The organism is Aquirhabdus sp. (assembly GCF_046462495.1).
Taxonomy (GTDB): domain Bacteria; phylum Pseudomonadota; class Gammaproteobacteria; order Pseudomonadales; family Moraxellaceae; genus Aquirhabdus.
Map to the genome: position 1 here is coordinate 1 of NZ_JBKGVE010000009.1, position 57,671 is coordinate 57,671.

The window sequence follows — 57,671 nt, forward strand, 5'->3', positions numbered from 1 at the left end:
TTCGTGTTTTCTTTGCTGTATTCAACACCGGACAAGCTTTTCTAGTTGTCTCGATAGAGGATTGCAAACATGACGACACGTGAACAAGGCGTAGTAAAGTGGTTTAACGATACCAAAGGTTTTGGTTTCATTCAACGCAATGGCGGCGACGATGTATTCGTACATTTCCGCGCTATTCAAGGCGACGGCCACCGCACTCTGCGTGACGGCCAACGTGTTGAGTTCACAGTTGTGAAAGGCCAAAAGGGCTTTCAAGCTGAAGAAGTTCGCGCAGTTGACTAATTGATGATTGGTAGTTGAGTCCTATAAGGTTTTACTACCAACATTAACTATCGCTTCTAAATCGGCATTGCCCTAGGGCAGTGTCGATTTGGGCGTTTCAATGAACCGAAGTTTGGCTTGCCATGCTTCGGTTTTTTGTTTTGTGGCATTTGAAATTGATGTAAATTTGATTTTAGCGATATTATTTTTAAATCTATAAAGTGATATGAGCGTAAAATTGTGCGCAACAATAACTTAAATTTATTGCGTATTTAACGTGGTGTATTGGAGTATCAAATATAATGAGTTCGAGTTTCGACTCAGTCGCGTTACACCCTGAATTACAGCAGGGAATTGCTGATCTTGGTTTTACCCAGATGACACCGATACAGCAACAAGTTTTACACTTTACTCTGGCGGGACATGATGCCATTGGTCGAGCACAGACCGGTACAGGTAAAACTGCTGCATTTTTAATTAGTATTATTAATGATTTATTAGAAAACCCTGTAGCTGATGAGCGCTTTCGCGGTGAACCGCGCGCACTAATTTTAGCGCCAACACGGGAACTTGCATTACAAATCGAAAGTGATGCAATTGCACTGCTCAAACATACTAAACTCAGTGTCGTTACCCTTCTTGGCGGGGTTGATTATGACAAGCAACGTAAAGCGCTTGATAAGCGATTCGTCGATATCATCGTGGCCACACCGGGCCGTTTGATTGACTTTTTAGAACAAAAAGAAATATGGCTTGATCGCCTTGAGTTTTTGGTGATTGATGAAGCGGATCGTTTATTGGATATGGGATTCATTCCCTCAGTAAAACGGATTGTTCGTTTGGCTCCCCCTAAAGCAGATCGTCAAACGCTGATGTTTTCTGCGACTTTTAGTTATGACGTTTTGAACTTGGCTCAGCAGTGGCTATTTGAGCCTGTCACAGTAGAAATTGAACCTGAACAGAAAACAAGTGATCGCGTTAAACAGCGTGTATTTATTGTCGGTCGTCGTGATAAAGAGCGATTGCTTAAAGAACTACTTGAGTCTGAAACGATTGATAAAGTGATGGTTTTTGCAAATCGTCGCGATCAGGTGCGTAAGCTCTTTGATCGATTAAAGGCGCAAGGTTATAAAGTCGGTATGCTGTCTGGTGAAATTCCACAAGATAAACGTATCAAAATGCTGGATCAATTTAAGTCTGGTAAAACACAGATTATGATTGCTACGGATGTCGCAGGACGGGGTATTCATGTCGATGGTGTCAGCCATGTGATTAACTATACCTTGCCAGAGCAGGCTGATGATTACGTGCATCGTATTGGTCGTACTGGGCGTGCTGGTGCTTTAGGGGTCAGTATAAGTTTTGCTTGCGAAGATGATTCTTTTTTACTGGCTGATCTTGAGAAAGCCATTGGGCAAAAGCTTCCATTAGAGCGCCCCGAAGGTTACTAATACTCTCCTAGGACTAAATAAAAAAGGCTGATTAATTAATCAGCCTTTTTTATTGCGGTCACATTATGCAGACTTAATGGGATCTCCATCTGCATAACCCGGGAATCCAGGCCCAATCATGGGCGTCACATTTTTTGCGTGAACGGGTTCACCGCATTCTGAACATACCATCGTTGGGGTAAATTTATAGCCACATTGCTGATGAAAATATTCTATAGGAGCACCTTTACCCTGATCCATCCATTTATCACCCCAAGTTGTTAGGGCGAGTATGATGGGATAAAGATCCATTCCTTTCTTGGTTAAACGATATTCGTAGCGTGGAGGCTTTTCTAGATAAGGGACTTTTTTCAGGATATCGGATTCTACAAGTCTATTCAGGCGGTCCGCTAAAACATGACGTGTCATCCCCAATATTGATTGGAAGTCGTCAAAGCGACGTATACCGATGAATGCATTACGAACGATCATCATCGTCCACCGATCACCGATCACCGACAAGGCGCGAGCAACCGAGCATGGCATTTCGCCAACATCTTGCCATTTCATAAACGCACTCCTGTCTGATTTGTCATATTTTAGTCGAATAATCCCATTCTGACCAGTTCTCATATTCGCGAATAATAAGAGTCATATTTTTCTGATTGCTCAGATAAGTTTTTTTGCAATAATCGTAGACTGATTAAGGTTTGCACGAATTTTATTCACTATGATGTATAGTATAGCTGGTCTTTATTACATTAGTTCTTTTTTGGAACTTAAAGTTTGATAATTTATTAAAGATATTTGTAGGAGATAACGATGATGAGACTTTGTCCCATCATTGTTAAAATTTACTCATGCTATCTATAGATTATAAAACAAAAAAACCATCCGTCCCGTCACGTTTTAATTGTTCGACCAGACCATATTCCCACTCTAGATAGCCTTGCATAGCTTCAATTGGATTGTCAGTGCCTTCGTAAGGACGGCGATAACGATCGATTCGTGGAGAGGCGAGAAGTGTTTCGCCGGATTCTAGCGGTAAGCCTGCAGCAGCCCATGCTTGAGTTCCACCTGTAAGTAGATAGACAGGTTTATCGGTTAACGCTTGTAGTTCTGATACAGCTAGTCGAGCTAACAATCCACTTCCGCAGGTCAACACATAGCGCTCTGCTGGCGGAAGTATTTTCAAAATTTGGGGCAGATCACCCCTTAGAGTGAACCATGCGCTTGGAATATGTTGTTTCACATAATTAGCACTGGAGGTGAAATCCAGGACGATTGTCGAAAGACTGGTTGTGGTCGTGTCGTGTAACAGCCATTCGTGTAATGTTGCCGGACTGATTTCTTGAGTTGAATTTTGCAATGGGAGAGGTGCTTTCCATGGACCAGATTCAGTGAAATGATCTACTGTAATATTCTCAATGATATAGGTATCCCATCCCATTTGCTTTAGCCATGACGCACTCATATTTGCCCGTACACCCTCATCATCAATAAGGACTATTCTAGCTCCTCGTACGGAAGCATAGTGATCTGTCTCTTGCACAAGTTGCCCTCCCGCAACATGGCGAGCGTTGGGTAAGTGGGCATGTTCATATTCTTCGGTTGTGCGGACATCGAATACATAGGTTGTTCGTGTAGTATCGTCTTGCCATTGATCCAATGTCTGTAATGAGATTTTGCCAACACCAGCTTGACTTGCAATGTGATTGGCTTGTTGGCTTGCTTCATGTTTCGTCGTGTCTTTGACCTGACTAAAGGTGCGATTCTGTTGGTGTTGTAATGATAAGCCTGCCAAGGTCCAGCCAATCGTACCATTCTGAAGTGCTGCTACCGGATTTGGAATCCCAGCATTGACCAAGGATTGGGTGCCAATAATACTCCGAGTGCGCCCAGCGCAATTCACGATAATCTGGGTATGAGGATTCGGTGCTAATTCACGTGCACGCAAGACGAGTTCGGCACCAGGAACACTGATGCTACCTGGAATATTCATGGTCTGGTATTCATCGAAACGTCTAGCATCTAGGACCACAATATCGGCTTGTTGATCGATCAGCGTTTTGACTTGGTGCGCGGTCAGGAAGGGTGTATGGCGGACACTTTCAACGAGTTCCCCGAATGATTTACTCGGGACATTGACGTCTTCAAATAACTCACCGCCAGCTCTATGCCAGCCTGCTAGACCACCGTCTAATAATGCAACATCTCTATAACCCAGCCGAATCAGACGCTCAACTGCAATCTCTGCTCTTCCTTCGCCATCATCATAAACAGTAATGGGCGTGCTGAGCCGTGGAACACGTGCATAAATCTCTAATTCTAAGCGTGATAAGGAGATATTCACTGCGAATAGCGGGTGATTTTTGGCAAAGGGAGCCTCTTCACGCACATCTACTAAAGCGAGTTCTTCTTTATTGAGCAGAGCGTGGCGTATATCATTGAATTGACGTGTTTTAATTTGGCTCATGATGTGGCAGGCTCCTTGGACAAATCCCAAATATTGGGTAATACGGTGTTTGAATATCCTGATATAAATGCTTTTTCTGTTCCATCCGACAGATAAGTCGCACGTTTGACGGCTCCGATATTGGCACCATACACATGAATGCTGATCGAGGTTTGATCACTATAGGCATTGCTGACTTGGTGAATATCTTGCGTGTTCGGCGAAACCGTCTCGACTTGTCCAACCTGCAAGCGATGTAAGGGTCCTTTAGGAATTAACGATTGATCCTGTGATCTTTGATAATGTTGAGAGAGCTCAGAGCCGCGGAGCATGCCAATGAGCCCCCATGTTCGATGATCGTGAATTGGAGTTTTCTGTCCTGCGCCCCAGACAAAACTAACGATTGAAAAACGTTGCGCTGAATCAATATGTAATAAATATTGTTGATAGCGTTCAGGATGCGGCTGAGCAAATGCAGCGGGAAGCCAATCGTCATGTTCTACAAGCTGCCTGAGAAGCTGACTACCTTGTTCTAGTACAATAGATTCTGCAGACTCTTTAGTTAAAAGTTCAGCAAAGTCAGTGATAAACTGGCGTAACCGGTAATTGAGAGCAGGGTTAGACATTGAAATTTGCTCCTATAGTTCGATGAAAAAGTTGGTTGACTGTCGTAGTGCGCTAACGATAATATTTGTTATATGCATTTTTCAACCAACCTATTATGATTATTTCTCATGAAGATAGATGATATTGAGGCATTCGTTGCCGTGATCCGCTGCCAATCCATCAGTCTTGCTGCTGAATCCTTGCAATTGACCCAACCTGCAATTACACGGCGTGTACAGAATTTTGAAGAGGGATTGGGTGTTGAGTTGCTGGATCGAAATACCAAACCGCTGAAACCGACATCCATGGGCTTACGTGTTTATGAGAAGTGTCGAGCCGTATTACGTGAGATTGATACTTTGCGTGATTTAGTGACTCAACATGCTTTGCCCAGTGGAGCACTACGACTTGGTGTACCGCAAACGATCGGTGATGCTGTACTGTTGGATGCTTTGAGTGAGCTTCGTCAGCGTTATCCTGATCTGCAAGCTAAAGTCGCGACAGGCTGGGGGAGTAACCTACTCTCAAAAGTCGAACATGGTGAGCTAGACGCCGCCGCAGTATTATTTCCTGCAGGTAAGGTCTTTCCCGACGGTGTGGTTGGAGAGTCCTTGGGTCGAATGAATTTGGTTGTCGTTGCAGCAAAGGGCGAATGGCCAAAGCGTTCTTATCGTTTGACAGATTGTTATGAGCGTGGCTGGGTACTTAATCCAGATGGATGCGGTTTTAGAGCGGGTCTACAGCGTGCTCTGATTGCAGAAGGACTCAGTCTACAAATTAATATGGAAACTTTTGGCACTGAATTACAGTTAGGTTTGGTGGCCAATGGTCAAGGGCTAGGTCTAGTCCCTCAGCCGCTGCTTGAGGGCAGTCGCTATCGCAATCAACTTGAAATTGTGCCTATGTCTGATTTTAAGCCGATCATTGATTTATGGTTAATTCATCCCCGATTTACAGGAAATTTATACGCACCAATCAGCACCTTTGGCCAATTAGTCGTTGACCGTTTAGGGGAGCGATTGATTCGGACCACTGCAGCTGTAGCCGTTTAACGCTTTTTGATTTCCATAGCCTCCTTTTGGGAGGTTTTTTTATGACTGAGATAATTGCATTTGTCTGAACAAAAAAAAATCATTTGTTTTGTAAGAATATTTAAGGAAAAAGCCTAGTTTCAATCTTCATCCATTGTCTTCATAGTTTTTGTTTTAATATAAATAAAATTAATAGTAAAAATATTTAAATGAATCATTAATGTTAATTTTGCATATTAACATAGCATAAATACGAATTTAGTTTGAGCCAAATCAGCCGTTACTATGCATATAGTCCAATAAGGTGAGCTATTTTCTATGTCTGCCCATTGGTCTTTAATTGTTTTGATTTGGAGCAACGTACGGCATGAGTCAGCCTAAGACCACAGATATACATTATCCCTCAGCTATACAGTCCTTGCCATTAAACAAGCCACTGAAAAAACAGCGCCCATTTAAATTAAGTGTGTGGCTTGCCAAGCAGTCATGGGTAGATGGTTTGCTACGCTTGATTAGTCCGCTTGTTTTGCTGGTGCTGTGGGAAGGTGCTTCACGGATTGGTTGGCTCCCCACACAGATCATTGCCGCACCAAGCTCTATTGGCGAGACACTTTGGAAAATGATTACGGATGGTTCCCTTGCAGGTCATCTATGGATTTCACTCCAGCGGGCAATGTTGGGATTAAGCATTGGTGTATCGATAGGAACTATCTTGGCACTTGTCGCTGGGTTATCCCGTCGTGGTGAACTTGTCGTTGATTCTCCGATGCAGATGCTCAGAACACTCCCTTTCTTGGCGGTTGTACCTCTTTTTATTTTATGGTTTGGCGTAGGCGAGACACCCAAGATTGCATTGATTGCCCTAGGGACAACTTTTCCCATTTATTTGTCTTTATTCTCAGGGGTTCGCAATTTGGACTATAAATTAATCGAAGCCGCTAAAACGCTGGAGCTCAATCGACGTGAAACAATTTGGCATGTCATTTTGCCTGGAGCCTTGCCGTCTTTTTTTGTTGGGTTGCGTTATTCCTTTGGTATTAGTTGGCTCGGACTTGTTGTGGTAGAGCAGATCAATGCGACCTCGGGAATTGGCTATCTCGTCAATGATGCGCGTGACTTTATGCGTACCGATGTGATCGTGATTTGTTTATTGGTGTACAGCGTTCTGGGTTTGACCATTGATGCGTTGGTCCGCTGGCTTGAGCGACGTGCTTTGGTATGGCGTACCACTTTTGTAGGAAATTAACTCTCGATGACTACTTTACATATTGATCAGAACAAGCCAGTAGCCGTGCAACTGAAAGACGTGAGTCGTTACTTTGGGGCTAATACCGTTATTGATGGATTGAATTTGAACATTGCTGCAGGCGAGTTTGTTGCTTTGCTTGGCCGAAGTGGGTCGGGTAAAACGACATTACTTCGAACACTGGCAGGTTTGGACCAAGTTGATGAGGGCACGTTAAAAATTCCTCAAGCACGTGCGGCAGTCTTTCAGGAACCAAGGCTCATGCCATGGAAGCGAGCATGGCGGAATGTAGCTTTAGGGGTACGTCATCCTGATGCGATAGAGAGAGCCCATGCTGCGCTGGCTGAAGTTGGTTTAACTCATCGAGCCGATGCATGGCCCAGTACATTATCCGGTGGAGAGGCGCAGCGCGTTGCATTAGCCCGAGCCTTGGTTCGTGAGCCTGAGTTATTACTGCTTGATGAACCGTTCGCTGCTTTAGATGCATTAACCCGAATTCGTATGCATCAATTGATCATCCAGTTATGGCAGACCCATGCACCTGCAGTGTTACTTGTAACGCATGACGTGGATGAGGCTATTTTGCTTGCTGATCGAGTCCTCGTCTTGGCTGATGGTCGTATTGCTGAAGAGTTGGTTATCAATTTACCGCGTGCCAGAGATGTAGCCACCCCAGAGTTCCAGCAGCTCCGCCGTAAATTACTATCACGATTGGGTGTAGAACTACCGCCAATCAATACAGAAATACAAGAAAAATTGCCTCTAGGAGCATAATTGGTATGACATATCTGACTGATATTAAAGAAAATAACTCAGAACCACTTATTCCCGAGCCTGTAAGTTATTTAGATTCCAGTGAGTTTGCCGCCTTGCTTGGTCAATTGACGAAAGATTTTGCAGAGACTGCGGCTGAGTTTGATCGAGATAGCGAATTTCCACATGCCAACTTCACACGGCTACATCAGCATGGCCTCCTTGCACTAACTGTACCGACTGAGTTGGGGGGCTATGGTGCGACGCTGTCCCAAACACGGCGGGTGGTCAGTGCTGTTGCCAAAGGTGAACCATCCACCGCTTTGGTTTTGGTCATGCAATATTTACAACATTCTCGCTTACAGCAGAATCAAGCATGGCCCCTATCTTTGCGTGAACAAGTGGCCTTAGATGCGGTGAAAAACGGTGCGTTAACCAATGCACTTCGCGTTGAGCCAGAGCTAGGGACTCCTGCTCGTGGTGGCTTGCCTAAAACCGTCGCAAAACGTCACGCAGATGGCTGGCTAATTAATGGTCATAAGATCTATTCAACGGGGATAGCAGGGCTCACTTGGTTAACCGTTTGGGCTCATTCTGATGAAGCCGAGCCTAAAGTCGGTTCGTGGCTTGTGCGCCGTGATACGCCTGGAATCAAGGTAGTCGAGACTTGGGATCACTTAGGCATGCGCGCAACCAGTAGCCATGATGTAATTTTTGAAGATGTCTTTGTCCCAGAGCAATATGCCGTTGATGTTCGTCCTGTTGGTTATGATCGTACTTCAGAGCTGGATACCAAAGGTGTGCTATGGCTGAGTGTTCTGTTGTCTTCCATTTATGATGCTGTAGCGCAAGCAGCTAGGGATTGGCTTGTCCAGTGGCTGCATGGGCGTGTACCTGCAAATTTAGGCGCTTCTTTGGCAACATTGCCGCGTTTCCAAGAAATTGTTGGTCGTATTGATGCTTTATTATTAAATAATAAGGTGTTGCTTGATTCAGCAGCAGTAGGTCAAGTTCCTCTTGAGTCAGCAGCTCAAATCAAATACATCGTTACAAGTAACGCAATTAAGGCGGTCGAAGAAGCCATCGCCGCGACTGGAAATCCCGGGTTATCACGTCATCATGCGTTAGAGAGACATTATCGAGATGTTCTTTGTAGCCGGATCCATACCCCACAAAATGATGCGATTTTATTGGCTGCTGGACGTGCAGCACTGAGTGGAAAATCCCGCGGTGCAACGGTATGAGTGAGCTAGCTGGAATCAAGATTGCCAGTCAATTAGACATTGAGTTTTCCGAACTCTTGTTGAATACGTTGAGTGCTTCTGAAACTCAAAGTAATGTCTTGATAGAGACTATTGCAAGGGGGTTATATAGCCAAGATATTAATGCAGAAATACTTCTTGCAGCACCTTCTACGTGGGCACTTGAACCGCCGCAAGGTTGGCCATTTGATTTAAAGTGGATTCATTTGATTTCATCAGGAATAGATGCTTATCCCCGTTGGCTATTCGATGGGCCAGTCGTCACCTCTTCGCGCGGCACGACTGCTATCGCACTTGCAGAATTTGCCCTTGCATTGATTTTTGCCGCGGCGAAGAACATTCCGGAGATTTGGATCCATGAGCCAACTCAGTGGCAGCGTCAACCTTTGCAAACTCTCGCGGGTCAAACATTAGGTATTTTTGGCTATGGTGCGATCGGTCAACAGCTTGCAAAAAATGCAGTGGCATTAGGTATGAAAGTTCTTGTTGTGCGAAAGACCAATCAGCCGATTGACATGGCAGATGTACGGGTCGTTCCAGATATCAAGGCACTCTTTGCGGAATCCGATCATGTCGTCTTGGCTGCGCCGGCGACTCCTGATACACAACATATTATCGATCAAGAAGTGCTCGCTGCGGCCAAGCCCAATCTGCATTTAGTAAATATCGCCCGTGGTTCATTAATTGATCAAGACGCGCTGCTGAAATCACTGAATGAGGGAAACATTGCACGAGCGAGTTTAGATGTTGTAACCCCTGAGCCGTTGCCGAAAGGTCATCCGTTATACACTCATCCTCGCGTTTTTTTATCTCCGCACACATCCGCCACGGTGGAGGGTATTTATCAGCGCGTTGCGCAGCAATTTGCTGAGAATTTTCATAAATTTAAATTAGATCAACCATTAGACAATGTCGTTGATATTACACGAGGATATTAATGATGGGTTCAGTTATCTCGACTTTATCAACCAATGCATCATCACCGAGTCGCGTACAGCCGCAGGCTTATGGTTTGGCCCGTGATGGTGATCATGTCATCCGTTGGGAGCATCCACCGCAACAAGCCAGTGTTGAATTAGAGCGATTGTATCGCAAGCAGCGTTTAGCCGCTTCTTTTCGCCTATTTGCACGTTATAGTTTTGATATGGGTGGTGCAGGCCATATCACGGTACGCGATCCTGAACTAAAAGACTACTTTTGGGTAAACCCTGTAGGGGTGCATTTTTCTCAAATCAGGGTCTCCGATCTATTGTTGGTCAACGACCAAGGAAAAATTGTCGAAGGTCAGGGTTTGCTGAATCAAGCAGCCTTTACGATTCACGCCGCGCTTCACGCTGCGCGCCCAGATGTGATTGCGGCAGCACATGCACACTCTCTATATGGCAAAGCATGGTCTAGTCTTGGTCGTTTACTGGATCCACTCACGCAAGATGCCTGTGCCTTTTATGAGAATCATGCATTGTTTAACGACTATACCGGGGTTGTCTTAGATATCAATGAAGGGCAACGCATTGCACAAACATTGGGTTCACACAAGGCATTGATTCTACAAAATCATGGCTTACTCACTGTTGGGCGCACCGTTGAAGCAGCAGTTTGGCGTTTTATCGCCCTCGATAATGCGGCACATACCCAACTGCTTGCAGAAGCAGCAGGCAGGCCGATTCCTATTCCTGCAGAGGTTGCCAAACTGACTGCACGTCAGGTGGGTACAGAATTCGGCGGTTGGTTTAGCTTCCAACCCCTTTGGGATCGTGTAGTGGCTGAAGAACCAGATTTTTTATTGTAATTGAGCATAATTTTATTGATGGATAGATAACGAAATGAATCGACGTGAAGTTTTAGGTGGATTTACAGCTTTGAGTCTATTGGGTTTAGCTGGTTGCTCCAAATCATCAGAGTCCAAGACAAAATCAGATTGGGACAATCTCACTTTAAATGTCGCGACCTATAAAGGCGCTGCGCGTGATTACATGGCAGAGGCGGGCGTAAAACCACCTCCTTATACGGTGAAATATGCAGAACTTGGGGGTGGTAACCTTACCTATGAAGCCATAGCTAGTGGTACAGTCGATGTCGGTCCTATGAGTGAGATTCCACCGATTTTTGGTATTGAACGTCATATGCCTGTGAAAATCATTGGTGTACTACGCGGGGATGTTAATAATCAGGCGATTATTGTGCCTGAGCATTCGACTATTCGCTCCATTGAGGATTTGAAGGGCAAGCGTGTAGGCTATGTACGTTCAACGACTTCGCATTATTTGCTGCTGAAGGTCTTGAAAGAAAAAGGCCTAAGTTTTGATGACATTATCCCTGTGGCATTAACGCCACAAGATGGTTCGGCTGCATTTCAAAGCGGTAAGCTTGATGCTTGGTCAAGCATTGGTTACTACATTCAGCTTGCCCAGCAAAAGTCTAATGCCCGAATTTTGAAAACAGGGCTTGGTTATTTATCCGGTAATTTTGTGATAGCCGCTAACGCCAAGTCGATTGCTGATCCGCGTAAACATGCCGCAATTACCGATTATATTCTGCGCGAGTATCAGGTTTGGAATTGGATTCAAAAGCACCCTGAAGAGTGGGCGACAAAGACTGAGCAGCTTATGGGGGTACCCAAGGCATTATTCCTTGAGCAATTCAAGCATCAAAGTCAGCCACGAGTCCTTGTTCCCGTTGATGATGCAGCCATCCAATCTCAGCAGGAGGTCGCCGATGTCTTCTTTCAGGCAGGCTTATTAAAACAACATGTCGATGTAAGTGGTATCTGGGATCGAAGTTTTAAATGGGGTTAGTTAATTAGCCCCCATTTATTTTCAACCCGCTTTAATCCTAAGTGATCTCGCAGTGTTTTCCCTTCATAAGCCGTTCTTAATAGCCCTCGCCGCTGAAGTTCAGGAACTACCAAATTTACAAAGTCATCTGCCGCGGTGGGTAGATGGGTGAACATAATATTGAAGCCATCCGCACCATAATTTTGAAACCAGTGCTCAAAGTCATCTGCAATATCACTCGCCGTACCAACGAGAGTCCGATGGCCACCAGAAGCAAGTTTACGTAAGAGCTCTCGAACCGTGGGGCGATCACGCTGGATCAAGTCGATCACCAGTTGCTGACGACTCTGATGGCCTTGTGTGAGTGGCGGATTTTTGGGGAGGGGGACCTTGGCATCTAAAGGCAAACTCGTCAAATCTACACCCAAATCCAAGAAATCAATGATGCTGCTAAAGACCATGACGGGATCAAGCAGTGCTTGTAACTCTTCATATTTTTCTTCGGCTTCCGCTCGACTATGCCCAACAACCGTCGCTACACCAGGCAGAATCAAGACATCATCAGCGGAACGTCCCAGTGTTATCGCTTGGTCTTTTAACTTCCGATAAAACGCTTGTGCGGCGGGCAGGGTTTGTTGGGCGGTAAAGATCAATTCTCCTGCACGTGCCGCTAACGCGAGTCCTTCACCTGAGGAGCCAGCCTGAGCAATAACAGGCCAGCCTTGGGGAGGGCGCGGAGTATTCAGTGGCCCACGGACAGAGAAGTGTACGCCTTGATGTTGAGCTAAATGAAGTTTAGCTGGATCAACCCACTGACCAGAAACAGGGTCTCTTAAAAATGCATTGTCATCCCAGCTATCCCAGAGTTTGGTTACCACATCGAAAAACTCTTCCGCACGTGCATAGCGCTCCTGATGGGGCAGATGATCAGTGCGATTAAAGTTTTCACCACCGCCTAAGGACGTAACCAGATTCCATCCTGTACGACCACTGCTGAGTTGATCAAGCGAAGCAAATCGTCTGGCGACATTAAAGGGCTCGTTATAGCTCGTATTTACCGTTGCCACTAATCCAATATGGGTCGTTACCATGGCTAGAGCAGTCAATAGCGTCATGGGATCCCATCGTGATGTATGGGTATTTCTGGAAAATCCCTTCGCGTCCAGATCTCCTAGTTCAAAATTATCATTCAGAAATAACACATCGAAACAGCCGCGTTCTAAGGTTTGTGCATAGTTGACGTAACGCTGGATATTAAAAGCGGCATCACGATCTGCACTGGGATGCCGCCAACCCGCAAAGTGGCTGCCCGCACCGGATAAAAAACCACCTAGTCGGATGTGACTCTGTCGCTGGCTCATGAGATTTCCTTAATCGAGTTTTATGCCCAAAAGTACTCAAGCACACGTGAAACTGTGTTATTAAAAAACCTCCCCATTGAAGATGGGAAGGCTGGTATTTCATAAAGATATTTACTTCGTCGTTGACCCAGCAGACTGAGTCACATGAACAGTTTTTGGTTGCCGTAAAGCAAATGTTACGATCGCAAGAGAGACTAATGTTGTTGCGACCAAGAACAACATCACCGTTTGATAGCCATGTATAAAAGACGTTTCCACCCATTGTTGAAGAGTATCTTGTGCAATGCTCAGATGGCTGGAGAAAAGCTGAACTGCCTGTTCAGGGTTGGAAATAGCATCCTGTAGCCACGGCGTTTGTGCTGATGTGTTACTGAGTCCTGCAAACTCTCCTGCTGCAAAATAGCGATAAATTCCCACACCCACCGCGATTCCAATACCGCCACCGATATTGTGCAAAGTCATGACCGAACCGATAGCCAGTGAACTGGCATCCGCGGGTACTGAACTCATGGCTTGTACAGTAGATGGTCCTAATATGGCCGCCCATGCGATACCCATCAGGACAAATGCAGTCAGAATAATAAAGATGCTGGTGTTGGTGGAGAAGGTCGCCTGAATAGCTGCCGAGATAACAAATAATGATAACCCCGCTTTGAGCAGCGGCGCTGGACCATGGCGATCCACTAATCGACCAACGACTGGAGACAGTAGCGCAACACCGAGCGTGGTGGGGAGTAACAGCCAGCCAATCGCCGCAGCATTCTCATGACGTACGACAGAAAGATAGAGCGGCATGACAAAGAAAGCTACACAGTAAAAGACGGCAAGGCCGGCACTGGCAGTTGCACTGGCCACAAACGCGCGATTTGCAAATAAACGAAGATCCACAATCGGTGAAGAGACACGGAGTTCTACAACGATAAAAGCGAGCAATGTAATAATAGATAGACTTAAGACACCCAGAATTGCAGGGGATGTCCACCCCCAAGTAGACCCTTGCACGATCACCAGAATCAAACTCGGTAAGCCGATGAGGAGTAGTGCACTACCCAGCCAATCTAAGCGGCCTACAGTTTCGGCACGTGACTCGCTTACACTAATGCGCATGAGTCCCAAGCTTAAGAGAACAAAGGGAATATTAACTAAGAATATCCACTGCCAACCAAAAGTATTGGTAATGAGCCCACCCGCAACTGGACCGATGGCAAGCCCGATACCATTCACACCGAACAGAATTCCAAAGGCTCGACCCTGTTCTTCAGGTGCAAAGGTATTCGCAACAATGGCACCTGATGCGGTATAGAGTACAGAGCAGGCGAGTCCCTGAATGATCCGCGCAATGATCAGTTCATTGACTCCTCCAGCAAGACCCGCCCACAGTGATGCTGCACCAAAGCCAATTAAACCTAAATAAAGCACCTTACGCCTGCCAAATAAGTCCGCAAGGCGTCCAAATAAGACCGCTGTACTGGATAGCGCCAGTATAAAGCCATTGATGACCCACTGAAGGTCACGCACAGATACGCCGAAATGCTGCTGTAGGGCAGGAAGGGCTGTATTGACTACCGTAAAGTCCACACACCCTAAAAAACTAGCAATACTGACCGCTGCGAGTGCGAGCCATCGACGGCTAGCGAGAGTTGATGTCGTCATAAGTAGTTCCTAAATGGCAATAGCAAAACGCGGTAAACGCGATACGAAGGTGCGATGAATGAAAGGGATGGGGTTGCCGCGTTTTTTAAATTTGATGGGTAGCCAACGTGCACGATCGGGTAAAAAAGGCTCGACAAAATGCACACGACTTGCAGCCATGGCATCAGTCATTTTTTGTGGGTAGATGATGTAGTCATAGCCTTGCTCGGCCCATAGCGGCATGATGACGGGGATTTCTTCGAAGATGTATTCACGACAGTTGGCTGCGGCGGCTTCAAAGTCTGCATCGGGGTCACGTAGTTTTAAGCGATCAATAAAGACGTTGATGGTGGACTCTACGGCACTGCGAAAGTCTGCGGACTGCTCAAAGGTATGTTCTATTTTTTTGCGCCATTCGCTGTAACTTTCAGAAGAGAGCTCATCCGTCCAACGTTTGATCTCGACATTCATTTTTAATGCAGATAATGCCGGCTGATTACGCTTAATCCATGCTTCGCCAGCTTGAATAGAGCGCGTGAGCGCTTCTGCAGTGTTATTCGCATTGATATTGTGGCGCTGTAAGGTGTCAGCAACTACGACCTTGCAGTGTGAGAATCCTGATTCATTGAGTAAGTGAATAGCCGAATAGAAATGCTGGTCTTCGTGATAATCCTGACCGACACTGATGGCAAGTACACAGCGTTTGCCAGTAAAATCGTGCTCTTCACCGCCTTTGTTAAAGTAAGCTTTTAAATTGATCTCATAAATTGTAGTCATGACTTTTCTCCTTTAGCTCCAATAAGCCAGTGGTTGGTTTTCGCCGAAATATCCGACAAAGGCACTCAATGCAACACGTACACTATCGCTTGAGGGGCGTACTGCATGGATCAGGCGAGGGTTAAGTAGTATTAAATCTCCCGGTTGAGGTTTGATTGAGGTTGCGGGCGGGGGCAGCGTTTCTCGATCAAGGCCGTATTTGCGGTCTCCCTGAAGTTGTAGATATTCTTCTTCAGAGGGCTCGATATCCCACATTTCAAGCTCCCCGCCGTGTTCGGGAATTTCAAGATAAATATTCACAGAAAGCTGCTTAAGTAGCTCGGATTGATCATGTGAAGGCGTATTCCGCTCTAACTTATCGGTATGAGGAATGAGATCCATGCCTGCGCGTTGAAAACGACAAATCCCGACAAAGCATTTTTTGCCATTAACCTGAAGGAGTTTTGCACCTGTAGGCCAAACTTCATCCAGCAATAAACGCAGTTGGTCTATTGGAGAGGCATAAGGCTTAAATGAGTTGCGAATTAAGCGGATATTATCCAGAGCGACTTCGTGATAGTGCGCACGGTCAGTTTCATTCTTGATTTCAATCAGTCCCTTACCAATACGGACATAGGGGGTTGATGCATCAAGCATTGTTTGAGACTGATGCTGATAGAGCACATCCTTGGCATGTTCAACGGTTTCAATTGGACAAAAATTCTTGATATGAATTCCAAAAGATTGCCCATTGACAACATTTAAAATGTGCTCATGGTTGAGCTCCGACAGCGATGACAGCGATTGAAACATGCTGATAACTCCTATTGTGATTGTTCACTTTGTGTATGATTAAAACTGGGATCAAAAATGGTTTTTGAGACAATGCTCTGAGGAAGTAATCCTTCTTTCACATAAAGATTAATGCTGGTCTGCATGTCATCAATCACACCTTGATCGATAGGAATGACATGCGGTTGACCATGGCGGTTAGATAGATAGTGCACTTGAATGGGAAGACCCGTTGCTTTGGCTTGAAGCTTTGCAAATTCTTCCTGATGCTGATTGACCCACTGGTAAGCATGGGTTACGCGTTGAGTAAAATCAGATAATTGCGCACGTTTAGTATCAATGGCTTGCTGATTGGCTGTGAGCATGATGTTGCCAGCAAAGAGTTTTTCCCCACTGGCAATGACTCGAACGTTGCCTTCAAGCTCAGCCATGCTGGTATAGGGATCCCAAGTGGACCATGCATCAGCCCCACCATTGGCCAGTAAAGTCCGCGCTTCGCCGGGTTGCAGGAAAATAAACTCTGCATCATGGCCGCTATGACCCAGTTGATCGAGCACCGCCAGGGCAAGGTAGTGACCGACTGAGCCTTTCGTGGTGGTAATGCGTTTGCCAATGAGGTCTTCAGGATTTTGCAGTGGTGAGTTTTTATTGACCACGATGGCTACTGCAGTTGGTGTGACTCGAGTACGGACGACTGAAATAACCTTCAGTGGTGCATGGCCTGCAAGTGCAAATGCCAATGAGGCATCGCCAAGTACCCCGATATCGACAGCATGGCTGCTTAAGGCCTGTGCTGTTTGTCCCGCAGAGGGGAATGACGCAAATTCAATGGGGTAAGGCAAATTTTTAAGTTCGCCAGATGCTTCTAACAAGATTTTTAGGGAGTTTTTTTGACTGCCGACATGCAGTCCAATTGCTTTTTGTTTGTGATTGATGCTGGTGAATAGGTAGACAATCACCAAGATCAACACGATGACCAACCCAAGAATGAAATATCTTGAGATTTTTGGCTGTTTTGATTGAGGCTTGATGATCGTCATATTGTTTTCGAACCTTTTTTAAAACTTCAGTGACAAACGGCTGTAATAGAATCCACCAGCAAAGCCATAAGGTGAGAACATGCCGTATTGATAAGTGCCAGCCCATGCCTTGATACCGACTTCACTCGGATAGATGTTGAATACGTTGTTGGCACCAATTGCGAAGGTCGCTTTTTCAGAGAGTTTATAGGCGACATCGAGATCCGTAATCCATTTCGGGGCATAGGTACGGTCATCCACTGCGTTCACAGCGCCCTCGGTATATTTGCCATAGCGTGAAAACGCTAAGTTCACCGCCCAATCTCCAATGCTGTAGTTACCCGATACAATAAGTTTGTTTTTTGGTGTTGCTTTGGTCAGATCAAGTTGCTGCTGACGATCAAACAAACTGTACCCACTGCCCAGACTTGCAAGCGCTGCAGGTGTTTTTTTGAGATCAAGGATTTCAGTTGTATTTTGATTAAACGCGAGGCTCCATTTGACCTGACCGTATTCGTCAAGCGGTTGGAGGTATTCCGCAACGACGTCAATGCCTTTGGTTCGAGTGTTGACTGCATTGGTGTAGTACTGTCCAGCCAGATTGGGCTGCAATCCATTAGCTTGTAGAATCTTGGATACGGCCGCGCCTTTTAAGATGCTTGTTTGCACGATGCGATCATCAATATCAATTTGATATAGATCAGCAGTCAGTTTGAGACGCTTAATAGGTTCAGCCGTTAAGCCTAAGCTATAGTTCACTGAGGTTTCAGGTTTAAGCGGTGTTGCGCCGAGAGCTTTTGCTTCCGGTGAGTCAACACGTAAAAGCTTAGTCAAATTACGAACCTGATTACCATTAACCACACTGGTAATCGTACTGGTACTGGAAAATGCAGTTTCGGCGAGTGAGGGGGCATGGAAACCATTGCTAATAGCACCACGAACCGCCCAGCCATCGATAAACTCATATCGCGTACTCAGCTTGCCACTGGTTGTGCTACCCACATCACCATCATAGTGTTCATAACGGCCTGCTACCCCTAGATCCCAGCGTGAGGTTAGCGGTAGGTTTAAATCCAGATAAGTCGCGAGAACATTACGATCTGCTGTACTGGCATCGGCAGGAGTAATACCCGACACAGAAATCAGACCCGGCTGTGGTTGTTGTCCTTTAAATGGGCCCGATGGTACAACCCAAGTGCCCTGGTTATAGGAGAGCGGTTCTCCGGCAGTAATTTCAAATTGTTCCCAGCGGTGTTCAAAACCAAAAGAGGCTTGAATAGGCTTTTGCAAGCCTATGTTGATTGCGCGGGTAAAATCAAGATTGTTGGTCCATTGACTAAAAAACTGTTCACCCAGTGAAAATTGACTCGGACCATTTAGCCCTTGAGATAAATTAGCATTATTGGAGGATTCTAGTTTGTCCTGATCACGACCATAGGTCGTACTGGCATCCCAATTCCACCCCAGAGTTTTCCCTTTGAGCCCGACCGCGCTTTGATAGTCTATTTCGGTTAATAAGCGTCTGGCTTGTGGTCCATCTGGAAACGGGCTCCCAGCGACTCCAGATAGTGCAGTTAAGTCAGTCGGTAAGCGATGCGCTAAATCTTTAAAAGCCTCTCGATAACTTAACGTTGAAAAGGAGTAGAAAGTTTTATCGTCTATGGGCAGCTCAAGGTTATACGCTGTACTAAAAGTACGATCACCCCCTAAGCCATATTCTTTGCCCCAGCCTGAGCGATTGGCTTCACGAGGATCAGGTTGGCCATTAGGGAGTTTGAAATAGAGTTGACCTGTCGCATCTTCCGCTCTAGTCCATGCTTGTTGGGTACGGGCATTTAAAGAAAAGTGTGCAAATCCTCCGTCTGATCCTAATTTAATGCCGCCATCAATTCCTTCAGATGCCGTTGCACCATCGCCTTTATAATATTGCCCAAGGGATGATTCGCTATTAATACCACTATCGTCTTTTTTTAAGATAATGTTAATGACACCCGCAATAGCATCTGAACCATATTGTGCGGCAGCACCATCTCGTAGAACTTCAATGCGAGCAATGGCCGATAGTGGAATTAAATCGAGATCGACAGGGACGGAAGCTGCACCGACACGTGCTAAGTTGTTAAGCAAAGCCGTGTTGTGCCTGCGTTTACCATTGACTAAAACCAATACTTGGTCGCCGCTGAGACCACGCATGCTGGGACCACGTACCAGATACGATGATCCGCCGCCATTAATTGTAGGAACGTTGAATGAAGGCAGAACCGCGCCAAGCGCTTCTTTGAGACTACTCTTACCCGTTTGCAGCAATTGCTTATTGGAGATGACATCAATAGGAACGGTACTTTTAGTGACCGTACGTGGCGTCCCGCCACGAACACCTGTGACCACGACATTGGTAATTGCATCAGAACTATCCGATGGTTCTATCTTGCTTTGTATTGCTGACGACTCGTTTTGTGGAGTTGTAATGCCTTCATCAGCATAGGCTGTCCCCGTCATTAAACAAAGAATACTGACCGCAAGTAGCGTTGGATTTGTTTTAATATTCATTGTTACCCCCTTAAAACTTATAACTTAAGCGGCCGTAGTAAAAGCCACCATTGAAGCCAAATGGCGAATAGAGACCGTACTGCCCAAAGCCTGAAGCTGAGACAAAGCCATTTTTGTCAGGGAAAATATTGAAGATGTTTTTGGCCCCCAGTGCGAGTGTGAGTTTGGGGTTAAAGCGATAGCTACCTTCGAGATCACTGATCCACTTCGCGCCAAAGGTACTGTCTTTCTTCGGATCGGCGGGGTCGTAGACGAAGGTATATTTGTCATAGCGTGTCAAACGCAGCAGAAAAGACCAGTCTTGATAGGCCCAGTCCGCGCTTAAAATGAGTTTGCTGGCTGGAATCGCTGTTGTTAGTAGATTACGGGCCTGACGATCAATCAACTGATAGCCACCCCCTAAATTGGAGAGTATGGCTGGGTTATCTTTGACATTGGTGATCTCGGTTTTGCCGTAGTTATAGGCTGCGGTCCAATTCACACTTCCCCAAGTACCAATATCTTGTTTATAGTCGGTGACGAGATCGATACCGCGGGTTTGCGTATCAACCGCATTGGTAAAATACTGACCTCCATCAGCTGCAAGTACGCCTTGTTTTTCAAGAATCTGACGGACTTCCGCACCGCGCAGTGTGCCGCTCAGCGAAATGCGATCTTTAATATCAATTTGGAATGCATCTAAGCTGATATTGAGTTTTCGAATGGGATTCCATGTCAGACCCAGACTATAGTTGTTGGAATGTTCCGGTTTAAGGGGTGTGGCGCCCAGTGCTTTTGCGGCAGCTGAATTGACTGGAAGTACGCCATAGTTATAAGACTGATAGACGCCGTTGATAAACGTAAATGCAGTAGAGCGTGTGGTGTAGATTTCATTGGCCAGTTGCGGGGCTCTAAAACCATTGCTCAAAGTGCCACGCAGTGCAAAGCTGGGTGTAAATTCATAGCGTGTGCTGAGTTTGCCACTGACGGTTGAACCGACATTGCGCGTGTATTCCTCAGCACGGCCTGCAAGATTAATGCTCCATGCCGACGTGGGTTGCAGGCCAAGTTCAAGATAGCCCGCATAGTTGTTGCGGCTAATTTTGGCAGCATCGGTAGGCGTAATCCCGGCAGTTACTTGCGATCCTGCATCAGGTTTTTGTCCTGCTAGCGGACTTCCTTTTGGGAAGATATATCCGCCATCGGCATAAGAGGCATATTCTCCCGCAACAGTTTCATAGCTGTCATAGCGATGCTCAAGTCCTATGGATAAAGAGGTGGGTTTTGCAAGTCCCCAATCCAATGCACGTGAAAGATCGAAGTTGTTGACCCATTGCCGAGAGACCCAACCACCTGCATCAAACTCATTTTGCGTTGCAGGACCAAATGAGGCGTTTTGATTATCGCGTGTGGATTGATCTGCATGACTTTCGCCCAACGTGCTGCTGAGATCCCAGTTCCAGTTCGCCCATTGACCTTTAAGTCCGATCGCAGTTTGAAAATCACGTTCTTCAATTCGCCACACTGGGGAGTAGCCATCTGGGTAGCCATGAGGACCCTCAGTAATCGTATTACGACCATTGGGGACACGGTAGTTCATGGTCAATTCGCCTTGGCGAAAGCCCAGCGTTGAAAATGAATACAGGTTTAATTGATCATTAATTGGTAAATTAAAGTTATAGGCGAGATTAGTCGACTTGATTTGCGGTAGGCCATAACCTAAATAGGTCACTTGATGCGTTTTGGGTTCGCGGGGATCTGGACTGCCATTAGCTGATGGAAAGTAAAGGTTTTTATAAGTATTAGGGCTGGCTTGGTTAGTGTTGTCTTGATAACGTGTCTCCAAGGCCAGTTGTAAAATACCGCCTTGACCGACTTCAAAGCCGTAGTTAATGGCTTGTTGAACTGTATCGCGCTGACCATCAAAATCTTGCCCGACCGTTGTTGTTGCCGTACCGCCAGTCTTTTGTTTGAGGATGATGTTAATGACGCCTGCAATGGCATCCGAACCATACTGTGCGGCAGCACCATCGCGCAGAATTTCAACCCGCTCAATGAGTGATGTTGGGATAAAGTCGAGATCTGCAGGAGCGGTTCCACTGTTTAAACCTGTGATGCCAAGTACAGCACTGGTGTGGCGGCGTTTACCGTTGACCAATACCAAGATTTGACCTGCGCTGAGACCCCGTAGAGTCGGTGTACGAACAATGGCTTCTTTATCGCCTCCAGAAAGATCGGGTAAGTTGAATGAAGGGACATAGTTGGCTATCGCTTCAAGTAGCCCAACTTTACCAACGGCTTCTAATTGCTTGCCTGTGATGACATCAATGGGAGAAAGGCTTTTAGTGACTGTGCGCTGCGTCGTGCCTCTATTTCCCGTCACAATGACTGCGTCAACGGGGGATGCTGAATCACTGCTATTTTGTGCACTCTCTAGATTTGTTGAATCCGCATAAGCCTGATGACTTAATCCTGCGATCAAGAGGGTGAGTAACGACACACGGAAAGTTGGTTGAGTAGAGAGTGTATTTGATTTTATTGATTGAGAAGTTAATGTCATGATCAGTCGACCTATTTCACTGCTGAAGGCGCGCGTGCAGCGACGGCTTCGATTTCAATCAAGGCGTGTGGCAGTACTAGACTGGCAACACCGACCGTAGTCCGAGTGGGTACGTTCGGTTGATCTTTAGTGGCAAAGAATTGGGTATAGGATTTTTGCAATCCTGCAAAGTCGAGTTTGTTTCCTTTATCGGGATCTGCCACCAAGAAAATGCGTAGCTGAACAACATCACCAAAGCCCAGCCCTTGACGCTTAAGCGCTGCATCTAGTTTTTTTAGGACGGCTTCAGTTTGCGATGCAGTATCTCCACTGGCATGCAGTTCTTCGGCCGGTGCACCAGCATTCGCAGGATCTGGCAATAGCCCACTGAAATAAGTGAGCTCAGTACCAACCCCAAGTGTGACGGATTGCAAAATTGGGAAGCTAGAGTGTGGCAATGGTGTGCGCTGGATCGTGTCCGCATGGGATTGGCTATTAAGGAGTGCCAAACCAAACAGACTACTGCTAAAAATTAGTTTAATGCTCATTGAAAAAATACCCCGTTGGTTAAATCGTGGTTGTGAACCCACAACCGAAAAGAAAACTTAAAAATGTCTAAAATCAGTGACACATTTGATTTCTGAATATGTGGTTAGACATGAATTTATGAAAAGTCGGTGATGTCAAGCTGCAGCTCCTTGAGTCACTGAAGCTGTTTGGTTTACTTGCTGTAAAATCACATGGGCAACTCGACGAGCTGATGCGGCGGCGGATTCTTGCCATATCCCAATGCCGCTATGGGCTAGGCTGTCACTACTTAGATGAACCCGACCTTGCGGTTGATTGAGAAGGTCGTAGGCAGGTTGTTTTACTTCATGAGAGGACCATGGCCCAAGACTGTAGGGAATTCTGCTCCATGAGATGGCGACAGGATTTTTGAGTAATTGACTACGATTGGGGTGTAGTAATTCCACGGCTTGTTTAGATAAAGCAATTTGTTCAAGATGGCTTTTTTCGCCAAAGCGACGCGCAACTTCGCCATTGTTATAGGCACCGATCAGCACGCCTTCAGGCTGCTGGAATCCACCGCTGGGATACCAAAAGCTATAGGCATCGTGATTAAGAAATGACAATCCACCATAAATTTGTAGATCAGTCTCCCAGAAGCGTGGCGATTGCCACGCGACTTTATTGGCAAAGCCAAATTCTGTCGCCGCTATAGCATCTTTGACTGGCTGGCTGAAGTTGGTCTGTAGTCTTGCGAGTAATGGCAATGGTAGCGTGACTACAACGTAATCAGCCGTGAGCGTAGATGTTTGACCTGTTAAACGGTCTTTTACGACCACAGATGCTGATGTTTCTTGACTTTCGATAGCCTGAACTTCGCTATTGAGGCGTACCCGTTGACCTAGTCGTTTATGGAATGCTTTGGGAATTTGATCCATGCCACCGACTGGTTGAAACATGGTCGGTGAGAACTCTGGATATTCGTCAATGACTAAGGCAGTCCATAGCGCCGGATTCAACAATGATTTAAGCGGCAGTGGGGCACGTTTCACAGGGAGCTGATCACCAGCCCCAGGAAGTACTTTATAGCCAGAGCGTGCAGATCCTTCATAGGTTTGCTTGTCTGAAAGATCTCCCCAGATTTTTAAAAAGTCTTGCAGACCTTTACGATCCGCTTTGGACAGTGTTTGAGGAATTGAATCGTTTTTAACAGATTGGGTGAGCAACTCAGCAATATAGCCTCTTGCGTCATTCACTGCTTGACGCAATTGAAATGGAGGTTCAGCGAGATCAGGTCTGACCAAAGCATTGCGGCTCGTGTTAACGACAACTTCAAGTTCTACACCCAGTTCTCGGCAATAACTCAGCATGATTTGATGGTGACTTGGAATACGCGCTGGCCCAGCGTTGAAATAAAAGCCCGAATCAAACTGCACCGTTTGGGTTGTTCCATCCGTGTATTCGACTTTATCACCCCGTCTTAATGTCCAATTACGCCCTCCAACACGATTACGTGCTTCAACCACAGTGACATCGAATCCAGCACGCTGTAACTCGTAGGCTGAGACCAGTCCACCAATCCCTGCGCCGACTACGATGACCTTCTTATCTAAAGCTTGTGTTACTGCTTGGGGAAAGGATGGTGTGGGTGAGTCAGCAATGGTGCCTGCTGATGCGGAAGCAGTGGCACGTGTACTAAGGAATGGGTAGCTTCCTAAAGTAGATAATCCAATCAGGAGTTCACGTCTGTTTAAAGCCATAGCATCACCATCGTTATGATCAAAATTGCAAATTTGTGTACTAAACGAGTCACAAATTGCCTGTTAGATCTGATCATAGGGATACTATTAAAATAATGGAAATACATTTTAATGATAGGTTTATATAAAAAACTTTTATTTTAAATTTGGAGTGTTGTTCTTAGTATTTATTTTAAATATATGATATTTATATTCATTATTATAAGTTGTTAGTAGGGCATTCTTGATAGAACTTCACAGTTTTAAATTGAGAACAGCTATGGTGCGAGCATTTAAGTGCTAACACCAAGCGTGGTGATCCTCTAGAGATTGTTATGTAATCGATTGCTTTGATCGACTGTTACGTAGAGTTTCGACAAGGGAGTCGTAACCTTTGGTGGGTTTGCTGGCGTTGAACTTATAGACGCGTTCACTATGTTTTAATCCCAAATTGCAGATGGCTTGGGCTATTGCGATGGTTACAGGTGCTGGGTCAATCACAGGGACATGAATGCCTTGGGCTTTTAGTTGAGCAGTGACCGCTTCCGCACTACCCAGAAAACCTGTGCATCCAAGCACAATCACATCGGCACGGTCTTCAATGACAGCAGCAGCAGCCTCTACGGCTAAAGCATTGTGCAAAACCGAGGTGTCGGTTAAAAGACTTAACACAGGAATATTAATGACGCGTATCGATGCTAGCCTATCGATCACAGCGTACTGGCGGGCGAGGTTTTCAATCATAGGCCGAACTGATTCAACAACGGTCACAATCGAGAACTTATGTCCGAGGAGTGATGCAACATGCATCGATGTCTGACCCGGCCCAAAGACAGGGATATTGCTAGCCTCGCGCGCCGCTGCAAGGCCTGGATCTCCAAAGCAAGAAATAATCGCAGCATCTATACCTTCGTTTTCTGCCCGAGTGACTTCTTGAACAATACCTGGTGTGGCCAGTGCCCGATCCAATTCACATTCGATTGAAGAGGGTCCTGTCACCAATGTGGTGTACGAAACTTCCAAATTGTCTTTTTGTAAACCTTTGATATAGTTCTTCAGATCGGCTGCGATTTCGCTGGATTCATTGGTAAAGTGGGGTGAGATAATACGAAGCTTTACCATCAGTTTTCTCCTTAATAATTTTCCAACAAGCGTGAACATGGGATAGATGTTTCATCTTAGAGAGAAAAATTTGATGATAGAAATACATTTTAGTGATAGGTTTATATAGAAAAAATTTATATTAAATTGAATTTAAAGAGTCTTCTGTTGTATTTCAAAACCTTCAATCTTGTTTGATCGTGTTTTAAAAGATAGAAATCGGTAAATCCTTTGACAAATAACACGATTTTGCACTTGTTATCTGCGTGCCAAAGCCCAAATAATTATCCATCGATCGATTAAACAAATTAACTGGGCGAAGTGTTATTTCGCCTTTGGAGTCTCTATGACCGCTGCATTGCCTACCGAACCATCTAAAACGTCTGTAAATACCTTTGAAACTTTTGAATTATTAAGACGAGAGCCAGTGGAAGCTCTATCGGCAGAGTTATTTGAGTTTCGTCATAAGGTGACGGGTGCAGTGCATTATCATTTGGCGGCTGATAATGATGAGAATGTCTTTATGGTCGCGTTTCGCACACAGCCTATGGATTCAACAGGCATTGCGCATGTGCTTGAGCACACGGCTCTATGTGGGTCTAAGCGCTATCCAGTAAGAGATCCATTCTTTTCCATGATCAAACGTTCACTCAATACGTTTATGAACGCATTCACATCTGCGGATTGGACGGCTTATCCTTTTGCCTCGCAAAATAAAACGGATTTTTTTAACTTATTATCGGTATATTTAGATGCAGCATTCTTTGCAAATCTAGATCCCTTGGACTTTGCTCAAGAAGGCATTCGCATTGAACTTGAAGCTGGGAAACCCGTTTATAAAGGTATTGTATTCAATGAAATGAAAGGCGCGATGAGCTCGCCAACTGATCAGCTTTATCATCAGCTTGCACACACGCTCTATCCAACCACGACCTATCACTATAATTCAGGCGGTGATCCTGCGGATATTCCAAAGCTGACGCATCAGACTTTGGTTGACTTCTATCGTTCTCACTATCATCCAAGTAATGCGGTGTTTATGACGTATGGTAATCTGTCACCAGCCGTTTTACAGCAGCGTTTTGAAGAGCAAGCACTGAGTCAATTCCAGATGGGAGAGAGGCGAGTATCTGTTCCAGAAGTGCGTTATATCGAGCCACAGCGTGTTGAAGCGACTTATGCTGTTGATATCAGTGAAGGTGAGACGCTTGAAAATCGCACTCATCTAGTATTGGCTTGGTTATTGCCAAAAACAACGGATATTCAAGCCCGCTTTGCGCTTCGCTTAGTGGAGGGGGTTTTGCTTGAAGACTCGGCATCACCATTACGTCATTATGTGGAGACCTGCGGACTTGGGGAGTCACCTTCACCGCTGCTTGGATTGGATGACAGCAATTTTGAGATGAGCTTTTTTTGTGGTCTTCAAGGATCAAATGCAGAACAAGCCGATGCTTTTGAAGCAGGGGTTTTGGCGGTGCTTGAACGCATTGCAGCAGGTGAAGTCAATGTCGAGCAGGTGGAAGCAGTTCTACATCAGATTGAACTACAGCAACGTGAAATCGGCGGTGGCAGTTATCCTTATGGGCTGCAATTATTGCTTAATGGTTTAGGCAGTGCGATTCATGGAGGTGATCCACTTGCGGTCTGGCAGCTTGAGCCTTTGTTGGCGGAACTGCGAGAAAACTTAAAGGATGCTCATTACCTTCCTAATCTGGTTCGTCAATATCTATTAGAGAATCCGCATCGTGTTCGTCTCATCTTGAGTCCCGATAGTGAGAAAACAGCACATGACCAACAGCTTGAACAAGAAAAACTGGATCAAATTGAAGCCCATTTAACTGCTGAAGATCGTATTAAACTGGAGCGTGATGCTTTGGCACTGGCCGAGCGTCAAGCGACTATTGATGATTTGTCCATTTTGCCTAAAGTTGGACTAGAGGATATCCCCGTTGACTTGAATATCCAGATCGGTGAGACAAAGACACTGCATGTGGCGAATACAAGTGCACCGATTCATTGTTATGCCGCAGGTACCAATGGTCTGTATTATCAGCAAGTACTGATTGAAGTTCCTCAATCCTTGTTGAATGGAAAGTTATTGTCGTTATATGTATCTCTGGTTGGTTCAGTCGGTGCAGGTGAGCTGGATTATCTTGAAATTCAGCAACGCCAAACTGCTGTCAGTGGCGGCATTAATCTCGGAGCAAGCTTGAGGACATCGGTTAATGATCAAGGACTGATTAGTTCATACTTGGTACTGTCGACAAAATCTTTGGCACATAAAGTTGAAGCAATATCACTTCTACACGATGCATTTATCAAGCTACGTTTAGATGAGGAGGATCGAATCCTTGAGTTACTTCAGCAGCGTAAATCACGTTGGCAGTCGCGGATCAGCGGTTCAGGTCATGCTTATGCGATGCAAACATCTGCACGGGACCTTAGTGCATTAACGCATTACGAATATGAAAATACTGGATTGCCAGCGCTGCAGTGGCTTCGAGATCTACTGACTCAAATTGAACAAGATGATGCGGTTAAAACACAGTTACTCAGTGATTTATCTGTATTGCATCAACAGATTATTGGATTACCCCGCCAATTCTTATTGGTCGCGGAAGAAAATAAACTGGCTGATCTAACATCTGAAATTGAGCACGTTTGGAAAAATACAGCGTTCGCGTCAACGACAGAAGCAGTGACGACAACATCTCATCAAGAGAAAGTGGTAGATGTAGCATGGTTGATTCAGACCAATGTACAGTTTTGTGCTGCTGCATATCCTGCACCAGTCGTTGATCATCCTGATACGGCGCCACTTATGGTACTAGGTCCTTATTTACGCAATGGTTTCTTACATCGTGCGTTGCGTGAGCAGGGTGGTGCATATGGTGGCGGTGCGGGTTATGACGGTAATGCGTGTGCATTTCGCTTCCATAGTTATCGTGACCCACGTTTAGCAGAAACTTTTGTGGATTTTGAAGCCAGTATTCAATGGTTGTTTGATACCCCACAAGAAGCCTATCAACTGGAAGAGGCCATTCTGGGGTTGATGGGTGCCATGGATAAACCCAGCTCTCCAGCAGGAGAGGCGGTATCTAGTTGTCATTCGTTACTTCATGGCCGTACGCCGGAACAGCGTCGTGCACTGCGTAAAGCATTGTTAGCAGTGACCTTGAGTGATTTACAACGGGTAGCACAGATCTATTTGAAACCGGAATTACGTCGTCGCTCGGTTGTTGCACCTTATGCGAAAGAGGCTGAGCTGATTACACTTGGATTTACAATTGATCGTGTCTAATGAAATAGGCATCTGATTTACTTCGCCAATTCATACATTTTGCATGAATTTGTGATAGGTTAATGTTTATACCTTTTTAATCATTCTGGTCAGTCTCATTTTTGTGCATTCGGCAATGATTAGACTGGCTTCGGTTCGGATAAACATTAAGGGCGAAGTCGGGCACAATGCAACGAGAACACTCAACCTCACTGCCTCAATCACACTCTTCATCGACGCCATTACAAAATGGTGTACGATTTGATGTCCGAGACACAGCCAATCTTGCATGCTGTGAAGAGTGTGATGTGGTCTATCAACGAGTAGAACTAAAAAAAGGCGATAAAGCCTATTGTGTATGTTGTGGTGCGGAATTATACCGACGTGGACGTACGCTTGGCGAATTATTGCCTTTAGTTTTAACCAGTTTAATCTTCTTCATCATTAGCAATGTTTTTCCGATTGTTGAAGTCGATCTGCAAGGTAATCTTTCCGAAACAACTTTACTCGGTGCTGCAATGGCTATGTTCCATGCTGGGCGAGCGCCAGTCGGAATACTCGTACTTTTAACGACGTTCATTTTCCCATTACTTGAGCTACTCTTACTTTTATATGTATTAATCCCCATTAATCTCTTCAAAACCAAGCCCCAAGGCATGGCTTTTGCACTGAGAGTGATCAGAGTTTTCCGGAATTGGGGAATGATTGAAGTGTTCTTAATTGGCGTGCTCGTCACTTTAGTCAAACTTGCCGGTATGGTTGTGGTTATTCCAGGCATTGCCTTATGGTCTTTTGCGGTATTAAGTATTTTTCTGGTTTTGGTGACCTCCGTGAAAGTGACAGATATCTGGGATGAGGTCGAAAAAAATGACTATCGCTAAGCCAGATCTTAAGTCATCAGATGATTCAAGCCCAGAGCAAATAGATTTTGAGCGTCAGCACTTTTATACCGCAAAAGATTTGTCGCTCATTTCTTGCCATAGTTGTGGGCATTTGAATGCCTTGACTGAAAATGGAAAACATTGTGAGCGCTGTCACGCCGTTTTACATATTCGTAAACCGGCAAGTTTAGATCGAACTTGGGCACTTATGTTGGCCGCTGTAATTATGTATATTCCAGCCAACTTACTTCCGATGACCCGAACGGACTCTCTTTTAGGAAGTCAGGAAGATACGATCATGAGTGGGGTGATTTACTTTTGGCAAAGTAATGATTATCTCGTTGCTAGCGTTATTTTTGTTGCCAGTATCTTTGTGCCGATGCTGAAGCTCATGATCTTGACTTTCCTGCTTATCGCTGTACGCCGCCAATCTTCAAACAAAAAGCGCTGGCGACCTGAGCAATGTGCAGTTCTGTATAGGATTGTTGAGTTCATTGGTCGTTGGTCAATGATCGATGTATTTGTCGTCTCATTACTGACTGCATTGATCCAAATGCAATCCCTTGCTACGATCTCAGCCGGCCCTGGAGCTGTAGCCTTTGGCGCTGTTGTCGTTTTGACCATGTTGGCCTCGCTAAGTTTTGATCCTCGAATTATCTGGGATAACTATTATCGCCATGCGACACCTGTCGCACTTCCTAATTCCACAAGCCTAGATTGATATGACTGAAGACAATAAAATGAGTGATGATCAAAATAAAGCCTCAGAGACTCCTGAGAATAAAAGTCCTTCAGGCGAGTTTCCTGAACCACGCACCGCAAAGCCTAAACGCTGGAAGCTGTCATTGGTTTGGCTAATTCCTTTAGTTGCTCTGGCGATTGGTTTGTCGTTGGTTGCCAAAACCTTACTGGAAAAGGGGCCAACTATTGATGTCACTTTTCGCACAGCGGATGGCCTGACTGCAGGTAAAACGACGGTACGGTTTAAGCAAGTTAATATTGGCTTGGTGCGAAATATTGCGCTTGCCAAAGATCGCTCTCATGTCATTGTCGCAATTGAATTAAAAAAAGAAGCGAGTAGCTTTGCCGCTAAAGACACGCGCTTCTGGGTGGTCACACCGCGTGTAGGGGCCAGTGGGATTTCCGGAATCGATACCCTGCTTTCTGGGGCATATATAGGTGTTGATGGCGGTAAGTCAGATATTTTGAAAGAACACTTTACAGGGCTTGAGTCACCGCCTGTTATTGCGGCTGATGTGCCTGGAAAAAGCTTTGTATTACAGTCGAGTGACCTCGGGTCATTAGATGCAGGTTCGCCAATTTATTATCGCCGAATTAAAGTGGGTCAAGTGAGTGGTTATAATCTTGCGGGTGATGGTAAAAGTGTTGAAGTTCAAGTTTTTATCCAAACCCCCTATGATAAATATGTGACCAAAGATACACGTTTTTGGCATGCTAGCGGTATTGATGTATCGCTCAATGCATCGGGTTTTCAGTTGAATACCCAATCCTTGGCAAGTATTGCAGCAGGTGGTGTGGCATTTGGTTTTCCTGAAGGTTCAGATGCACCGATTGCCTCAACGAATACCGTCTTTACTTTGTCGACTAATCAAGCTGAAGCATTGAAAGAAAATGACGGTACCCCGCAACAGATTCTCATGTATTTCGATCAGTCGATCCGAGGTCTGGCAAAAGGTGCACCGATTGATTTCCGTGGTATTGAACTTGGGACGGTCAAATCGGTCGGCATCGAATTTGATCCAAACTTCAAACAGATCCGATTACCAGTGATCGCTGAAGTCTTTCCTTCACGCCTCACAAAAGGCCATGAGTTTGATCCTGATCGTGAAATTCTACGAACATTTATTGCGCGTGGCTTGCGTGCTCAAATGCGTCCTGGAAACATTCTGACTGGACAAAATTACGTTGCATTGGATTTCTTCCCGAAAGCCAAGCCAGCGGAATACCACAAGGTGAACGGTATTGACGAAATTCCGACGATTCCAACAGAGTTGAGTGGTCTGCAAGCACAAGTTTCGCAAATCGCTGATAAAATTGCTAAATTCCCATTGAATGAAATTGGTCAGGATGTTCGAAAGACATTGGCAACGATGAATACTACTATTGAGTCTACGGACAAATTGGTCAAACAAATGGATGGCAAGGTCGCACCTGCGATGCAAGCAACGCTTGATGATGCACGTAAGACAATGAAATCAACAGAGACAATTCTGTCAAGCGATGCACCTTTACAACAAGACGTTCGTCGTGCTGTTCAACAAATGACACGAGCGGCCGCTTCATTGCAAATCATGTCTGATTATATTCAAGAACATCCAGAGTCGTTGATTCGTGGGAAAGCAACATCTAATAACAAGGAGCAGCAACCATGATGTATCTTAACCAGTCGTTGCTGCAGCGATCCATCGCCGTTTTAAGTATCGGTGCAGTAGCACTTATGACCGCTTGCAGTTTCTCATCGACACCAACTTATTACACGTTGGCATCGACAGCAAAAGTGCTGCCGGGTTCAACCATACGCTCAATTGAAGTTTTACCTGTAGGTTTGCCTGATCGTTTAGATCGTACGCAATTAATTTTGCAAGACGATTCTGGAAAATCAAAAATATTGGATCTACAGCGTTGGACATCTGCCTTGAGTTCAGAGTTACGTGATGGGCTGTCCTCGAATCTTCAGCAGCGCTTAGGGGCCGTTGATCGTTATCATAGCGGCATGGTGACTACGCAACCTACTTATCGTATTGCAGCGGATTTTGCGCATTTTGATATTTTAGGGCAGCGCGTGGTTGATGGAAAATCGGTATCCAATAGCATCGATGTATCCGTTACATGGAGCATCAAACGGGTTGAAAACTCGGGCACTAATCCGGATCGTCAAATTGCATGTCGAATGGATTTTAATACGCCTGTCGACAGTAGTTTCGGAACAGGGGTTAACGCGATCGTGATCGCCTCTCGCCAGTCTTTAGATAAGGTCTCGACGGCAGTTGCATCTTCCATTTTAGCTTTTGATCATAGTACTCCAACAACAGATGTTGTTTGTTCCTAAGTAAATGTCTCAAGTTATTATGGTTGTAAAATGAGCGACTTAAGTGTGACTTAAGTCGCTTTTTAATGCACAAAACCTATACAGTGATCTGTAGGCATCTAATGCCATGATTATACCTCGGCGTAAAAATTCAATTTTTAAATACGCAAAAAATAAGGGGATGAATCATGGCAGTTCATTATTTGCCTGAGGGTTATAACACCGTTAATCCATATCTAATAATTCAGAAAGTAGATCAGGTTATTGATTTTTTAGTACAAGTTTTTGATGCGGTGGAAGTTGGCAGGCTTAAATATCCTGATGGAAAGGTTTCTCATGCAGAACTGCAATTGGGGACGTCACGTATTATGCTGAGTGAAGCGATTGGAGACATGCCAGCAACACCTGCTGTTCTGGTTGTCTATGTGCCCGATGCCGATAAGGCCTATCAACGTGCGCTTATGGCAGGGGCTAAATCTGTTAGACCGCCCACTGACCAGCTTTATGGTGATCGTTCAGGAGGTGTGACGGATTTGAGTGGTAACCAGTGGTGGATTCATACGCATATCGAAGATGTTCCATTCGAAGAGATAGAGCGCCGTATGACCGCACAGCCAAAATAGTTTTATGATTTTAATCATCGCAAACTGCGTTTTATAAAGCCTAATATTAGCTTTATAAAACGCGTTTTTGGTTTAGGGTGATCAAGTGGTGATCATAAGTTAATTTGTGGTCACTAAATTAGCATACAGATCATATTCATCAGCATCAGTGATGGTCACGGTGACTTTATCGCCAGATTTTAAACGGGATAAGTCTTCAGTGGTCAAGTCTTCAATATAAACATGGCCATCGATTTCTGGTGCATCCGCATAAGAACGGGCAATTGCGACAGAGTGCTCTAAGTCGAACTCATCAATCAAAACTGTCAATGTGCGTCCAATACGCTCTTGCAGTTTTTGAGCAGAAATAATTTGCTGGGCTTCCATGAAACGTTCATAACGCGATTGTTGAACTTCGACTGGCACATGGTCAGGCAAATCATTAGCCACGGCACCCTCAACAGGAGAGTATGTAAAGCAGCCAACACGATCTAGACGGGCTTCTTTAAGCCAGTTCAGCAGATATTCAAAGTCTTCTTCGGTTTCACCGGGGAAGCCGACAACAAAAGTCGAACGAATAACGATATCTGGGCATTTGGAACGCCATATCGCCAAACGCTCAAGTGTGTTTTCGCTATGCGCAGGTCGCTTCATTAATTGTAATATCCGCGGACTTGCGTGCTGGAAAGGGATATCCAGATAAGGCAAGATCTTGCCTTCCGCCATCAAGTCAATGACTGCATCAACATGTGGATACGGATAAACATAGTGCAAACGTACCCAAACACCCATTTGCCCTAATGCTGCACATAAATCGATAAATTTACTTTTCAGCGGTTGGCCATTCCAAAAATCGAGCTTGTATTTTAAATCTACGCCATATGCAGAGGTATCCTGAGAGATCACTAGAATTTCTTTTACTCCAGCATTAACAAGATTTTGTGCTTCTTCCATCACATTGCCGATTGGGCGAGAAACTAAATCACCGCGTAATGATGGAATAATGCAGAACGTGCAGCGATGGTTACAACCTTCTGAAATCTTGAGATAGGCATAATGCTTCGGCGTCAGTCGTATGCCTTGTGGCGGAACCAAATCAAGGTAAGGGTTGTGTTCTGGGGGCTGAGGAACATATTCATGTACGGCATTCATCACATCTTGATAGGCTTGCGGGCCTGTCACTTTCAAGACGCTGGGATGCATCGAGCGAATTTTTGCTTCGTCTTTGCCTAAACAACCGGTTACGATCACTTTACCATTTTCACTGATGGCTTCGCCAATCGCATCAAGGGATTCTTGTACTGCCGATTCAATAAAACCACAGGTATTAACAACGACTAAATCTGCACCAGAGTAGTCTGCGGCAACTTCATAGCCTTCAATACGTAACTGGGTCAAAATTCTTTCAGAATCGACCAGTGCTTTAGGACATCCCAATGAAACAAAACCAACTTTTGGCGAACTCATACGACATTTCTACTTAACAAGCATTTGACTTGTATATTGTATGCGCTTTGTGCCGCTGACGTAAGCATTGATGCTATTTATTCCTCATATTCAGCATAATTTCAAAAATATTGCCCTGTTTTGGTGCTATATTGATTTATGTTTTATTTTGGTGCGCATGAGGGATTTTGTGGATTATTCATGGATAAATGGTTGTATTTTGTATCTTTATAAAAATTTTTCCTTACAAATCAAAGATCATTGCACAGATTAATTACTAATACAGTAGAAGGTCTTAACTTGACCTTTCAGTTTCAGACTTCAAAAAGTTGGCTTGTAGTTTGCTTAGAGGAACTATAGAACATGAAATCAAGTTTGTTCCATCATGATGCAATAGGCGCGTTTTTAAGCATCGGAACAAAGAGTCTCATTACAAATGACAACTTTAAAGTGCACTTTTATCCAGTGGAAGGCTCATTGAATGATCATATTACGCATAATTAATAGTGATTACTTATGAATATTGAACAATATCAAAGAATAACAGATCACATGCTGACTGCTATTATTCTGGTGCGTTCAGACCTGAGTATTGAGTATCTTAATCCAGCATGTGAGGCACTTTTAGAGCTCAGTCAATTTCGAGCTTTAAAGCAGCCGCTGTTATCCATCTTGATAGATCAGGATGATCAATTTGATGCGCAGGTTGCCTTATCTCGCTTATTGGCAAATGGACAGCCCTATACGCGTCGTGAAGCCGTTTTGAAAATTGGTTTACGCGATAAAGTCGTGGATTATACCGCTTCATTGATTGTTGATAACGACGCGCCTGACGATCGTGCTCGGCATCGTATCTTATTTGAAATTCAACCGATGGATCGTTTGCTGCGCATCAGTCGTGAAGAGCATCTCACTCAGCAGCATGCGATTGCAAGACAGCTAGTACGCGGGGTTGCACATGAGATCAAAAACCCATTAGGCGGAATTCGAGGTGCGACGCAGCTTCTTGCCCGAACATTGCCAGAGGCAGGGGCGGAATATACCGATGTCATCATCAGTGAAGTGGATCGTTTGCGCCATTTGGCTGATACCATGCTGGGCTCGAGAAAGCCACCAGCCTTTGCACTGGTCAATGTACATGAACCACTAGAGCGTGTTCGAGCACTGATCTTAAGTCAATTCTTAAGTCAATTTCCCGCCGATCAATTACAAGTTATTCGTGATTACGATCTTTCTCTGCCTGAGATTCGCGCAGATAAAGACCAATTGATTCAAGTCATGCTCAATATCGCAGCCAATGCAGTTCAGGCGATGACAGAGAATAAAGACCATATGCAGGGGCGTACGCCTACGCTGATTTTTCGAAGTCGTATTTTACGGATGTTTACGATTCATAGTGTGTTGCATCGCAGTGTGATTCAGTTAGATATTGAAGACAATGGACCAGGCATTCCAGAAGAACTTATTGAGTCAGTGTTTTATCCAATGGTTACAGGACGTGCAAATGGGACTGGACTTGGCTTGAGCATTGCACAAGATATTATTCATCAACATGCTGGAATGATTGAATGTCATTCCATACCGGGCAAAACCGTGTTTAGTTTATTTTTACCTTGGGAGTAATTTATGTCGAACGAGACCATATGGATCATCGACGACGATCGAGCCATCCGTTGGGTGCTGGAAAAAACGTTCAAAGAAGAAGGGTTGAATGTTGTCAGTTTTGAGGAAAGTCAAAGCGCACTGGATCGCCTAGAAACAGAACAGCCCGATGTAATTTTGACTGACATCCGTATGCCCGGCATGGATGGACTGACTTTCCTTTCTCGTGTTAAACATAAATTCGCGGATTTGCCAGTTATCATCATGACTGCGCACTCTGATCTAGAGTCTGCAGTATCCAGCTATCAAACAGGCGCTTTTGAATACCTACCGAAGCCCTTTGATATTGATGAAGCATTAGCATTGGTACAGCGTGCAATCCAGCATACTGCTCAAATCGCCGCAAAAAATAATGATGACTTGACACCGACTAAACTTGTTCGTTCCGTTGATATCATCGGTGAATCCCCCGCGATGCAAGAGGTATTCCGTGCGATTGGACGTTTGGCTCAATCGCATATTACGGTACTGATCAACGGTGAGTCAGGGACAGGGAAGGAGCTTGTTGCCCATGCCCTGCATAGACATTCTCCGCGAACTGCAAAACCCTTTATTGCGCTAAATATGGCTGCAATTCCCAAAGACTTGATCGAAACCGAGTTGTTTGGTCACGAGAAGGGTGCTTTCACAGGTGCCAATACTCAGCGCCAAGGACGTTTCGAACAAACCAATGGCGGCACCCTTTTTCTCGATGAAATAGGTGATATGCCTTTTGAAACTCAGACTCGCTTGCTTCGTGTATTGGCTGAAGGTGAGTTTTATCGTGTCGGTGGACATGTCCCTGTCCGTGTAGATGTGCGGATCATTGCGGCAACACATCAAAATCTTGAGAAACTGGTGCTTGAAGGCAAGTTCCGCGAAGACTTATATCATCGTTTGAATGTGATTCGTATTCATATTCCTAAGCTCAGTGAGCGTAGTGAAGATATTCCGATGCTTGCAGAGCACTTTTTACAGCGTGCTGGTCATGAGCTATCAGTAGAGCCGAAACAATTGCGTTCAGAAACCGCAGCGTATTTGCAGCAATTGCCATGGCCGGGGAACGTACGTCAGTTAGAGAATACCTGCCGCTGGTTGACGGTCATGGCGAGCAGTCGTGAAATATTGCCGACAGACCTACCGCCAGAGCTGCGCGCGCCTAGTGTGGCGCCTACATCACCATCAGTTAAACCTGTGGAGTTTAGTACGACTCCGATCGTTCCAACTGCTATTGCTACCACAGGACCATGGGAAGAAATCCTAGGTGTATGGGCGCGTCAGAAGCTCATGGCTGGAGAGCAGCAGATTCTTAATATCGCAACACCGATGTTTGAACGCGCTATGATTGATGCCGCACTTGAGCATAGTCAGGGGAAAAAGCGTTTAGCTTCTGAGCTTTTAGGATGGGGGCGTAATACCTTGACTCGCAAGCTTAAAGAGCTCGGAATCTCAACGGCGGATGATGAGGATGATGCGGGGTAAATAGTTTTTGTCGAGATGCATTGAGGAGTTTCCTAATGCATCTGTACTGTAGCAGTTAATTTTTATCAATAAAAAAAGCAACCCTCGCTCGGTTGCTTTTTTTATTGACACAAATTAATGGTGGGGATGGAGAGACTCGAACTCTCACGTATTGCTACGCCAGAACCTAAATCTGGTGCGTCTACCAATTTCGCCACATCCCCAGCGGCGCGTATCATAACAAGATCGATGATAACTAGATAGCCTTAGTCCGATGGTTTTATGCATTTTTGTGATTGGAAGGCGAAGAATTAATCACTTGATGCTTGAGTTGCTGTTTCTATTTGATTGATAAACGACTTACCCTCTTTATAAAGGGTATAGCATTGTCCAATTGGATCAAGATGATCATAAAGATGCAACGTAATGGTCTGCTTTCTTGAAAAGTCTCCGTAAGGATGGCCCTCAGGAAATCTCTGAGAGATTCGATCTTTAACCCGTTTTAGAATCCAAGGGTGAGCTTCAATCTCAATATGGAGCAGGTGTGCCTTACGTCCATACTTTTGAACCCAGACCGCAAGCTCATCGCTCATACGCTGAAAATGGTTGGAGAATTCTTCAAAATCGTCTGCGCTAAATTGCACAGTCCTTATTATTTTTCTAAATAAAAAAGAGCCCGTTTGCTCATCTGAAACAATAAAAAAATGATGCTTTGGATCTTGTTGTAATGTTGACATTTAGCTTTCCCAATTTCAAATCAGGTTTCAAGTCAATTGAAGTAACTGCACAAACAAGAATGACATTGGTAACACAGTTCTTGTTTGTGCAACTGTTTTATTTCACAGGATTAATCGACACGAAGCAGCTCATTCAAGCCAGTTTTTGAGCGGGTCTGAGCGTCTACTTTTTTCACAATGACTGCGGCGTAGAGGCTATATTGACCATTCGCCGCAGGTAAATTACCTGCAACAACAACCGACCCAGCAGGAACCCGACCATAAGTGACTTCGCCAGTTTCGCGGTCATAAATCTTGGTCGATTGACCGATATAAACGCCCATAGAGATGACTGAGCCTTCTTCAACGATCACACCTTCTACGATTTCAGAACGTGCACCGATGAAGCAGTTATCTTCAATAATCGTTGGATTCGCTTGCAGCGGCTCAAGTACGCCGCCAATACCAACTCCACCAGACAAGTGGACATTTTTACCAATCTGCGCACATGATCCAACGGTTGCCCAAGTATCTACCATAGTACCTTCATCGACATAAGCACCGATATTGACATAGGAAGGCATCAAGATAACGTTACGTGCGATAAAGCTGCCTTTACGGGCTACTGCTGATGGTACGACACGGATGCCAGCGGCTTGAAACTGTGCTTCATTCCAGTCGGCAAATTTAGTTGGGACTTTGTCATAATATTGAATAGAGTCGCCACCACTCATCGGGACATTGTCATTCAGACGGAAAGAGAGCAATACGGCTTTTTTGAGCCATTGATTGACTTGCCATGCGCCATTGATCTTCTCAGCAACACGGAGTGAGCCATTGTCTAATCCTGCCAGTGCTGCAGCAACAGCATCACGCACATCTTGTGGGGCGTTGCTTGGGGAAAATTGGAGGCGATCTTCAAACGCTTGTTCGATGAGGCTAGCAAGTTGAGTCATAGGAGAGTCCGTTTAATATCTGTAAAACAAGAAAGGTGCTAATAAATTCGTGATGGATTGTAGCTTAATTTAACTGACGATTGTTAATCTACTGAATAGCTCCCCATGCTTTTCATGTGATTTTCTTTCATCAACTTATCGACTTACTATTTTATAAGTATCTAAAATTTATAAACTCTTTAAATCTACCTTTTTCTAAAGTGCTATGGTTTAGCTTTGCTTTGATAGCCATCAGTCAGTGTGCCTAAGAAAACGATAAGGTCTTGAACTTCGGAATCTGACAAGGCCGATGAGCTACCTACTTTATTAGTAAACGGCGCATCGCTAAAGTTAATGTTATTTTGGTATTGGGTAGGCAAATCATTGAATTTATCGACTGTTCCATCCGCACGTTTGGGATAAACCTGTTCAGGGCGGGTATCTCGGTTAACGTAAAAATTAATGACATCTTTTAGACTATGATATTTCCCGTTATGAAAGAAAGCTTTGCGCAATGCAACGTTGCGTAGGGTGGGCGTTCTAAATAGACCACAGTTACTAGATTGCGTTACGTATATATCCGTTCTACCCGGACCACAGATGCCAAGATCGAAAAATTTTGGATTGTTATTTGCTTTAATCTCGAAGTTACGTGGAACGCCGAGAGCGACATACTCATAATCAGTAAATAGGGGAGGTCTGCTATCTGCGCGAGGTTTATCGAGATGACATGCTGCGCAATTGCCTTTTTTCGGATCATCAAATAGCGCTAATCCTCGCTTTTCTGCATCGGTTAATTGTACTTTTTGCTGTAAATATAAATCGTATTTGCTGTTGTAGGCTGCAAATACTCGATCTTCCGATTGGTAGCGCGCAATGAGAAACATGACTTCAGAAAGAAATAAGTCATCATTGGTAAATTTTTTAGGATCGATTAACTTTTTAATTTCATTAAAATAATTTAGTTTTTTGATGCTATGGATGAGTTCTTCTTTTGAAGCGTTTCCCATTTCGAGGGGATTCATGAGCGGACCAATGGCCTGCTGTTTTAGTGAACTCACCCGTCCATCCCAAAAAAGTCCCCCATGAGGTGTGAGAAGTTTGGGATCCTGAGTTGGTAATTGCTTATTATCGACCATTATTACCCGTGGCTGGTCATCATCACTCGGACCAATGGCAAATTGTGGCGCTTCTTTGGCATAGGTCAGATTAGGCGCAGCGCGTAGACCCTGCAAATAAAGATTTTTTCCACCCATTTGCACCGCTAGAGCATTGGGTGGACCGAAGGCATGGGTGGGATTATGACAACTTGCACAAGACATTTTTCCTGATGCGGACAAGGCGGGCTCGAAGAATAGTTTTTTTCCCATTTCTGCACGAGTGCTTAAGGGAGTAGAAGTGTATGGATCGTAATTAACCTTAATTTTATTCTGCTGTGGATCCCCTTGTTTATGAGAGTCACACGCACTGAGTAGCACAAGCATACATGCCATAGTGATGCTTCTAATTCTCAATATAGGTTGGATTGGATTAGAAATGCTGTATTCCGGCATGCGTAATGAACTCGTATTACAAAGATCAATTAGCCTATCGAAATATTATGACGGTAATAATACTGCTTGTATAAGGTCTTTATTTAAAAAATAACTTAAATAATTGTTATTATTAAGCATATTTAATTTTAATTATTATTAAATATAAAGCCTAGCTAGAAAATGTATACAGCGTCTTCATTTTCTTAAGCTTGTCATCTCTTGGTAATTGATTTGTCACTATATGCGGTTAATTTATGCACTGTTTAAACTATCTGTGCAGAAGTAAATGCAATGCCGAAATCTCAGACCCCAGAATCAAAGCCTCCCCAAAAGAATCGAAAAAAAATATTTATCATTTCAGTGAGCCTCATACTGATTGCAGTTTCGCTCACTGTATTCTTTTATTTTTACAGCCCTAAAACAACTCCACAAGTCTCTACAACGAACATTATTCCGGATGCTGAAGAGCAGACAGAAGATGCGCGTCTTGCAGATCCACGTATCGTAAAACTGGTGAACGAGCACACCAAGAATACGCCTTGGAAACTGAGTGATACGCCTAAGCCTTCATTTAAAGAGAATCATGTGGTTCAGATCAATCATGAACTGACGATGACGAGCCCAGCCCAATCAGAAGACGAAACACAACAGTCCGCAAAGATAGCGCAAGCCAAATATGCTGCACAGTATATGTCACCAGAACTGATTGACGTTTTATATCAAGAATATCATCAGAATGGTAAAGCCGTTTTGGCAAGCTTTGGCATCAATCAAGTTTGTCAAATGGATGGCTGTAAATATCAGGTTTCACCGGAGTCATCGCTACTTCAGGCCTATCAAGGACAAGTCGAAAAAGGCGACACCATAGACAGTATCAATGGACAATCTCTTACTAAAGTGACGGATTATCAAAGTGCCAAAAACCTCATTTTTCAAAATAACCCAACCATGATTCAACTGACATCAGCGCAGGGGAATCAACGCATTATTTACATTAACCACAGCAAATCCTCTCTCTCATCCAACTTATAATTTTCAGGATATAAAATCATGTATTTTCGTACGTTAAAGAAGGCTCTATGTATTTCATTATTGGCAATCGTTTCTCAAGGGCATAGTGCTACGCCAGAAACCATGAACTTTATTGTCATGGGTGATACTGGTACTGGTGCAGACGCACAATACCAAGTGGCTCATGCTATTGAAAAAATATGCAAAGAGAAGAACTGTAACTTTGCAATAGGTATGGGTGACAACATTTATGAATATGGCGCAAATTCTGCGACAGATCCACAGTTTCAAGACAAGTTTGAAAAACCTTACGTCAACTTAAACTTTCCATTCTTTATGGCTTTAGGAAATCATGATCAAAGCTTGGTGATGGCTGGTGATGGCGTTGCTTATTGGAAAGGCAGTGATGAGGTTAATTACTCTGCGCATAGCTCAAAATGGAAAATGCCAACACGCTATTATTCAGTCAATGCGAAAAACTCCGTTGCTGATGCTTTACTCATTGCGTATGACTCCAATCCAATGAAAACCTACTTACCACAATTAAATCCGTATTGGTGGCCTAAAGGCAGCTATATGCAAGACCAAGCACAGTGGATTAAAACAACCCTAGCCGGATCAACAGCGACCTGGAAGTTTGCGTTTGCACATCACCAATATAAATCAAATGGTTCTGAAATCATTACGCCATTTTGGTGGTCAAGTCAGGCCAGCTTTGCTGAATCAACGTTATGTGGGAAAGTTGACTTTATTCTTGCTGGACACGTCCATGCGATGGAAGTGTTAGATCCGAAAGAAAACTGCGGGAGCGGTGTTACGAATATGATCAATTCAGGTGCGGCCGCAAAAACGCAAACAGATCATAATAATGATTATAGTTTAGTCTTTGATACCTATAAAAATGGCGATTTAGGATTTATGCTATTTACCATCAACGGTAAACGTTTAGACGTTGCTGCATATACTGTGAAAGGAGATCAAACAACACTTGCGTTTACCAAGACTTATACCAAATAAGCACCTTTTTAAAGTTCAAAAAAAACCGCTTGAATCTTATCGTTCAAGCGGTTTTACTATTTTAGTAAGCAGCCAAATAATGACGGCTCACATCTGATCTCAACTTGCCATCATGCAACGATGGCTGCACTACGACGTACGGGAGGAACTGGTTCACCGCGGTACTGACGATCGGCAAAATAACTGGAACGAACCATTGGTGCTGCCCAGATATTTCTAAAACCTAAATTTTGACCATGAGCGGTATAACGTTCAAATTCATCGGGATGAACAAAGCGCTCAACTGGAGCATGGCTTTTTGAAGGTTGCAAATATTGGCCGATGGTAATGTAGTCAACATCATGCGCACGTAGATCATCTAAAAGCGCAAGAACTTCTTCTTCAGTTTCACCCAAGCCTACCATTAACCCACACTTAGTCGGGATATCAGGGCAGACTTCTTTAAATTTTTTCAGAAGATTCAATGAATGTTGGTAATCTGATCCAGGACGCATTGCTTTATACAGGCGTGGAACAGTTTCAATATTATGGTTAAACACGTCTGGAGGGCACTCCGCCATAATACGCAAAGCGATATCCATGCGACCACGGAAGTCAGGAACAAGAATCTCAAGTAATGTATCGGGACTGGTTTTACGTGTTTCAATGATACAGTCTACGAAGTGCTGTGCGCCGCCATCAAGTAGATCATCACGATCAACAGAGGTAATCACTGCATATTTCAAACCTAGGCCAGAAATCGTTTCTGCCATATGACGAGGTTCATCAGGATCAAGCGCGTTAGGCCGACCATGTGCTACATCACAAAATGGACAGCGTCGAGTACAAATATCGCCCATGATCATAAAGGTTGCTGTACCCCCACCAAAGCATTCGGCAAGGTTCGGGCAGGCCGCTTCTTCACAAACCGTATGTAACTTCTGAGCACGCAATGTATCTTTGATACGTTGTACTTCGGCTGGTGCGGTCATCTTGACACGAATCCAGTCAGGCTTACGGGGCAACTCCGTCGTTGGAATTATTTTGACAGGAATTCGAGCCATCTTCTCAGCCCCCCGCAGTTTTTCACCTTGGACAGCTCTATGGGGTGCGGGGCGGGGTGTATCTGTGGATGTAGGGGTGTTCATTGCATTTGTTGCGAGGGGTGTCGTAGACATGGAAAGCCGTAGCCTCTGCTGATTCAAGCAATATTATGTAGTATGTCTTTATTATAGGTCATTCGTCGTTTTTTCAACATTGGATAATGTTGTTTTTTCTTCAAGCAAGGCGTCACGTGATGCCAAACCTTTGCTTATTCATTTTTGTTGATTTTTGATTAATACATTCATATTTCAATGTATTATATCTTTGATAAAAGAAGTCATTTGCTATTGTCCCTTGAGAGAAACAGAGAACTGCTATGCCACGCAAAAAAAAGTCTGAAGAGCAACCTCAATATCAATTTGACGCCATCGTTCTCGGTGCAGGGCCAGCAGGTGAAGGGGCGGCAATGAAGCTTGCCAAGAGCGGACGAAACGTTGCGATGGTTGATTTGCGCGATGTGGTTGGAGGAAATTGTGCACATGTCGGTACGATCCCAAGCAAAACTCTGCGTCAGACTGTATTTAACATCATGCGGTATCAGCGCGATCCGTTATTTCAAAAAGTCGGTGAGTGGAAACATGTCCCGTTAAACAAGATTTTGGGCAGTGCGCGTAAAGTTATCAATCAGCAGGTCGAAACCCACACACGTTTCTATGAACGTAATCAAATTGAAATTTATCATGGCCATGCAATCATTAATGATCCACACTCACTCACAGTGCATTTGCGAGATGGTGGTCAAGAGACACTCACGTTTGATCAACTGATGATCGCGACAGGTAGTCGCCCATACCAACCTAAAAATATTGATTTCAATCATCCCCGCGTATTTGATAGCGATAAAATCTTAACGCTTGACTATCCAATCCAGAAAATTATTATCTATGGTGCTGGGGTGATTGGTTGTGAATATGCATCCATTTTTATTGGTTTAGGTTATAAGGTTGAACTGATTAATACTCAAGCGCAATTATTGAGTTATCTAGATAATGAGATTGCGGATGCGCTGTCTTATTATCTCCGCGAATTGGGTGTTCTAATTCGTCATAACGAGACCATCGAATCCTTAGAAACAGATGATGACCATGTCATTCTTAAATTGTTAAGTGGCAAAAAAATCAAAGCTGATGCAATACTCTGGTGTAATGGTCGCTCTGGGAATACAGATGGTATGGGGCTAGAGAATTTGGGATTAACCACCAATAGTCGTGGTCAACTCTCTGTTAATGATCAGTATCAAACCAGTGTCCCGCATGTCCATGCAGCGGGGGATGTCATTGGCTGGCCGTCATTGGCTTCAGCCGCCTACGATCAAGGACGTTGTGCAGGTGCGCATATGGTGGGCGAGGAGAATGTGCCGCCGGTCACGAGTATTCCTACAGGTATTTATACCATTCCAGAAATCTCATCGATTGGCAAAACAGAACAACAACTCACCGAAGAAAAAGTACCTTATGAAGTTGGACAGGCTTCTTTCAAACATCTTGCACGCGCACAGATTACTGGTGATACGGTTGGCGTACTGAAGATATTATTTCATCGTGAAACTTTAGAAATTTTGGGAATCCATTGTTTTGGCAATAATGCGGCGGAAATTGTTCATATTGGTCAGGCAGTGATGCTGAATCAAACTAATAACAGTTTGCATTATTTTACCCAGACGACATTTAACTATCCTACGATGGCTGAGGCATATCGCGTAGCGGCGTTAAATGGCATGAATCGCTTATTCTAATTTTTGAATGATTTCTGTTATATAAAAAATGCCTAAGAATAAATACTTAGGCATTTTCGTTTTTATGGATGTATTTTTGAGAAAGTGCTTCTTCAATCGCATTGGCGACCCGTGTTCTTAATTCAGCTTTGACCGCCTCATGCTGTTCCATTGGAATCTGATGGGTTTCAATCCGTGTGCAAAATTTGAAGTGTAGAGCATGGCGTTTCGGTACAAATGGAATTCCTAAGAATCCGGTCGTAATTGGAATGAATGCTTCTCCATTACGCATCCGCTGAAGTATTCCAACCCGTTGTAATCCTTTACCCAGCAATGATTTTCTAAAATCATTAGAGTCGTATTTGATATTGACTAACTCCTCACCACCAATCGCGGCAAAAGGAATAATGTCATAGCCGTGAGCCAGTGCCAGTTCGATAAAGCCAAAACGATTCTTCCACACGAGTTGATAGGCTTCGCCTTTATTCTTCAGTACCTCTCGGCCTCCGCCGGGATAAAGTAAAATATGCTCACCCATTTGCATGAGCTCATGGATGGATTCGCGAGTCCCTTCAAAAGCCCCATAGCGCTGTAAGAAGCTTCCCCAAAAAGGGATTTGGAAATGGATACGGTCGCCTACGCCCCGCAAATAGATATTCTTTTTGAGATATAAATTTGTGATCAGTGAAGAAACATCGTAGCCCATAATCGTATGGTTTCCGATATAAAGGGCTGGTCTCAGTCGATCCAGATGTTCAAGCCCACTGAATGACGTGGTAAACCATGCGTTCAGTGGGCGAGTGAGTCGCTTAATTTTTGAAGGAAGTGGCGGCGTAAAGCTGAGTAAATTATCCATTTCTTGCGCCTTATCATGTTTTAAGGACAAATACGTTTAATCATTTCTACGCCAATTTTCAAACAGGATTTAATTAGAAACCTTCACAGAATCAGCAGATTGTTTTGCAAGCATGCGAGCAGCATCGGTATCTTTAGCACGAACTGTTGCGACACCAACACGACGGCGTGCAAAACCTTCAGGTTTACCAAATAAACGTAAATCACTACCAGCTATACTCAGGGCTTGTTCAACTCCAGTGAAAGTCAGATTTTTACCTTCAAGCCCTGCGTAAATGACGGCACTAGCAGCCGCACTATGGCGCGTAGTGTCAACTGGCAATCCCAAAATTGCACGAGCATGCAATTCAAACTCACTCTGGAATTGACTGGCTAATGTGACGAGGCCAGTATCATGTGGACGTGGTGATACTTCACTAAACCACACCATGTCGCCACGTACAAAAAGTTCAACACCAAACAGACCGCAACCACCGAGTGCTGTTGTTACAACATCTGCGATACGCTTAGCTTCAATGAGTGCCTTTTCCGTCATGGGTTGCGGCTGCCAGCTTTCGACATAATCGCCAGCATCTTGACGGTGACCGATAGCATCACAGAAGTGGGTTTCAATGGTGCCAGTTTCAGGACTTTTAGCACGGACCGTGAGAAGGGTGATCTCAAAGTCAAAATTGATTTGGCCTTCAACAATCACTTTACCAGAGTTGACGCGACCACCTTCCATAGCATAAGCCCATGCAGCGTCAACTTGATCGTAACTTGTTACACGTGATTGACCTTTTCCACTGGAAGACATAACAGGTTTAACAAAGCAAGGGTAGCCAATATTATCGCAAGCCGCTTTAAAGCTTTCCAAGCTATCAGCAAAACGATAAGACGACGTTGGCAGACTTAGATTTTCTGCAGCCAGTTTACGAATCCCTTCGCGATTCATCGTCAGATTTGCGGCTTTTGCCGAAGGGATGACGGTTGCCGTACCCGCAGCCTCAACTTCTAATAGAACTTCGGTTGCAATGGCTTCAATTTCAGGAACAATGAGGTTGGGTTTGACCTTCTCGATTAAGGCTTTCAATGCCACAGCATCTGTCATTGTCAGGACATGAGACTGATGTGCAACTTGCATGGCCGGAGCATCGGCATATCGATCTGCAGCATGAACTTCCACACCAAGACGTTGTAAAGAAATTGCAACTTCTTTGCCCAGTTCACCAGAACCTAACAGCAATACACGAAAAGCAGAAGATTGAAGAGGGGTTCCGAGGGTAACGGTCATGGCAAGTCTCATTAAAAAATCGAAAATCTAAACATAAGAATAGCAGATTATCATTTTTTGAAACATTACAGATTTTGCTAGAGTGGTTTTTTATATAGTAAATAGCTAATAATATTTACTATATTCTAATTATGCTTTTTAAAGCGTCTTATAGTAAAAAACAGTTGCACGTAGTTGACCATTCGGATCAGCCGCAAAATCAGGAATTTCACCCACACGCATCCAGCCCAAGCACTGATAGACCTTCTCAGCATCTGAACCAACTTGCGTGTCTAAAACTAATAATGTTCGAGCGTGTTCTTTTGCTGTACTTTCTAATGTTTGCATCAGTTGGTTGGCAATACCTTGACCTCGATATACTTTGAGCACAAATAATTTTTGCACTTCAGCTCGATGTTGTCCATTTTCTTTGGTTGATAATGAAAGCTGTACGGAACCAACGACTTGATCATCACTCGTCGCTACCCAGAGCATTAAATCAGGCCCTAGTGCTTTGAGCGTATTTTGCCAATAGAACCGTGCTGTATCCGGTGACAGAGGGGAAAGGAAACCTACAGATGCCCCGTTTTCGACACTATCAATAAGCAGTGCCGAAAGTTGCTCAATCAGTTCTGGGGTCTCGTGCGTAATTTGAAGAATTGCCGTATGCTGAATCGTCATGGTCATATTTCTTTGAGCTAGATCAGTATGTATAAATTGTAGGCTAGTTAGTATGAATTCACTGTTATTAATCCGTGATTCCATTTAAACCATCACTCAGGTGCAAGAAACGTCAGGGGCTGTAATGATTGATGAGAAAAATTTGCAACTGTTAGAGCGATCATGGCGACGTTCTTTTTTGACTTATCCCTTTTTTAGCCAGAATCAATGTTCTGACTCTTTGTTTGCTCAACTATTAAAGGCATATAGCGAAAGTCAGCGAAAGTATCATACGCTTCAGCATTTAATGGAGTGCTTAACAAAGTTTGAACGTGTGTTTGAGCAAACTGACCATCCACGAGAAATCGAAGTTGCGCTTTGGTTTCACGATGCGATCTATGATGTTAAAGGTCATGACAATGAACGGTTGAGTGCGGCTTGGGCAAAAAAAAGTGTTTTAGATGTAGGCGGAGCTATTGCTGAAAGTGATCGAATTTATCATTTGATCATGATCACACAGCATTCGGCATTCCCGCAAACCATCGATGAGAAAATTTTAGTCGATATTGATTTATCTATTCTGGGTGAGACTGAGGAGCGCTTTGCTGAATATGATCGGCAAGTTCGACAGGAATATGCATGGGTAGCAGATGAAATTTTTAAGGAAAAACGTCGCGAGATATTAGAGGGCTTTTTGGCTCGACCACAAATATTTAATTCAGAATATTTCTTCACGCACTTTGAGCGCTCCGCCCGCAAAAATTTAAAACGCGCGATATCACAACTATAAGGCTTATATCGTTAGTGCATGAATAATGATGCGTACAACTCACTAATCTTCACAGAGGACTAACACTTGTATAAGCTGCAAATTCCCTCATAACAAAGTATAATTACAGCCTTTCTTTTCTGCTGCGTTCAAAAAACGACGCGGCTTGATGCTCAATCGCAACCACTGAAGCAAAATTAGGACAGACCATGACATATGTTCAAAAAGGCAAACTTGAAGTTGCCCAAGAGTTATACGACTTTATCGAACAGGACGCATTGCCAAATACCGGCGTGACCAGCGAAGGATTCTGGACAGGTCTAGAACAAATTGTCGCGGATTTGACTCCAAAGAATAAAGCATTACTTGCAAAACGTGATGATCTGCAAGCAAAGATTGATGCCTATTATCAAAATGGCGGCAAAGACAAGCCATTCGCAGAATATAAACAATTCCTACAAGACATTGGCTACCTCGTGCCAGTTGGCGAAGATTTCACGGTTAACCCACAAAATATTGACTCAGAAATTGCAACACTTGCAGGACCACAATTGGTTGTTCCTGTTAAGAATGCACGCTACGCACTAAATGCTGCTAACTCACGCTGGGGTAGCTTGTATGATGCGTTATACGGTACAGATGCTATCCCATCTGATAATGGCGCAGAAAAAGGCAAAGGTTATAATCCAGTTCGTGGCAACTTAGTCATTGCATTTGCACGTAACTTTTTAGATAAAGCTGCAGCACTTGTCACTGGCAGCCATGTTGATGCTGTGAAATACAGCTTGGTTGATGGTGCCCTGCAAGTCACCCTTAAAGATGGTTCAACGACCACATTAAAAGATCCAGCTAAATATGTTGGTTTCGCTGGTGATATCGCCGCTCCTAGCAGCATTTTGTTAAAAAACAACGGACTTCATATTGAAATCCAATTTGATCCAGCAAGCCCAATTGGCAAAACCGATCCAGCAGGCATTAAAAATGTTGAACTTGAAGCTGCTCTGACCACCATTCAAGATTGTGAAGACTCTGTTGCCGCTGTAGATGCTGAAGACAAAGTTGAAGTTTACAAAAACTGGCTGGGTCTGATGAAGGGTGATCTTGCGGATACCTTTGAAAAAGATGGTAAGCCGCATACACGCACGATGCATGGCGATAAAGTATTTAAAGACCCAAGTGGTAAAGACTTTAGCTTGCACGGTCGTTCGCTGCTATTGAATCGTAACGTAGGTCATTTAATGACTAATCCTGCTGCACGTTTTGGTGGCGAAGATGTATTTGAAGGTATCTTGGATGCCGCAATTACCAGCTTGATCGCTATCCATGATTTGAAAGGCAATGGTCGTTTAAAAAATTCACGTACTGGCTCGGTCTATATCGTTAAACCTAAAATGCACGGTCCAGAAGAAGTTGCTTTTACTGTTGAACTGTTTGAACGTGTAGAGAAAGTACTCGGTCTTGCACCATTGACGCTGAAAGTAGGCATCATGGACGAAGAGCGCCGTACCTCAGTCAACTTGAAAGAATCGATCCGTATTGCAAAAGACCGCGTGATGTTCATCAACACGGGCTTCATGGATCGTACTGGTGATGAAATCCATACATCAATGCTTGCTGGTGCGATGATTCGTAAAAACAGCATGAAAACATCAATATGGATCGCTGCTTACGAGAATCAAAACGTTGATGTAGGTCTTGCAACCGGTCTGTCTGGTAAAGCACAGATTGGTAAAGGCATGTGGGCAATGCCAGATTTGATGGCTGAGATGATTAAACAAAAAATCGCTCATCCTAAATCCGGTGCCAATACGGCTTGGGTTCCATCGCCAACTGGCGCAACCTTACATGCGCTGCACTATCATGAAGTTGATGTGTTCGCGACACAAAAAGAATTGCTGAAACGCGTTCCTGCAAGTGTCGATGATATTTTGAACATCCCATTGGCTCCTGATACAAACTGGTCTGCAGAGGATATCAAGCAAGAGCTTGATAATAACTGCCAAGGTATCTTGGGCTATGTCGTTCGTTGGGTTGATCAAGGTGTTGGCTGTTCTAAAGTTCCAGACTTGCATGACATTGGTCTGATGGAAGATCGTGCAACTTTGCGTATTTCAAGCCAGCATGTTGCAAACTGGTTGAAACATGGCGTCATCACGACAGCCCAAGTTGAAGAAACACTACAACGTATGGCTGCTGTTGTTGATAAACAAAATGCGGGTGACAAACTGTATAGCAACATGGCTGGCAACTTTGATACATCCATTGCCTACCAAGCTGCGCGTGAGTTAATCCTCGAAGGATGTGCTCAGCCTAATGGTTATACTGAGCCAGTTTTGCACCGTAGCCGTTTAGCAGCCAAAGCTGCACAACGCGCTGGAAAATAAAATCAGCGTAAACTGATATCTGTTAAAAAGCCCATTCTTTTGATTGGGCTTTTTAACGTAAATATTAATTTATGAGACAAAAAACAGGGCATTGAATGCCCTGTTTTTTTGTCTTGTTCAATCAATCAAAATTGATGATTGAGCTGTAATGCGACTAAGTTGCCTGAGTTTTGGAAAGTCGCTTGGTAGATGCCTTTGGTAGCATCTGCGCGATTAATCTTAGCGTCTTGTTCCATCAGATAATTATAGCCAAAGTCGACATCGGTCTTATCTGTGATTTTATAATTAGCACCGACCGCAAAGATTGTACGATCACCCAATGGCAAGCGCACATTGCGGTATTTGTCTTGAATCGGGGTTTCATCAAAAGCCACACCAGCACGCAAGGTTACTTTTGGGTGAACCTGCCATGCTGCACCAAGGCTATACATATTGGTATCTTTAAAGTTTAATTCTTCTGCTGATGCGTTGCTGCCATTTAAGGTCGCGGCGATTTGAGCACTATATACTGCAGGTAGAGGAACTGAAGGTGTAATGCCGGCAGAAGTGAAATGGCTTGATGGAGTTAAAGTCTTGATGGTGCTCCACCATGTACGGGTATAGCCAAACTTAAGATCCAGCGTAGGAATCAGTTTAAACGATGCACCAAACTCTAAGCTATCAGGTGTCGTCAGTTTTAAGCTTCCATCGCCACGTGCCATAAAGGTGTACGGTGTATTAGTAATGGGCAAGTTTAACGCTTCAGATGAACCTGTTAATTTATAGTCGACCTTAGAATGATAAGTTAAACCTAGATCAAAATCTTTAATTGGAGAGAACATCACGCCTACATTATAACCAAATGCGTTGTCACTTCCTGCAAGTTCTGTCGACGCATTAGGCACCGCAGGACTCACGCCACTAGAGAGTAAACCATTAATATGATTGATGGTTAAACCTGCACCCACTGAAAGGTTCGGTGCAAAGGCATAAGCAACGGTAGGCTGGAATGTCGCAACGGTTACAACGCTTTTATCACCAAAGGAGCGACCTTGGAAGGTATCCTCATAGTTGGTCTTTAGACCAAAAGGTGCATAAACGCCAAAACCCAGTGATAAATTCTCTAAACCAACATGTGGAACTGTGACGAAAGTCGAACCAACAATAATTTGAGGGACCATGTCGCCTTTGTTGGTACCAGGAGCAGAACCCACTGGATTCTTGATATCTGAACTTGCCAAAATCAAAGTGGCGTTAGTCGAAGCTTGGATACCTTCAAGGCGAGAAATTGCTGCAGGGTTGGTCTGTACCACTGTTGCGTTTTCACTATTTGCGGCACTACCTGCATAGGCAGATCCCATAGTCGCAACATCAGAATTATACAGTCCGAATCCTTGTGCCATGACTTGCGTGGTGCCAGTGGCCAGTATGACGCCAATTGAAGCGGCGAGTGCGGTTAGTGATTTTGTACGCATAGTAATTTCCTTTTATTACTGGATGTGATTCGTCTTTGGTGCGCATCATGCGACTTAACCAAGATTGTTAGACAAAATAACACAATTTGAAATAAATCGACAGTCATTTATCGGATGACTAAAATTGTTTAAATAATTAAATAATTTTTTATATTATTGTTTTATTTATATATTTTTAGTTAAAAAAAGAGTGTAAGTATCGAAGACCACAATCCGATATAAATTCGACAAAAAACATACAATTGTTAGATCAGAATGAGACACGTGATTTGTCGAGTTTTTTTTGTTCAAGATTTATCTTCAATTGACCTGAAATGTCAAAAAACAAAATACAAAGCCACTGGCAATTCCAATGATAGATGCCTAAACTTGCGAGATATAATGATATCCCTATAAGGTTAGATTTTTCGCAGCTCAGTAACGCGAATAACACTATAGATGTCAATAAATTCAGTGATAAGCCAGGCTTTAAATTTCGATGAACTTATAAAAAGTTCTATATAGAAATTTTGATCTAAGCATTGATAAATATTCGATTCTGAAATTTTTTAAGAGTTTTAAATATGAAAGTGAATGCGTTTCCTCATTTGTTGCAGCCGCTTGATCTCGGTTTTACTCAACTTAGAAACCGTGTAGTGATGGGGTCGATGCACACCGGGCTTGAGGATCGTTTTTACCAATATCCTAAACTGGCTGCTTATTTTGGTGAGCGTGCCAAAGGTGGCGTTGGGCTGATTATCACGGGCGGGATCTCTCCTAATCGCCAAGGTTGGTTATTGCCTTTTGGCGGTAGTATGAATTCACCGACCGATGCATTGAATCATCGCTTGGTCACTCATGCAGTGCATAAACATGGTGGCAAAATTTTAATGCAGATTTTGCATTCTGGACGCTATGGCTATCAACCTTTTGTGGTGTCATCAAGTCCGATCAAATCACCCATCTCCATGTTTAAACCACGTGAGATGAGTGATAGCAATATTTTGTCCACCATTCATGACTACGCTTACTGTGCCAAACTTGCCAAACTTGCCGGCTATGATGGCGTAGAAATTATGGGATCTGAAGGGTATCTGATCAATCAATTTTTAAGTCGCCATGTAAATCAACGTACAGATCAATGGGGCGGCGATATTGAAAATCGGATGCGTTTTCCTGTTGAGATTGTCAAAGCCATTCGTGAAAAAGTCGGTGAAAAATTTATCATTTGCTTTCGCTTGTCATTGATAGATTTTGTTCAAGATGGCAATACCATGGATGAAGTGGTTCAAATCGCTCAGGCATTGGAAAAGGCTGGAATTACGCTACTCAATAGCGGTATTGGCTGGCATGAAGCGCGTGTTCCGACGATTGTGACTTCTGTTCCTCGTGCAGCTTTTGTTGATGTGACTGCCAATGTGCGTAAGCATGTCGGTATTCCGGTCATCGCCTCTAACCGGATTAATATGCCGGATGTTGCTGAGGAGATTTTGGCCAGCGGCAAAGCAGATATGGTACAGATGGCCCGTCCATTTTTAGCGGATCCGGACTGGGTGAATAAAGCGGCAACCAATCGTGTTGATGAGATAAACACTTGTATCGCTTGTAATCAAGCCTGCCTAGATCACTCATTTTCCAATAAACGCGCCTCATGCTTGGTTAACCCGCAAGCATGTTATGAAACTGAACTCGTTTATATTAAAACCAAACGCCCACGTCGTATTGCAGTAGTGGGTGGTGGTGTTGCAGGTATGTCTGCCGCAACAGTCGCTGCGAGTCGCGGTCATGCAGTAACATTATTTGAAGCACAAGCGGATGTTGGTGGCCAATTTAATTTGGCAAAAGTGGTACCGGGTAAGGAAGAGTTCCATGAGACGATTCGTTACTTTAAAAAGCGTTTGAGCAAAACCGGCGTTGAACTGCGTTTAAATACTCAGGTGAGTCGTGAGCAATTAGAGCGTGAGGGTTATGATGATGTCATTATTGCCACTGGCGTTATTCCGCGTCCGTTAAAGTTGGATGGTAGTGACATGCCACAAGTGCTGAGTTATGCAGAAGTCTTGCGTGGCGCACCCGTTGGAATGCGTGTTGCTGTGGTTGGAGCTGGTGGTATTGGATTCGACGTGAGTGAGTTTTTGTTGCGTAATCCAGAAACCCCACAACCTCAGCCCTTAGCGGATTGGCAGCAAGAGTGGGGTGTGGATAGTGATGCTAACTATATAACCGAAGGTGGTCTGGTTCGTCCTCAATTGCACACACCTTATCGCCAGATTTATTTGTTGCAACGTAAAACCACAAGCGTTGGTGCTGGATTGGGTAAAACGTCAGGCTGGGTTCATCGTGCTGCAGTGAAAAAAGGTGGTGTGCGGATGATGCGCGGCGTGTCGTATGATCGGATTACGACTGAGGGTCTTTGGGTTACTGTTGATGGTCAACAACAATTATTGCGCGTTGACACTGTAGTGGTTTGTGCAGGACAGGAGTCTGTGCGGGGACTATATCCTGAAGAAGGGATTGTCACTGGTGCAAAGTATCACATCATTGGCGGTGCAAAACTCGCAGCTGAGCTTGATGCAAAACGTGCGATTCGTGATGGCGCAGAATTAGCAGCTATTCTCTGATGCACTGACCGTATTAATCAAATAAAAAACGCCATCTTAGGATGGCGTTTTTTATTTATAAAATTGAGCGGCTTCATATTTTCGATCACAATCAAGAAAAACAAATCTGTTTTATTGTAGTTGCACATCAGAGATCAAGTGGTGCTCTATCGGAACCTGATTCGCAAAAAGATCTAAAACAGGGCAGTGTGCATTAACTGCAGCGGTCAATTTAGCATAACGATCTTGAGTCTCTGGACCACTCAATCGAACCTGGATACGAATGGCGTTGAAACCTGGACGTACATTCTCATCGACACCAAAGAACCCCCGTAAATCAATATCCCCTTCAACAGATACTTCAACTTTGTTAATTTGAATTCCAAGTTTGGTTGCCCAAATTCGATAAGTAATCGCCTGACATGAACCGAGTGCAGCAAGTGCATGTTCAACTGGGTTAGCTCCATGATTTTGTCCCCCTAAAACCTCAGGCTCATCAATCGTAAATTTATGACCAGATCCCACTCGTACAGAAACTTCGGTTACGCCAACTAAAGCATGACTGGCATCAAAGGTCGCTTTGGCTGCATTAGGATTCTTCGATAGGGTGCTTGTCGTATTCGAAATGATATCTCGTAGTGACATTGCTTTGATCCTTGGTTGATGATTAGAACTTAGCCAAAATCCTACCCGCATTATGCGTACCAACAAACCATCAAAAAGCGATAAGTAAATCCAGAATCGTCCTCTATGTTTTTTTTATTTTAAAGAAAATCTTAAATATGCACATGGAAGTGAATTTCTAATCTTGAGGGATGTAGTTCTGAAGCACAGTAAGCATCCTACGCGTTAGGTTTTCCTAAAGTTCCCTAAAGGAAACCTTATTCCGCACTATTGTCGCAGCGAATACCCATTTAAATGTGTTATTATCGGTTTGGTGAATAATAACATTAAAAATCGATATTAAATCGATAAATATTTACCAATTAATTGAATATATTAAATATTTTAAAATCATGTAACTGTGCTATACATTTTAATTTTTAGTTTCATGAAACTTTTTTTTAATTTAAATACATGAAACATTACGGTTTCGAGTGCAAATTTGTTGCATGCAACTTAAATTTGTTTTATAAATAGGACCTAAAGGATTCAAAGAGCGATGCGGCTATGCGCATGAGTGTTGCTGAAAGAGTGCAAAAACATCGGGAGGCTCTGCGTGCATCAGGGCTACGACCCGTACAGATATGGGTGGCAGATACTCGGCAGAAAGGTTTTGCTGAGGAGTGTCGTCGTCAATCGCTGTCTATTCAGGGTGCCGCGCTTGAACGCGAGGTTGCAGGCTGGCTAGATGTGTTTGGGGATCAGGAGGGCTGGCATTGACCAGTGAACTAGTCGAATCGACTTTTAAGCGTGGTGATATCGTCACCGTAGCAGTACAAGGTGATTACCGAGTACGTCGCCCTGCGCTTGTCATACAGTCAAATTTATTTTCTGTGCACCCTTCAATCGTCATCTTACCGATTACCGACGAGCGACTTGAAGCTCCTTTGT

General features: G+C 44.2%; 48 protein-coding genes and 1 tRNA gene (1 of these 49 running past the window's edge). 25 read left to right on the forward strand and 24 right to left on the reverse strand.

All coding sequences use genetic code 11. The features are described from left to right. Positions 1-69 precede the first annotated feature (69 nt). Positions 70-282, forward strand: a complete 213-nt coding sequence (locus tag ACLHG7_RS10770; protein ID WP_114898679.1) for a cold-shock protein — start codon at positions 70-72, stop codon at positions 280-282. A 281-nt stretch (positions 283-563) separates the two neighbouring features. Further along, positions 564-1,712 (forward strand): ATP-dependent RNA helicase RhlB, encoded by a 1,149-nt coding sequence (gene rhlB / locus ACLHG7_RS10775; protein WP_410211029.1) that lies wholly within the window; start codon positions 564-566, stop codon positions 1,710-1,712. Positions 1,713-1,775: 63 nt separating this feature from the next. On the opposite strand, the gene ACLHG7_RS10780 is transcribed toward rhlB, so the two are convergent. The 3 genes from ACLHG7_RS10780 to ACLHG7_RS10790 form a co-directional block, all read right to left on the reverse strand. Continuing rightward, positions 1,776-2,261 (reverse strand): winged helix-turn-helix transcriptional regulator, encoded by a 486-nt coding sequence (locus tag ACLHG7_RS10780; RefSeq protein WP_410211030.1) that lies wholly within the window; start codon positions 2,259-2,261, stop codon positions 1,776-1,778. A 304-nt stretch (positions 2,262-2,565) separates the two neighbouring features. After that, positions 2,566-4,167: a rhodanese-related sulfurtransferase gene (locus ACLHG7_RS10785; protein ID WP_410211031.1), complete on the reverse strand. Its 1,602-nt coding sequence runs from the start codon at positions 4,165-4,167 to the stop codon at positions 2,566-2,568. Beyond that, positions 4,164-4,772, reverse strand: coding sequence for a cysteine dioxygenase (locus ACLHG7_RS10790; RefSeq protein ID WP_410211032.1), 609 nt, complete (start codon positions 4,770-4,772; stop codon positions 4,164-4,166). Before ACLHG7_RS10790 ends, ACLHG7_RS10785 begins: the two co-directional genes overlap by 4 nt. 108 nt (positions 4,773-4,880) lie before the next feature. Here ACLHG7_RS10790 and ACLHG7_RS10795 point away from each other — a divergent pair, with 108 nt between their 5' ends. The 7 genes from ACLHG7_RS10795 (at position 4,881) to ACLHG7_RS10825 (ending at position 11,839) form a co-directional block, all read left to right on the forward strand. Next, positions 4,881-5,804 (forward strand): LysR family transcriptional regulator, encoded by a 924-nt coding sequence (locus ACLHG7_RS10795; RefSeq protein WP_410211033.1) that lies wholly within the window; start codon positions 4,881-4,883, stop codon positions 5,802-5,804. A 346-nt stretch (positions 5,805-6,150) separates the two neighbouring features. Beyond that, positions 6,151-7,029, forward strand: a complete 879-nt coding sequence (locus tag ACLHG7_RS10800; RefSeq protein WP_410211034.1) for an ABC transporter permease — start codon at positions 6,151-6,153, stop codon at positions 7,027-7,029. A 6-nt stretch (positions 7,030-7,035) separates the two neighbouring features. After that, positions 7,036-7,803, forward strand: coding sequence for an ABC transporter ATP-binding protein (locus ACLHG7_RS10805; protein ID WP_410211035.1), 768 nt, complete (start codon positions 7,036-7,038; stop codon positions 7,801-7,803). Positions 7,804-7,808: 5 nt separating this feature from the next. Then, entirely contained in the window at positions 7,809-9,026 is a 1,218-nt protein-coding gene (locus ACLHG7_RS10810; RefSeq protein ID WP_410211036.1) for an acyl-CoA dehydrogenase family protein, read from the forward strand. Then, positions 9,023-9,982 (forward strand): NAD(P)-dependent oxidoreductase, encoded by a 960-nt coding sequence (locus ACLHG7_RS10815; protein ID WP_410211037.1) that lies wholly within the window; start codon positions 9,023-9,025, stop codon positions 9,980-9,982. Before ACLHG7_RS10810 ends, ACLHG7_RS10815 begins: the two co-directional genes overlap by 4 nt. A gap of 2 nt (positions 9,983-9,984) precedes the next feature. Then, on the forward strand, positions 9,985-10,833 hold the full coding sequence (locus tag ACLHG7_RS10820) for a class II aldolase/adducin family protein (protein WP_410211038.1): 849 nt from the start codon (positions 9,985-9,987) through the stop codon (positions 10,831-10,833). A 34-nt stretch (positions 10,834-10,867) separates the two neighbouring features. After that, complete coding sequence (locus tag ACLHG7_RS10825; RefSeq protein WP_410211039.1) at positions 10,868-11,839, forward strand: ABC transporter substrate-binding protein; 972 nt, start codon at positions 10,868-10,870, stop codon at positions 11,837-11,839. Here the strand turns inward: ACLHG7_RS10825 and ACLHG7_RS10830 are convergent. From ACLHG7_RS10830 to ACLHG7_RS10875, 10 genes are all read right to left on the reverse strand, one after another. Continuing rightward, on the reverse strand, positions 11,836-13,179 hold the full coding sequence (locus ACLHG7_RS10830; protein WP_410211040.1) for an LLM class flavin-dependent oxidoreductase: 1,344 nt from the start codon (positions 13,177-13,179) through the stop codon (positions 11,836-11,838). The genes ACLHG7_RS10825 and ACLHG7_RS10830 overlap by 4 nt on opposite strands. Positions 13,180-13,290: 111 nt before the next feature. Beyond that, the gene (locus tag ACLHG7_RS10835) at positions 13,291-14,832 is read right to left on the reverse strand and encodes a DHA2 family efflux MFS transporter permease subunit (protein WP_410211041.1); all 1,542 of its coding nucleotides are present in this window, start codon (positions 14,830-14,832) and stop codon (positions 13,291-13,293) included. 9 nt (positions 14,833-14,841) lie between these two features. Continuing rightward, positions 14,842-15,588, reverse strand: coding sequence for a tRNA-dependent cyclodipeptide synthase (locus tag ACLHG7_RS10840; RefSeq protein WP_410211042.1), 747 nt, complete (start codon positions 15,586-15,588; stop codon positions 14,842-14,844). Positions 15,589-15,600: 12 nt separating this feature from the next. Continuing rightward, positions 15,601-16,380, reverse strand: coding sequence for a 2OG-Fe(II) oxygenase (locus ACLHG7_RS10845; RefSeq protein WP_410211043.1), 780 nt, complete (start codon positions 16,378-16,380; stop codon positions 15,601-15,603). A gap of 11 nt (positions 16,381-16,391) precedes the next feature. After that, positions 16,392-17,399 carry an ABC transporter substrate-binding protein gene (locus tag ACLHG7_RS10850; protein WP_410211044.1) on the reverse strand — a complete coding sequence of 336 codons (1,008 nt, stop codon included), beginning with the start codon at positions 17,397-17,399 and terminating at the stop codon, positions 16,392-16,394. An 18-nt stretch (positions 17,400-17,417) separates the two neighbouring features. Next, a complete protein-coding gene (locus ACLHG7_RS10855) occupies positions 17,418-19,928 on the reverse strand; it encodes a TonB-dependent receptor plug domain-containing protein (protein ID WP_410211045.1) in 2,511 nt (836 codons plus the stop codon). A 10-nt stretch (positions 19,929-19,938) separates the two neighbouring features. Next, on the reverse strand, positions 19,939-22,467 hold the full coding sequence (locus ACLHG7_RS10860; RefSeq protein WP_410211046.1) for a TonB-dependent receptor plug domain-containing protein: 2,529 nt from the start codon (positions 22,465-22,467) through the stop codon (positions 19,939-19,941). An 11-nt stretch (positions 22,468-22,478) separates the two neighbouring features. Continuing rightward, positions 22,479-22,994 carry a RidA family protein gene (locus tag ACLHG7_RS10865; RefSeq protein ID WP_410211047.1) on the reverse strand — a complete coding sequence of 172 codons (516 nt, stop codon included), beginning with the start codon at positions 22,992-22,994 and terminating at the stop codon, positions 22,479-22,481. 135 nt (positions 22,995-23,129) lie between these two features. Beyond that, positions 23,130-24,713: a flavin monoamine oxidase family protein gene (locus ACLHG7_RS10870; protein WP_410211048.1), complete on the reverse strand. Its 1,584-nt coding sequence runs from the start codon at positions 24,711-24,713 to the stop codon at positions 23,130-23,132. A 312-nt stretch (positions 24,714-25,025) separates the two neighbouring features. After that, a complete protein-coding gene (locus tag ACLHG7_RS10875) occupies positions 25,026-25,814 on the reverse strand; it encodes an aspartate/glutamate racemase family protein (RefSeq protein WP_410211049.1) in 789 nt (262 codons plus the stop codon). A 325-nt stretch (positions 25,815-26,139) separates the two neighbouring features. Between ACLHG7_RS10875 and ACLHG7_RS10880 the strand changes: the two genes are divergently transcribed. The 6 genes from ACLHG7_RS10880 (at position 26,140) to ACLHG7_RS10905 (ending at position 33,626) form a co-directional block, all read left to right on the forward strand. Then, a complete protein-coding gene (locus ACLHG7_RS10880) occupies positions 26,140-29,094 on the forward strand; it encodes an insulinase family protein (RefSeq protein WP_410211050.1) in 2,955 nt (984 codons plus the stop codon). A gap of 167 nt (positions 29,095-29,261) precedes the next feature. Beyond that, entirely contained in the window at positions 29,262-29,954 is a 693-nt protein-coding gene (locus ACLHG7_RS10885; RefSeq protein ID WP_410211051.1) for a paraquat-inducible protein A, read from the forward strand. Further along, a complete protein-coding gene (locus tag ACLHG7_RS10890; RefSeq protein ID WP_410211052.1) occupies positions 29,941-30,675 on the forward strand; it encodes a paraquat-inducible protein A in 735 nt (244 codons plus the stop codon). Before ACLHG7_RS10885 ends, ACLHG7_RS10890 begins: the two co-directional genes overlap by 14 nt. A 19-nt stretch (positions 30,676-30,694) precedes the next feature. Continuing rightward, a complete protein-coding gene (locus ACLHG7_RS10895) occupies positions 30,695-32,347 on the forward strand; it encodes an intermembrane transport protein PqiB (RefSeq protein ID WP_410211053.1) in 1,653 nt (550 codons plus the stop codon). Continuing rightward, the gene (locus ACLHG7_RS10900; protein ID WP_410211054.1) at positions 32,344-33,024 is read left to right on the forward strand and encodes a membrane integrity-associated transporter subunit PqiC; all 681 of its coding nucleotides are present in this window, start codon (positions 32,344-32,346) and stop codon (positions 33,022-33,024) included. The genes ACLHG7_RS10895 and ACLHG7_RS10900 overlap by 4 nt, the downstream gene beginning before the upstream one ends. A gap of 167 nt (positions 33,025-33,191) precedes the next feature. Beyond that, complete coding sequence (locus tag ACLHG7_RS10905) at positions 33,192-33,626, forward strand: VOC family protein (RefSeq protein ID WP_410211055.1); 435 nt, start codon at positions 33,192-33,194, stop codon at positions 33,624-33,626. 99 nt (positions 33,627-33,725) lie between these two features. Here ACLHG7_RS10905 and rimO read toward each other — a convergent pair whose 3' ends face one another. After that, complete coding sequence (gene rimO, locus ACLHG7_RS10910) at positions 33,726-35,072, reverse strand: 30S ribosomal protein S12 methylthiotransferase RimO (RefSeq protein WP_410211056.1); 1,347 nt, start codon at positions 35,070-35,072, stop codon at positions 33,726-33,728. A gap of 495 nt (positions 35,073-35,567) precedes the next feature. Between rimO and glnL the strand changes: the two genes are divergently transcribed. Both glnL and glnG read left to right on the forward strand, forming a co-directional pair. Further along, positions 35,568-36,674, forward strand: coding sequence for a nitrogen regulation protein NR(II) (gene glnL / locus ACLHG7_RS10915; RefSeq protein WP_114898706.1), 1,107 nt, complete (start codon positions 35,568-35,570; stop codon positions 36,672-36,674). A 3-nt stretch (positions 36,675-36,677) separates the two neighbouring features. Next, complete coding sequence (gene glnG, locus ACLHG7_RS10920) at positions 36,678-38,174, forward strand: nitrogen regulation protein NR(I) (protein WP_410211057.1); 1,497 nt, start codon at positions 36,678-36,680, stop codon at positions 38,172-38,174. A gap of 118 nt (positions 38,175-38,292) precedes the next feature. On the opposite strand, the gene ACLHG7_RS10925 is transcribed toward glnG, so the two are convergent. The 4 genes from ACLHG7_RS10925 to ACLHG7_RS10940 form a co-directional block, all read right to left on the reverse strand. Continuing rightward, positions 38,293-38,377 (reverse strand) — tRNA-Leu (locus ACLHG7_RS10925). A gap of 87 nt (positions 38,378-38,464) precedes the next feature. Further along, positions 38,465-38,890, reverse strand: coding sequence for a hypothetical protein (locus tag ACLHG7_RS10930; RefSeq protein WP_410211058.1), 426 nt, complete (start codon positions 38,888-38,890; stop codon positions 38,465-38,467). A 110-nt stretch (positions 38,891-39,000) separates the two neighbouring features. After that, positions 39,001-39,825 carry a 2,3,4,5-tetrahydropyridine-2,6-dicarboxylate N-succinyltransferase gene (gene dapD / locus ACLHG7_RS10935; RefSeq protein WP_410211059.1) on the reverse strand — a complete coding sequence of 275 codons (825 nt, stop codon included), beginning with the start codon at positions 39,823-39,825 and terminating at the stop codon, positions 39,001-39,003. A 203-nt stretch (positions 39,826-40,028) separates the two neighbouring features. Next, entirely contained in the window at positions 40,029-41,357 is a 1,329-nt protein-coding gene (locus tag ACLHG7_RS10940) for a cytochrome-c peroxidase (protein ID WP_410211060.1), read from the reverse strand. Between the two features lie 273 nt (positions 41,358-41,630). Here ACLHG7_RS10940 and ACLHG7_RS10945 point away from each other — a divergent pair, with 273 nt between their 5' ends. Both ACLHG7_RS10945 and ACLHG7_RS10950 read left to right on the forward strand, forming a co-directional pair. Then, entirely contained in the window at positions 41,631-42,371 is a 741-nt protein-coding gene (locus ACLHG7_RS10945) for a hypothetical protein (RefSeq protein WP_410211061.1), read from the forward strand. 18 nt (positions 42,372-42,389) lie between these two features. Continuing rightward, positions 42,390-43,367, forward strand: a complete 978-nt coding sequence (locus ACLHG7_RS10950) for a metallophosphoesterase (protein WP_410211062.1) — start codon at positions 42,390-42,392, stop codon at positions 43,365-43,367. Between the two features lie 110 nt (positions 43,368-43,477). On the opposite strand, the gene lipA is transcribed toward ACLHG7_RS10950, so the two are convergent. After that, complete coding sequence (gene lipA / locus ACLHG7_RS10955; RefSeq protein ID WP_410211245.1) at positions 43,478-44,494, reverse strand: lipoyl synthase; 1,017 nt, start codon at positions 44,492-44,494, stop codon at positions 43,478-43,480. A gap of 272 nt (positions 44,495-44,766) precedes the next feature. Here lipA and sthA point away from each other — a divergent pair, with 272 nt between their 5' ends. After that, complete coding sequence (gene sthA, locus ACLHG7_RS10960; protein WP_410211063.1) at positions 44,767-46,185, forward strand: Si-specific NAD(P)(+) transhydrogenase; 1,419 nt, start codon at positions 44,767-44,769, stop codon at positions 46,183-46,185. 46 nt (positions 46,186-46,231) lie between these two features. Here sthA and ACLHG7_RS10965 read toward each other — a convergent pair whose 3' ends face one another. The 3 genes from ACLHG7_RS10965 to ACLHG7_RS10975 form a co-directional block, all read right to left on the reverse strand. Beyond that, a complete protein-coding gene (locus ACLHG7_RS10965; protein WP_410211064.1) occupies positions 46,232-47,020 on the reverse strand; it encodes a lysophospholipid acyltransferase family protein in 789 nt (262 codons plus the stop codon). 69 nt (positions 47,021-47,089) lie between these two features. Next, positions 47,090-48,292, reverse strand: coding sequence for a formate-dependent phosphoribosylglycinamide formyltransferase (gene purT / locus ACLHG7_RS10970; RefSeq protein ID WP_410211065.1), 1,203 nt, complete (start codon positions 48,290-48,292; stop codon positions 47,090-47,092). Positions 48,293-48,430: 138 nt separating this feature from the next. Beyond that, complete coding sequence (locus ACLHG7_RS10975; RefSeq protein ID WP_410211066.1) at positions 48,431-48,952, reverse strand: GNAT family N-acetyltransferase; 522 nt, start codon at positions 48,950-48,952, stop codon at positions 48,431-48,433. 124 nt (positions 48,953-49,076) lie between these two features. Here ACLHG7_RS10975 and ACLHG7_RS10980 point away from each other — a divergent pair, with 124 nt between their 5' ends. Beyond that, positions 49,077-49,721 (forward strand): metal-dependent hydrolase, encoded by a 645-nt coding sequence (locus ACLHG7_RS10980; RefSeq protein WP_410211067.1) that lies wholly within the window; start codon positions 49,077-49,079, stop codon positions 49,719-49,721. 188 nt (positions 49,722-49,909) lie between these two features. Next, the gene (locus tag ACLHG7_RS10985; RefSeq protein WP_410211068.1) at positions 49,910-52,084 is read left to right on the forward strand and encodes a malate synthase G; all 2,175 of its coding nucleotides are present in this window, start codon (positions 49,910-49,912) and stop codon (positions 52,082-52,084) included. Positions 52,085-52,209: 125 nt separating this feature from the next. Here ACLHG7_RS10985 and ACLHG7_RS10990 read toward each other — a convergent pair whose 3' ends face one another. After that, entirely contained in the window at positions 52,210-53,538 is a 1,329-nt protein-coding gene (locus ACLHG7_RS10990; protein WP_410211069.1) for an OmpP1/FadL family transporter, read from the reverse strand. 563 nt (positions 53,539-54,101) lie between these two features. On the opposite strand from ACLHG7_RS10990, the gene ACLHG7_RS10995 reads away from it, so the two are divergent. Then, on the forward strand, positions 54,102-56,138 hold the full coding sequence (locus ACLHG7_RS10995) for an FAD-dependent oxidoreductase (protein ID WP_410211070.1): 2,037 nt from the start codon (positions 54,102-54,104) through the stop codon (positions 56,136-56,138). A gap of 111 nt (positions 56,139-56,249) precedes the next feature. On the opposite strand, the gene ACLHG7_RS11000 is transcribed toward ACLHG7_RS10995, so the two are convergent. Beyond that, complete coding sequence (locus ACLHG7_RS11000; protein ID WP_410211071.1) at positions 56,250-56,762, reverse strand: OsmC family protein; 513 nt, start codon at positions 56,760-56,762, stop codon at positions 56,250-56,252. Positions 56,763-57,293: 531 nt separating this feature from the next. Here ACLHG7_RS11000 and ACLHG7_RS11005 point away from each other — a divergent pair. Then, a complete protein-coding gene (locus ACLHG7_RS11005) occupies positions 57,294-57,500 on the forward strand; it encodes an antitoxin MazE family protein (RefSeq protein WP_228254917.1) in 207 nt (68 codons plus the stop codon). Then, positions 57,497-57,671: the beginning of a type II toxin-antitoxin system PemK/MazF family toxin gene (locus tag ACLHG7_RS11010; RefSeq protein ID WP_410211072.1), read on the forward strand. 176 nt of this gene lie beyond the right edge of the window; only the first 175 of its 351 coding nucleotides appear in the window; it begins with the start codon at positions 57,497-57,499; its stop codon lies beyond the right edge, outside the window. The genes ACLHG7_RS11005 and ACLHG7_RS11010 overlap by 4 nt, the downstream gene beginning before the upstream one ends.

What these genes read in the sequence shown, in the direction of transcription:
- ACLHG7_RS10770 (WP_114898679.1), top strand. Translation starts at nt 70, where the DNA reads ATGACGACACGTGAACAAGGCGTAGTAAAGTGGTTTAACGATACCAAA.
- rhlB (WP_410211029.1), top strand. Translation starts at nt 564, where the DNA reads ATGAGTTCGAGTTTCGACTCAGTCGCGTTACACCCTGAATTACAGCAG.
- ACLHG7_RS10780 (WP_410211030.1), bottom strand. Translation starts at nt 2,261, where the DNA reads ATGAAATGGCAAGATGTTGGCGAAATGCCATGCTCGGTTGCTCGCGCC.
- ACLHG7_RS10785 (WP_410211031.1), bottom strand. Translation starts at nt 4,167, where the DNA reads ATGAGCCAAATTAAAACACGTCAATTCAATGATATACGCCACGCTCTG.
- ACLHG7_RS10790 (WP_410211032.1), bottom strand. Translation starts at nt 4,772, where the DNA reads ATGTCTAACCCTGCTCTCAATTACCGGTTACGCCAGTTTATCACTGAC.
- ACLHG7_RS10795 (WP_410211033.1), top strand. Translation starts at nt 4,881, where the DNA reads ATGAAGATAGATGATATTGAGGCATTCGTTGCCGTGATCCGCTGCCAA.
- ACLHG7_RS10800 (WP_410211034.1), top strand. Translation starts at nt 6,151, where the DNA reads ATGAGTCAGCCTAAGACCACAGATATACATTATCCCTCAGCTATACAG.
- ACLHG7_RS10805 (WP_410211035.1), top strand. Translation starts at nt 7,036, where the DNA reads ATGACTACTTTACATATTGATCAGAACAAGCCAGTAGCCGTGCAACTG.
- ACLHG7_RS10810 (WP_410211036.1), top strand. Translation starts at nt 7,809, where the DNA reads ATGACATATCTGACTGATATTAAAGAAAATAACTCAGAACCACTTATT.
- ACLHG7_RS10815 (WP_410211037.1), top strand. Translation starts at nt 9,023, where the DNA reads ATGAGTGAGCTAGCTGGAATCAAGATTGCCAGTCAATTAGACATTGAG.
- ACLHG7_RS10820 (WP_410211038.1), top strand. Translation starts at nt 9,985, where the DNA reads ATGGGTTCAGTTATCTCGACTTTATCAACCAATGCATCATCACCGAGT.
- ACLHG7_RS10825 (WP_410211039.1), top strand. Translation starts at nt 10,868, where the DNA reads ATGAATCGACGTGAAGTTTTAGGTGGATTTACAGCTTTGAGTCTATTG.
- ACLHG7_RS10830 (WP_410211040.1), bottom strand. Translation starts at nt 13,179, where the DNA reads ATGAGCCAGCGACAGAGTCACATCCGACTAGGTGGTTTTTTATCCGGT.
- ACLHG7_RS10835 (WP_410211041.1), bottom strand. Translation starts at nt 14,832, where the DNA reads ATGACGACATCAACTCTCGCTAGCCGTCGATGGCTCGCACTCGCAGCG.
- ACLHG7_RS10840 (WP_410211042.1), bottom strand. Translation starts at nt 15,588, where the DNA reads ATGACTACAATTTATGAGATCAATTTAAAAGCTTACTTTAACAAAGGC.
- ACLHG7_RS10845 (WP_410211043.1), bottom strand. Translation starts at nt 16,380, where the DNA reads ATGTTTCAATCGCTGTCATCGCTGTCGGAGCTCAACCATGAGCACATT.
- ACLHG7_RS10850 (WP_410211044.1), bottom strand. Translation starts at nt 17,399, where the DNA reads ATGACGATCATCAAGCCTCAATCAAAACAGCCAAAAATCTCAAGATAT.
- ACLHG7_RS10855 (WP_410211045.1), bottom strand. Translation starts at nt 19,928, where the DNA reads ATGAATATTAAAACAAATCCAACGCTACTTGCGGTCAGTATTCTTTGT.
- ACLHG7_RS10860 (WP_410211046.1), bottom strand. Translation starts at nt 22,467, where the DNA reads ATGACATTAACTTCTCAATCAATAAAATCAAATACACTCTCTACTCAA.
- ACLHG7_RS10865 (WP_410211047.1), bottom strand. Translation starts at nt 22,994, where the DNA reads ATGAGCATTAAACTAATTTTTAGCAGTAGTCTGTTTGGTTTGGCACTC.
- ACLHG7_RS10870 (WP_410211048.1), bottom strand. Translation starts at nt 24,713, where the DNA reads ATGGCTTTAAACAGACGTGAACTCCTGATTGGATTATCTACTTTAGGA.
- ACLHG7_RS10875 (WP_410211049.1), bottom strand. Translation starts at nt 25,814, where the DNA reads ATGGTAAAGCTTCGTATTATCTCACCCCACTTTACCAATGAATCCAGC.
- ACLHG7_RS10880 (WP_410211050.1), top strand. Translation starts at nt 26,140, where the DNA reads ATGACCGCTGCATTGCCTACCGAACCATCTAAAACGTCTGTAAATACC.
- ACLHG7_RS10885 (WP_410211051.1), top strand. Translation starts at nt 29,262, where the DNA reads ATGCAACGAGAACACTCAACCTCACTGCCTCAATCACACTCTTCATCG.
- ACLHG7_RS10890 (WP_410211052.1), top strand. Translation starts at nt 29,941, where the DNA reads ATGACTATCGCTAAGCCAGATCTTAAGTCATCAGATGATTCAAGCCCA.
- ACLHG7_RS10895 (WP_410211053.1), top strand. Translation starts at nt 30,695, where the DNA reads ATGAGTGATGATCAAAATAAAGCCTCAGAGACTCCTGAGAATAAAAGT.
- ACLHG7_RS10900 (WP_410211054.1), top strand. Translation starts at nt 32,344, where the DNA reads ATGATGTATCTTAACCAGTCGTTGCTGCAGCGATCCATCGCCGTTTTA.
- ACLHG7_RS10905 (WP_410211055.1), top strand. Translation starts at nt 33,192, where the DNA reads ATGGCAGTTCATTATTTGCCTGAGGGTTATAACACCGTTAATCCATAT.
- rimO (WP_410211056.1), bottom strand. Translation starts at nt 35,072, where the DNA reads ATGAGTTCGCCAAAAGTTGGTTTTGTTTCATTGGGATGTCCTAAAGCA.
- glnL (WP_114898706.1), top strand. Translation starts at nt 35,568, where the DNA reads ATGAATATTGAACAATATCAAAGAATAACAGATCACATGCTGACTGCT.
- glnG (WP_410211057.1), top strand. Translation starts at nt 36,678, where the DNA reads ATGTCGAACGAGACCATATGGATCATCGACGACGATCGAGCCATCCGT.
- ACLHG7_RS10930 (WP_410211058.1), bottom strand. Translation starts at nt 38,890, where the DNA reads ATGTCAACATTACAACAAGATCCAAAGCATCATTTTTTTATTGTTTCA.
- dapD (WP_410211059.1), bottom strand. Translation starts at nt 39,825, where the DNA reads ATGACTCAACTTGCTAGCCTCATCGAACAAGCGTTTGAAGATCGCCTC.
- ACLHG7_RS10940 (WP_410211060.1), bottom strand. Translation starts at nt 41,357, where the DNA reads ATGCCGGAATACAGCATTTCTAATCCAATCCAACCTATATTGAGAATT.
- ACLHG7_RS10945 (WP_410211061.1), top strand. Translation starts at nt 41,631, where the DNA reads ATGCCGAAATCTCAGACCCCAGAATCAAAGCCTCCCCAAAAGAATCGA.
- ACLHG7_RS10950 (WP_410211062.1), top strand. Translation starts at nt 42,390, where the DNA reads ATGTATTTTCGTACGTTAAAGAAGGCTCTATGTATTTCATTATTGGCA.
- lipA (WP_410211245.1), bottom strand. Translation starts at nt 44,494, where the DNA reads ATGAACACCCCTACATCCACAGATACACCCCGCCCCGCACCCCATAGA.
- sthA (WP_410211063.1), top strand. Translation starts at nt 44,767, where the DNA reads ATGCCACGCAAAAAAAAGTCTGAAGAGCAACCTCAATATCAATTTGAC.
- ACLHG7_RS10965 (WP_410211064.1), bottom strand. Translation starts at nt 47,020, where the DNA reads ATGGATAATTTACTCAGCTTTACGCCGCCACTTCCTTCAAAAATTAAG.
- purT (WP_410211065.1), bottom strand. Translation starts at nt 48,292, where the DNA reads ATGACCGTTACCCTCGGAACCCCTCTTCAATCTTCTGCTTTTCGTGTA.
- ACLHG7_RS10975 (WP_410211066.1), bottom strand. Translation starts at nt 48,952, where the DNA reads ATGACGATTCAGCATACGGCAATTCTTCAAATTACGCACGAGACCCCA.
- ACLHG7_RS10980 (WP_410211067.1), top strand. Translation starts at nt 49,077, where the DNA reads ATGATTGATGAGAAAAATTTGCAACTGTTAGAGCGATCATGGCGACGT.
- ACLHG7_RS10985 (WP_410211068.1), top strand. Translation starts at nt 49,910, where the DNA reads ATGACATATGTTCAAAAAGGCAAACTTGAAGTTGCCCAAGAGTTATAC.
- ACLHG7_RS10990 (WP_410211069.1), bottom strand. Translation starts at nt 53,538, where the DNA reads ATGCGTACAAAATCACTAACCGCACTCGCCGCTTCAATTGGCGTCATA.
- ACLHG7_RS10995 (WP_410211070.1), top strand. Translation starts at nt 54,102, where the DNA reads ATGAAAGTGAATGCGTTTCCTCATTTGTTGCAGCCGCTTGATCTCGGT.
- ACLHG7_RS11000 (WP_410211071.1), bottom strand. Translation starts at nt 56,762, where the DNA reads ATGTCACTACGAGATATCATTTCGAATACGACAAGCACCCTATCGAAG.
- ACLHG7_RS11005 (WP_228254917.1), top strand. Translation starts at nt 57,294, where the DNA reads ATGAGTGTTGCTGAAAGAGTGCAAAAACATCGGGAGGCTCTGCGTGCA.